The sequence below is a fragment of the Sphingobacterium sp. UME9 genome (assembly GCF_014170215.1).
In the GTDB taxonomy this organism is placed as follows: domain Bacteria; phylum Bacteroidota; class Bacteroidia; order Sphingobacteriales; family Sphingobacteriaceae; genus Sphingobacterium; species Sphingobacterium paramultivorum.
The window spans coordinates 1,038,087-1,095,757 of sequence record NZ_LZZP01000003.1 but is presented as its reverse complement, the minus strand read 5'-3'; the positions used below and the strand labels follow the sequence as shown (position 1 = coordinate 1,095,757).

The window sequence follows — 57,671 nt, the reverse complement described above, 5'->3', positions numbered from 1 at the left end:
ATAAACAACATGATGTAGCGAAAGTTTATTTTAACAAGGCGCTACATTCTTTCCGAACAGAAGGGGATAAAAATGGAGAGGCAGGTACATTAGGGAATATTGGTCATTTATTTGAAAAGGAAGCTAACTACGACTCCGCCTTTGTCTATCAGAATCTTGCTTTGTCCATTTATAGCAGTGTGGGTAATAAAAATGGAGAAGCCAAGATCCATGAAAATTTGGGCAGTATTTATGAAGACCTGGCAAGGTATGACAGCGCTTTTCTTCATTTTGAAAAAGCAAGTAGGCTCTATACGGAAACAAAAGACAATTATGGAAAAATTGTGGTCATCAATAATATGGGCGATATCTTTAGAAAGACCAATAAATATCCGGAAAGTATCAAATTGACACAATTGGCTTATCAGATGGCGGAAAATTTGGGTGATGTGTATCAAATGGCTGCTACGACAAAAGATTTGAGTAGAACATACGCCTTGCGTGGCCAAATGGATAGCGCATATTTTTATGCCGAAAAGAGCCGTAAGTTGGTGCTTGAACTGTATAGCGTAGATGGTGCTCGACATACAGCTTTTTTTCAGGCGCTCTACGATATGAACCAAAAAGCTGAGGAGATTGAAAAATTACAGGTGACAAAAAGAATCAACTTAATCATGCTGTGGGGTACAATTGTGGTTTTAATTTTGTTAATTGTATTATCCTATGTATTGTATAGTCGCCAGAAGATTAAGATCAAAAATCAGATCGCCGAATCGCGAAAACAGGAGGCCGAACGTGAGTTGACAGAAATTGCGCTTAAAAACCAATTGCTTGAAGATAAGCAGCTCAAACAGGAGCTGTCGATCAAGCAGAAAGAATTGACATCCCATACTCTAAACCTGATCCGTAACAATCAATTTTTGGAAGAACTTCGTGATGAATTAAAGGGAATGGTTAAGGACGAACGCAGGGATCAAAAACGACAAATGCAGAAGTTGGTGTTGCAGATCAATGAAAATATCACACAGGGCATCCATTGGAAAGAATTTATGGGAACTTTCGAAAAGGTGCATCACAGCTTTTTTGAAAAACTTATTCAACGATTTCCAGATTTGACGGCCGCAGATATGCGATTAATAGCATTGCTTAAAATAAATTTGAATAATATCGAGATTGCCGTCCTATTGGGCATATCACAAGATAGCCTTCGTGTTGCCAGACATCGATTGCGAAAAAAATTAAGATTGGAACAAGGAGAGGATCTAGCGGGTTATCTCGTTGGTATTTCATAATTTTTTAACATAGGAGTAATAGAATGTTAATGGCGTGTAATTTGTTTTTAAACTACTGTTTATTAGTGTTTTAAATCTTTCTGTTTCCTTGCTGTATAGTGTTCTTTTTACCTTGTTTCCTTGTTGTAACGCTAGATATTTTGTGTGATTAAAATTGGCTGCCATCTTTGCGACAACAATCAAAGATTCATAATAATCTAAGCAAAATGAAAAACTTTTTAACGGTATTACTTGCCTCCAGTATTTCGGTCAGCGCTGCTTATGCGACCAAAATCAAAGGTAAGGTATTGGATGGTCAAACTGGTGAAGCTATTGCTGGTGCAACAGTATTCTTGGAACAGAGTGGGCTATCGACCAAAACACAATTGGATGGTTCGTTTGAATTCAAAGGATTATCTGCAGGTGTGGATAGGGTTCATATCAAGCATATGGCCTATGCCGAATTAATTAAAGAAATCGAAATTCAAAAAGAAAATACACCTCATTTTATTTTTCAGCTGACGTCTACCGAACAGACATTAATGGAAGTAACCATAAAAGGACGCCGGAATGGGGGGGATGATGATCCTAGTGCAAGGCGTTTGGAAAAGAATGCGTCACAAATTATGAATGTTGTTTCGGCGCGTGCAATAGAGATTTCTCCGGATATCACCGTTGCAAATGTTGTACAGCGTGTTTCGGGTGTATCTATAGAAAGAAATTCGAATGGCGAGGGACAATATGCTATTCTGAGGGGGATGGACAAACGTTACAATACCACTTTAGTGAATGGTGTAAAGGTTCCAAGTCCGGATAATAAATACCGTTATGTGCCTTTGGATTTATTTCCTTCAGATATGTTGGAACGCTTAGAAGTCTACAAGTCGCTAACACCAAATATGGAAGCCGATGCGGTGGGTGGAGTTGTCAATATGGTTATGAAATCGGCACCGACTAAATTATTGCTGCAAGCAAATTTGGCAACAGGTTACAGTCAACGTTATTTTAATCGTGATTTTGGAAGCTTTTCAACAGGCGGAACTTCGGCAAAATCTCCCTACGAACTGAATGGGAAGAATTACAATGCAACCGCTGCTGATTTTAATAAGGGTGCGTTAGATTACACCTATAAAAAGCCCCTTCCAGACCTTGTCGGTAATCTGACAATAGGAAATCGGTATTTGGATGATAAATTGGGCGTTATTTTGGGCGCGAGCTATCAAAATTTACATCGAGGTAGTCGTTCTATTTTCTACAAATCGGCTGTCGTTGGCGTAAATCCCAATGCAGTAATTACTGAGCAGAGCGATCGTCAATATGATGAACAGCAACAACGCTTAGGTTTGCATAACAAGATCGATTATCGATTTAATCCAAATCATCGGATTAGCTTTTATCAAATGTATGTGAATTTAAATAACATGCAATTGCGCGATGCCGTAAATACGATATACAATGGTCAGTATGATCCCAGCATTGGTAAAGCCGAACTGACCTATGTGACAAGAAGCCGAAAAACGCAGCAACAAATTTACAATGGTACCTTACAGGGCGATCATCATTTTTTAGATAATCGTTTGAATGTCCGCTGGTCAGGAGTACTCTCTTCGGCCCGCAATCAATTGCCTCAAAATACGATGATCAGTTTGGATGGAGTAGAAGAAAATTTTGACCGTAAAAGGACTTCTCTCGTCAACAAATCTCCTGTAACTTATCGTTGGGAGCGAAATACGGATAATGATCGTGCAGGCTATTGGGATGTAGCCTATAAAGTTCCAATGGAAAACAGTAAGCTGGAGCTATCGACCGGAGGTTTGTATCGTGATAAACAGCGTAGTAGTTTTTACAATAACTACAACCTATCACCAGCTTCTGCAGAAGAGGCAAAGTATAAATATGGCGTGGATTTTCAGCGGTATACCGATCTTAATCTGACCGTTACCAACCCTACTGGAGCTGTCGCAAATCCATTAACTTACGACGCCGGTGAGAAGACAACAGCATTGTACGGCATGTTCAATTATGAGAATGACAAATGGCAGATGATCGGTGGTATCCGGATGGAGCATACCAATCAGAATTATAAATTATTGTTTCCTGCAGGAGAAAAAAGACCAGAGGGATCACAAATTTATACAGAATGGCTGCCAAGTTTGACCATGAAATATCATTTGGACGAAAAACAGCAGCTTCATGCGGCTTATTATCGTGCGTTAAACCGTCCTGGATTTTATGAAATTGTACCCTCAAGTGTGATTAATGAAGAGTTTTTGGAAAAAGGAAATCCAGATTTAAAACACGCCTTAGCAGATAACTTTGATTTAAGGTATGAATTATTCCCAGAAGCTTCCTCTCAATTTCTTGTAGGTATGTTTTACAAGAAAATCAAAAATCCAATTGAATATACCTTTCAACCGGATGAGGTTCGTAAACAGGATGTATACTACACCCCCGGTAATTTTGGTAACGCCAACAACTTTGGTCTCGAGGTTGATTATATCAAGTATATCCAGAAATTTGGTGTTAAGGCCAATTATACCTATACACATTCACGTATAACGACCTCCAAGATGTCGCGTCGAATCAACGAAACCACTCAGGACCCTGAAGCGATTATCGTGGATCAAACTAGACCGTTATATGGGCAGGCAGCGCATATAGCCAATCTATCACTACTTTACAAAGATGCTAATAATGGCTGGGAAGGACAGTTAGCTGGATCTTATACCGGCTCACGAATCAACACAGTGTCGCAATTTTTGAACGATGATTTATGGCAAAAAGGATTTGTTCAGTTAGATGCTTCGATTGAGAAGAAGTTTAGAGCAGGTTGGGCCATTTTTGCCAAAGCCAACAACATCTTGAACACACCAATGGAATTGTATGTGAAAGGAACAAATCCCGAAAATGAGAAGATCGCTGAAAAGCTTGCTAATGGGGTAAATACATTGATTAGAAAGGATTTGTATGGGCAGAACTATATCCTTGGTTTACGTTATTCGTTTAGTAAATAATAGACCCGCGTAAAACACGACATGTTTTAATCTGAACATGTGTGTTGTGAATTAAGAACAATTTGTTTAGGTGAAGCTTGAATTTTTTTGGAAAGCCAATGTTTTCGATAAGTGAAATCTGCTTCATCATTAAAAATTAAATATATACAGATGAAAAATAAATGTATTTTATCGTTTCTAGCGTTTTTTATAGTGGTGCTAAGTGCCTGTGAAAAAGCAAATATAGATGTTGATACTTCTGATGCTGACGGAAGTGCTATAGGTGAGGTTTCCGGTGTGTGGAGCAAAGGAAGTGTGCAGCATATTAAGGGAGATATTATTATTCCCGAAGGTAAGAGCCTAACAATTGAGGAAGGCGTAACCGTATTGATGGATTCCGTCAATAAGCCTGAAATTGTTGTTTTGGGTAATTTGTACGCACTAGGTACAGCCGAAAATCCTGTAAAGTTTACGGTTGAAGATGGGTATAAGACGAAGACGAATGAATTTGGCAAGTTATGGGGAGGAATTTTAGCAGCTCCAAGCTGTCAGGAACTTGTTTTGGACAATACCATCATTGAGTATGGTGGCGCAATTACTTCGGATGCGTCGACTTCTGTAAAAATGGGCTTGTATAAAAAAGTGTCTGGTGAAGCTTTGCCAGCGTTGTGGTTCTCAAATTCAGACGGAAAACTAGTTGTTCAAAATAGTACTGTAAGTCATTTTCACGAAGACTGCACGTATATTGAAGGTGGAAAAATCATTTTCGCTAACAATCGTTTCTTTTCTAATGGGGTGACAGGTGGAGAAGCGATGAATTTCAAATCTGGATGTCTTGCAGATGTGGCGTATAACCTAGTGTATAGTGTTAATACGAATGCGTTAAAACTATCCAACTCGGGAGACCGCACACCGCAGGCTTATATTATTGTTTACAATAATACCATGCTCAACACAGGATGGCGTAGACCGACAGCCAAAGGAGGTTCGATTTGGTTAGAAGCATCTGTCAGAGCCGAGATTTATAATAATCTTTTTGCCAATACACGGTTTGGAGTCAAGCGTGATCCTAAAAAACCAGAAGATAGCCGTTCTGTGTCAGGTAATAATTGGTATTATGGCTATGGTCAATTGACTGTAGATCAGTTTCAGGTCGGTAAAAATGATATTGTAGGTGGTAGTAATGATGTTAGAGGCAAAGTGGCAGGGGAGAATAACCCTAAATTTATTTCTTATTCTTTAGAAACATCGGTTGACAATTACGTATTTGATTCAAACTGGGATTTTCATCTCCAGGGGAACTCACCTGCATTAAAGGCAGGTACTTTGGCTTTTAAACCTCATTTTACGAGTGGCCTGGTGATGTCAAATGGTCTAACATATAATTCTCCGCAGCCTGCAGCATATGTTGGGGCATTTGGTTCCAAATTCTAATTTACTTCATATAATGACAAATTTAAAAACAATACTAACACTAACTTTGGGAGCATCAACCCTGCTTCAAATGGCATGCAAAAATGCGCAAACAAATACGGTAAACTCAGTTAAACCCGTTATTGTGACTGATGCTGTACGTTATGATTCGGATGATCCTGCAATTTGGATCAATAAGATGGATCCGAGCAAGAGTCTGATTATAGCGACGGATAAAGATGCCGATGGAGCATTATTCGTGTACGATTTACAGGGTAAAACGGTCAAAGAAAAAGTGGTTTCCAATTTAAAACGCCCAAACAATGTCGATGTAGCGTACGGTTTGGTATTGGGAGGGAAACCTGTCGATATTGCTGTCACAACAGAGCGTATGACCCATAAATTGCGTATTTTTTCACTGCCTGACATGAAGCCGATCGATCAAGGGGGATTAGATATGTTTGTTGGTGAAACTGAACCTGAATTTAGGGATCTGATGGGGATTGCCCTATATACTTCTCCAAAAGGAGAGATCTATGCTATTGTTGGGCGAAAAAATGGACCAAAAGAAGGTTATTTGGGCCAATATTTATTGGAGGATAATGGTTCTGGTACGGTAAAAGCTACATTGGTTCGCAAATTTGGTTCATTTAGCGGAAAGAAAGAGATCGAGGCGATAGCGGTGGACAATGAGCTTGGGTATATTTACTATTCGGACGAACAGATTGGCGTAAAACAATACTATGCGGATCCAGCAAAGGGAAACCAACAGTTGGCATTATTTGCTACAGCAGGTTTTAAAGAAGATCATGAAGGTATTTCGATTTATAAACTAACCGACAGCACCGGATATATCTTGGTGTCTGATCAAGGTGCAAATCGTTTTCAGGTTTTTAGTCGGGAAGGAACCAAAAATAATCCTTTCGAACATAAACATTTGAAGACTGTGCCGGTCATGGCGACACAAAGTGATGGTTCAGAGACAACCTCTTTGAGCTTAAATGAAACCTTCAAACATGGCTTGTTTGTTACTATGAGCGACGATAAAACATTCCATTATTATCGATGGGAGGATATTGCCGGAGCTGATTTGAAAAAGAGATAGGTAACGAATTAATATTTCAGCAACAGTTGTGATTTGATTCGCAACTGTTGCTTTTTTTTTGCTATCGGAAATTTTATCGGTGATAGTTAGCGCTGTTATCTATACACTGACCGGAATTTTAAACCAAAAGGTTGACCCTTGGCCGATCTGGCTGTCGACACCGATTTTTCCTTGATGTTTTTGAATAATTTCTTTGCAAATAAACAGTCCTATGCCAAATCCCGACGCATAACGATCCGTATCGTCATTTACACGATAGAATTTGTTGAATATTTGTTTCTGATCCTTGTGATTGATGCCTTTTCCTTGGTCTTTGATCTCGACTTCAAAATAACCTGAATGTATGGCCACATGCATGGTAATTGTTGAATTACTGGGCGAATATTTAATGGCATTATCCATGAAGTTGATTAACACTTGTTCTATTTTATCACGATCGGCGATAATCTCCAAATTCGAATCTATTGCTCCTGTATAATGAATGAAGTGCTTTACAGATTTTAAAGAATAGATGTTTTGAATATAATCGAGTAAAGAACAAACGTTAAATGTCTTTTTGCGAAGTACTAACTTACCCTCATTTAATTGAGTAACATTTAAAAAGCCGTCAATTAAACCGCGCATACGCGTTGCTTGCTCATTAGATTGGTGGAGATATTGCATGCGCTTTTCAGTGCTCAGTGTGCCTTCTTTGGCTTGTAGTAATTGGATATAGGCAATTAGTGAGGTCAAAGGTGTTTTGAGTTCATGACTTGCGATACTAATAAAGTCTAGTTTTTTCCTTTCTTCTTCCTTGTCATTGGTACTGTCTATTATAGCGCCGTAGATCATGGGTCTTGTCGTATCCGATTCCAATTGACTTCCACCTATTGACCTTAACCATTTTATCTTACCCGTTTTTTTATCTTTTATTTCACATTGACAATCGAAAGGAGATTGTTTGCGTGTTACTTCCTGAAAAACATGATGGATGATGTTTCTATACTGAGGCAGGATTTGGTCAAAAAAGTTAGATTCTTTTATTTTGTCATGCTGATCGAAGCCAAATAATTCACGGCAGCGATCATTGAGTTCCATTTTCTTGGTTTCCATGTCAATAGAAAAGATACCGATACCGGCGGCTTCTACGATCATTCTAAACTGTTGATCTCTTTTGGCGATAAGTTGATTAATTGCTTCAAGTTTTTCATGCTCCTGATGCTGGATTGTAATATCTATAGCGGTGCCTGCAAACCATTCGGGCTGTTGATCTTGGTCAAAGTATACTCTTCCTTTACAGTGCAACCACCGTAATTGAAGATCTTGTGCTCCAATGGTTCTAAATTGTACGTCATAAACACCTTTGTTCTGGTAAGTCAGTGATTTTTTGACTTCTTGATCGATTCTATTCCTATCTTCTGGATGAATATATTTGAGTACCTCATTGTATGGAACATATTCACCTTTAGCAAAACCAAAGAGCTCTCGAGTCCGTTCATCCCAATTGACCATATAATTTTTACAATTTAAATTCCATGTTCCCATCTCGGCTGACTGTAAAGCAAAATGGTAATGTTCTTCACTTTCTATGATTTTCTTGAGTGCATCCTTAAGTTTTTCATTGAGATCTTCGGTATGTTTAGGTAATAAGGTATAATTATTTGTAGGGATTTTGTAATGGTTTCCTGCTACTGTATATTTTTGAGTTAATAAATCTTGTAGCAGTTTTCGTTCAATGGTGTTTTTTTCTTGCGTTTGTGGGGGGGTGTCTTCATTTTCAGGTATCAGTCTAATTTGATTAAATATGCCATAAATTTCACCCTTTTCATTGATGAGCGGATGATATTCAAAAGTGTGCGTATAACCTAGTAAAGACTGTTTTTCGGTTTTGAGCTTAATCTTTATCTTTTCGATAACCGCAGTTTTTCCGTTTATCCAAGCATTTTTCAAGAGGGGGGTATATGGCGTTAAATCTTCTCGTTGAAGACAGTTTTCAAGACATTGCCCAATAATACGCTGATCACAATCCCAGAGTTTTAACATGTTAGTGCTTGCATAAGAAATACGGAGATCTGCGCTATCATAAATTGCGCAAGCATCCAATGAAGAAGAGAGAACGGCTAAAATATCTTTATCTGAACAAATCATAACATATCAAAAATTAAGTGTTGATTAAAGCGACATCATGTATAGCTTGATTTAATAGCGTACAAATATTGTTCCTTTTCTCATGGGTTTTCTCTTTATCGATAAATGATAGCAGTTGTCGGTCATTAGCAATACTACTTTTTGATCTATCAGTGATCCTAGAGGCTGTTTAATATGGCGTCATGATATCAATAGTACAGTGAGTAGAAATTCGTATCTTTATTTTGTTTATGCAGTCTGTTTCTTTTTTATTCCAAATCGGAAAATACAATACACCATCATTGTCGTATATGGTTGGAAGAAAATAGAATTGAAAGTTTTTATTTAAATGCTATAGAAGATGAATACGGTTAATATACTATTGGTTGAAGATCATATGGTCGTACGTAATGGTATTAAACTACTTTTAGAATCCCAAGGAGAATTTGCGGTGATAGGCGAGGCATCTGATGGTATGGAAGCGCTGTCTATATTGGCAAATGGTTTAGCTCCCGATATTGTCTTAACTGATATAAGTATGGAGCATATGGACGGGATGGAGCTTTTAAAAATCATCAGTCAAAAATATCCGCTGGTCAAAGTTGTGATATTATCCATGCTTAGTCAAATTCATTATGTGGTTGAAGGGTTTGAGCATGGTCTTTCAGGCTACCTGTTGAAAAATGTAGGTTATAATGAATTACTTTTTGGATTAAAGCATGTCGCTGAGGGCGGGCGGTATATGAGTGAAGAAATTAGCTTAGCCTTACTTGAACAAGTTTCTTCGGGTCAAGTTTATACAGATGCTGGCTCGAATACTATCCTAGATTTGGAAATAAGCGAACGTGAGCTAGACGTATTGGAATTGATCGCGGACGGGTTTACAAATCTAGAAATTGCAGATAAAATCTTTTTGAGTAAGCGTACTGTTGAAGGATATCGGCAGAACTTGATTGATAAAACAAGGGTGAAGAACACTGCGGAATTAGTAAAATATGCTTTTCAACATGGCTTATTAAAAAAATCATGATAAAATTTCTGTTCCTGGTGGCCATGTCATAGGTGATGATTTTTGGAAGTACTGCGCATCCCGTTACTTTAATTTTGGTATTCTTTCTTGAAAACGGTTGAAAATAAATAGACCAGCTCCAATAATAATAAATGGTATGCTAAGTAGCTGTCCCATATTGATGAATAGGGAGTCTTCAAAATGCTCTTGATTGATTTTCAAAAACTCATCCAAAAACCGGAACGAAAACAGCAAAACCAACAGCAAGGCGAAATAGTTTCCATTGTTACGTCGAAGCTCTTTTTCTTTCCACAAACGATATAACAATACGAATAATAGGAGACAAAATAATGCTTCATAAAGCTGTGCCGGATGCCGGGGTATCGTATCGATATGGGTAAACACAAAAGCCCAAGGTAAGCTACTTGCTGTGCCAATCATTTCAGAGTTCATTAAGTTACCAAGACGAATGCAAGCCCCTGCTATAGGGACGACCAAAGCAACCCGATCTGCCACCCAAAGAAAAGGAAGCTGCTGTTTTTTTGCAAATAAATAGATCGCAATCAGGATACCTATACCTCCGCCATGGCTTGCCAGCCCACCTTCCCAAATGGCCATTATTTTTAAGGGATGATCTAGGTAATAACTGGGGTCATAAAATAATACATGCCCTAGTCTAGCTCCGATAACGGTACCCAAAACGATGTAAATAGTTAGCTGATCTAAAAACTCGATTGGCCGACCTTCTTTCTTAAATAATGAACCTAATATCTTATAGCATAATACAATGCCCAATAACCAAAATAGCCCGTACCAGCGAACTGGATGGTCAATAATTGGAATAACAAAGATATCACTATCTATATTCCAGTTTATGTAAGTTAAGATTAGATTATTTACCATATTACGTTTTAGCGTGATGCTCCATAGTATAGGTATGTGGTAGAGATATTTCGTTACACATTTTGATGAAAAAACATGAAATTCTCTTTATTGATGCAAATATTGAGTCATACACTGCGATTATTAACTATGAAGTTTTCGTTGTTTGCCCAATTTGTATGTTTGTGGGGAGTAAAAGGAAACTAACTATAACCGAGTTCAATAATTGAGACCGGTGTTTTTATTGGAGAAGAATATTAGTATAAGTATCAGCCGGGTTAAATACTTTTGAAAGTATATATTATTTTTTTGATAATATTCCGATATTCGACAATAGATAACATAATATGGACAGCACCTTGCGTATTTCTTTTAATAGCGGTTTACATCTTGTGAAAGCTTATCATAATTAATGAACGAGGTTATGGAAAAATATAAGCACCTTCATGTAAATTTAAACAGATAGTTATATTCTGATGATACGAAATTTGACAAGATTTACTTTTTATTTTTTATCTCTCGTGCTCATGGCACAGTTACTCTCTTGTCATCAAAGTGGCCAACAGGCGTCTAAAAATAATACGCATATCGAAGATAATTCACTTGATTTAACCTATCAGGATACATTATTAAAATTTCTCGCTTTACAAGATTTTAGGGATCAATCTATTATAGCAAAGAAGACAACGGTATTTGCTCAGGACAAGTATTTTAATAATTCTGGTTATAATTGGATTTTTTTGGCGTATAACTATTTGTTGGACGATAAAATTGATTCAATAGAAATTGCGCTGAAAAACCTTGATGGGAGAAAATTGTCTCCGGATTTGCTTGTTCTGAAGAATTACTTTAAAATAAGCGCTAATTTTAGTTTTAATGATGTGACTACTATTGGCATCATGGAGCAAATTATCGATGCTAAAGAATATGCGTTAGAAAATAAGAGTAGGTTTAGCTTTCTTTTTTTCAATCTATTGGCAAATGCAAATTATCGTCGAGCTGACTATAACCAGGCGCTCAAAGATAACGAGTCATGGTATCATTATCATCCCAACAGATCCGATGCCCATGTTGCGCAAGCGTATCAGGAGATCAAATTTATGCAGTATATTGAATTGCATGATTTTGAGAAGCTAAAAGCAACACTGGATAGCTGCAAATATTACGCTAATAAAACGGCGGATTCTGCTATCATTATGCGCATGTATAATTTACAGGCACAGTATTTCTTTAGCATAGGGAATAGTCGAAAAGCGGTAGAGGCATCCCAAAAATATTTTAATTATTTATCTTCAAGCAAGGCACTCAATGCCTATGCGTATGCGAATTTGGCAAAGAATTTTTTGAATAATCATCAAGTTGACTCGGCGATCTATTATTTTAATGCTGGATTGCAGTTTATCAAAACACATAAAGGCAAGCAAAATAAATTATTCTATTACCAGAATCTACAAGTAGCACACGCATTAAAAGGAGATTATGAACGGGCTTATTTTACCTTGGATTCGGCCTATCAGGATTATAAAAATAGCACAAAAAGTATTGAAAATGAACGTATCAATGAGATCAATACACGGTATGAAACTGAAAAAAAGGATCAGGCTATTAAGCTTTTAAAAACAACAAATGCATTCAACCATAAGATTATGGTGCAACAGCGCTGGATTTTTGTTATTTTATTTGCCCTAATCTTTAGTATTGCATTCTTCATTTATTACCGGAATAAACAAAAGCTATTGAAAAATATTAATCAGCGTATAGTTGCCGAAAATAGACAATTAATTTTAGAGCAGAAGACGCGACAAAACCAGCTTAATCCCCATTTTATTTATAATGCTATAGCTAATCTGCAAGGTTTGATCAGTAGTGAGCAAAAAGCAAAGGCAAATCAGTACCTTATCCTATTGTCCCGTCAAATTCGTGATATACTCGAATTAAATAGGGAAGAGTATATTTCTTTGGATCAAGAAATTAAATCATTAAAGAATTATATACTTTTACAGCAGATGCGCTATCAAGATGTATTTGATTTTGAAATTGAGAGCGGTAACTTGGATGTTGATGATGTCATGATTCCTCCTATGTTGATTCAGCCTTTTGTTGAAAACGCTATTGAACATGCTTTCAAAAATTTGAATTATCGTGGACAATTGCAAATTCTTTTTAATCAGGAAGCAGATCAATTGCATATTGTTATCAGTGACAATGGCTGGGGAATGCAATCTTATCAGAAAAATAATGCACACAAGACCTCTCTTTCACAAGTTATCACGAAAGAGCGCCTTGAGCTTTTGTTTAATGATCCTCAGCAAAAAGCAAGGATTGAAATAAAGCCCAATTATAGAGAAGATAAAAGTGGATATCGCGTAGAACTCTATATCCCACTCGTTTTATATTTTAATTAAATACGTGAAATTATGAAAGTTTATATTCTTGAAGATGAGTATAATATCTATTTGTACATTAAGTCTTTATTGGGTGCTATTCCTTATGTCCAGATCGTTGGTTATAGTCCATCAATCGCCCAGGCAGAACGTGAGTTACTTGTATCTAATCCAGATCTTATTTTAGCTGATATTCAATTGAAAGATGGATCAAGCTTATCCTTCCTCTCAGAGCTGAAATTGGACATAAATACAATCTTTATAACCGCATTTAACCAATATGCTATAGAAGCCCTTAATATAGGCGCTATAGCCTATTTATTAAAGCCTTTGGTTCCGGAACAATTTATAGAGGCTATTGAAAAATGCTATAAGAAAAATACAGAGTTTAGATTCAATAGCATGCAACTAAGTATGGCCGAAAGCTATCTGAAGTCCCCAGTTAGACCTAAGAAAATAGCACTACGTACATTTGAATACACCCAAATTGTGAATATCGATGATATTCTTTATTGTCAAGGAGATAAGGGCTATACCACATTTTATATTAAAGACAATAAACCGATGATGGTTTCGAAAGTCCTCAAACATTTTGAAACTATGCTTCCTGAATCTGAATTTATTCGTTGTCATCAATCTTATTTAATCAATGCAAACTATATAAAAAAATATTTCAAGGATGGGCAGATAGAAATGTCCGATGGTAAAATGATTCCTGTTGCGACAAGAAAAAAAGATGTCATCCAGCAATTCTTGAATGATATATAAGGCTTGAAGTAACAAAGGCTCTACGATTCGAAGTAGCGTTGTTTTTACTAAAAAACATAGCGCTCTCTTTTATTACTAAAATAATTAGTATTATATTTGTGTGTAATATTAAATAAGAGGGGCTATGATGTTAGAAGATAAACAGGCTTTGATCAGCAAACTTAAAAAGGACTTGCTTGCCTGGCAAGGGGTACCTCAAAGGTCAAATGATGCAAGCACGATGGGTTTGGGGCCATTGGAGAAAGCTTTTCCGAATGGAGTTTTTCCTAAAGGGGTAATACACGAGTTTGTAAGCTTTAACCGCATGGATAGTGCTGCATCCTGTGGGTTTATTGGTGGTCTCCTTGGAAAACTTATGCAAGCTGATGGGATTTGTATTTGGATAGGCTCCATTCAAACGGTATTTCCAGCGGCAATCAGATCATTTGGGGTTGATCCAGCATCGATTGTTTTTGTTTCTATGAAACGGGAGAAGGATGTGTTATGGGCGATGGAAGAAGCGTTGAAATGTCATGGCATAACAGCCGTGTTGGCCGAAATACATCAGCTGGATTTTGTTCAGTCGAGGCGCCTTCAACTTGCCGTAGAAAAAAGCCGGGTTACCGGGTTTATACTTCAACATAGCCCAAAGATCTTGTTGGCGACGAGTTGTGCGGCACGTTGGAAAGTCACTTCTTTACCTAGTCAATCGGATGATGGATTGCCCGGTATCGGCTATCCCTGTTGGGATGTAGAGCTGCTCAAGGTAAGGAATGGTAGTCCAGCTAAAGAGCAAATAACCTGGTCTCCACAGGGATTTAAAACATTTTCTAAAAAGGAGATACAGGTAAAAGACTGGAATTATAACTTCCAAAATCTTGGCTAGTCATGAAAAAAAGATTTGCCTCACTTTGGTTTCCTCATCTGAAAACAGATTGGCTCACTGTTTGCAAACCACATTTGCAAAATATTCCCTTTGTATTGTCCATCGCTGTTCAAGGAAGATTAATCGTCAGTGGGAGTAACTCATTAGCGGAGCAAGTGGGGGTGCATTCAGGTATGGCCATAGCGGATGCACAGGCATTTATTCCATCACTTAAAATAATCAATGAGCAAGCTGGATTGGCTGAAAAGTTACTCCATTCGATAGCAGAGTGGTGCATCAGGTATACACCACAGGTTGCATTAGATACGCCCGACGGTATCATCCTGGATATTAGTGGTTGTGCTCATCTTTGGGGCGGGGAGGCGGCCTACTTAACAAGTATTGTCTCTAAATTTAAACAACATGGTTATGAGGTACGTATGGGGATTGCTGATACCATTGGGGCCGCATGGGCAGTAGCACATTTTGGACACGAAGATATCATTATAAATGAACTGGCGCAGTCGGAAACGCTTCTTCCATTAAGTCCTGCTGCATTACGACTGGAAGATGTTCAATTGAAGCGGTTACAATCGCTTGGATTACGGTCAATCGGAAGTTTTGCAAAAATGCCACGTTCAGTGTTGCGTAGAAGGTTTGGCGATAGTTTACTGCTCCGACTGGACCAGGCCATGGGATTGGAAGATGAATTTGTTATTTCTATAAAACCCATCTTACCCTATGAAGAACGTTTACCTTGTTTGGAGCCTATCTGTACAGCAAATGGTATTGAACTGGCTTTGGAAGATTTATTAAACAAGTTGTGTAAGCGTTTGTCGGGGGAGGGTAAAGGATTACGTGCAGCCGAATTGAATTGTCATCGCGTGGACGGAAAGATAGAGACCATTACTATTGAGACTAATCGTGCTACTGCTCAGGTTAAACATATCCTTCAATTATTTGCTATAAAGATTCCGCAAATTGAACCGGCATTGGGTATTGAATTATTTACCTTGGGCATATCCAAAGTTGAGACGGCAGATCCTGTTCAGGAAAATCTTTGGAACAATAGAATTAGTCTCAAAAACCCGACGGTTACCGAACTTTTAGATCGCTTGAAAAGTAGGGACGCCAATTGTGAGATTTCACGCTACGTTCCATCTGCGCACTACTGGCCCGAACGATCCATGAAAATAGCGGTTACAATGGATGAGGTTGCAACTGTTGACTGGCAAACTGCACGACCACGTCCAACACGACTATTGAAGATCCCTGAACGTATTATAGTCACAGCACCCATACCCGACTATCCACCCATACTGTTCCGTTATAAGGGAGATACCTATACTATAAGGAAAGCAGATGGCCCCGAACGTATTGAACGCGAATGGTGGATTGATCCTGGTGAACATCGGGATTACTATGCAGTGGAAGATCTGGAAGGTCGGCGTTTTTGGTTATATCGCGCAGGGCATTATGACGGACAGGCAGATCAATGGTTTTTACATGGTTTTTTTGCATAAGGTTAGTGTATGGTATATTGTGAATTACAGATAACAAGTAATTTTAGTTTTCTCGAAGGTGCTTCTCATCCGGAAGAACTGATTGAGCAAGCGGCGCGATTGGGGTATAATTCTGTCGCAGTAACTGACCGTAATAGCCTTGCTGGAATCGTCCGTGCACATATGGCTGCAAAAAAAAACGGTATACGACTGATTCCTGCTTGTCGTTTAGATTTACAGGATGGGCCCAGTTTATTGGCATACCCGACAGATAAAGAGGCTTATGGGCGGCTTTCAACATTGTTAACTGTCGGAAACCTAAGGACGGAAAAAGGAAAATGCGAATTGTACAAAAATGATGTGTTTCAATATGCTGAGGGGATTATATTCATTATTTGTCCACCTGAAAAATTAGTGGTCGGTTTTGAGCTTGAGCAGTCATTTACAGCGTTTGTACAGGAATGTCAACAGCGTCTACAGGGTTGTTTTAATCTAGGAATAAAAAAACTCTATCGTGGTGATGATGCTAAATTATTGTTTAGAATAAATCAGTTGGGCGAACACCTGGCCATCCCGCTTGTTGTACTTGGTGATGTATATTATCATGTACCGGAAAGGCGTGAATTGCAGGATATTTTAACCTGTATTCGTGAAAAATGTACGATACATACGGCTGGATTTAATTTACATCCCAATGCAGAGCGCTATCTAAAATCAATAACTGAAGTTGAACGATTGTTTAGACTGTACCCTGAAGCTGTAGAACAGAGTGTAAAAATTGCCAATGCTTGTCGTTTTTCCTTAGATGATTTGAAATACATCTATCCAGATGAATTATCATCTCATGGTCGGACTACACAGGAAGAATTAAGTTATTTAACTTGGGAAGGTGCCAGTAAACGATTTAACGGAGATATCCCGAATGCAATTCGCGAAACGATTCAAATGGAACTGGATTTTATCGAACGCAAAAATTATGCTTCTTATTTTTTGACAGTGTATGATTATGTTCGATTTGCGAAGGAAAAGGGAATTTTATGCCAAGGGCGTGGATCTGCAGCAAATTCAACCGTATGTTACTGCTTAGGTATTACTTCTGTTGACCCGTCAAAATACAGGCTTTTATTTGCGCGATTTATGTCCGATGCACGCGATGAACCACCAGATATAGACGTCGACTTTGAACATGAGCGCCGGGAGGAAGTCATCCAGTATATTTATGAAAAATATGGCCGCAATCGTGCTGCTATCGTAGCAACTGTCACACAGGTACGCTCCAAAGGGGCTATACGTGATGTTGGCAAGGCCATGGGGCTTTCCATGGATGCTGTAGGGCGTTTAGCAGGGGTCGTGAGTAGCCATTGGGACGATTATATCAATTTAGAACGTTTGGTTGAACAGGGCTTTAATCCGGATGACCAACATTTGCGAAAAGTTCTCGAATTGACACATCAGTATATTGGCTTTCCACGTCAATTGGGGCAGCATACAGGCGGGTTTGTTATTACGCAAGGTGATTTGCATGAGCTTTGTCCCTTAATAAATGCCCGCATGGATAATCGGACAAATCTCGAGTGGAATAAAGATGATCTTGAAGCACTCGGCTTTCTAAAGGTTGATGTACTTGCTTTGGGGATGTTGACCTGTATTCGCAAAGCTTTTGATCTCGCTAAAAAGCATTATGGAAAAGAGCTTACCCTGGCTGATATTGGGGCAGAGGACGATCCAAAGGTTTTCGATATGATCTGTCATGCAGATACCTTAGGTGTATTCCAGATCGAAAGCCGGGCCCAGATGTCGATGTTGCCGCGATTAAAACCACGGGAGTTTTATGATCTGGTCATTGAAGTAGCTATCGTTCGGCCTGGACCTATACAAGGTGATATGGTGCATCCCTATTTGCGCCGTCGAAATAAAGAGGAAGCTGTTGATTATCCCAGTACAGAGATCCAAACCATTCTTAAAAAAACCTTGGGGGTTCCTCTTTTTCAGGAGCAGGCCATGGAAATTGCCATAGTCGCTGCCGGATTTACTCCTGCGGAAGCCGACGAATTGCGCCGTAGCATGGCTACATTCAAAGCAAAAGGACAGGTATCTGCTTTTCACAAAAAAATGGTCGATGGTATGGTAAAGAAAAACTATACGGAAGAATTTGCCAATAGAGTTTTTAAGCAATTGGAAGGTTTTGGCAGTTACGGTTTTCCAGAGAGTCACGCAGCGTCTTTTGCCTTACTGGTGTATGTGTCCTCATGGCTTAAGTATTACTACCCCGATATTTTTGCGGCATCCTTACTCAATAGTCAGCCCATGGGCTTTTATCAACCTGCTCAAATTGTAATTGATGCACAGAAACATGGCGTAAAAGTACGTCCTATTGATATCAATCATTCTTCATGGGACAATACTTTAGAGGGAGAAATTGGAAAACCGCATGCTCTTCGATTAGGTTTACGTCAGATCAAAGGATTCTCAATGGAAGAGGCCGTTGTGTTGACTCAAGGTCGGCAGTCTGCCTATTCATCCATTACTGGTATGATGGATGTTGGACTATCTCTTATTGCGTTAGAGAAATTAGCTGATGCAGATGCCTTTACATCATTAGGTATTGATCGTCGGCAAGCGCTTTGGGAAATTACAGCATTGGGTGATCGGCCGATTGCATTATTTGAAGGTCAAACGTCTGAAAGTGCCATGGAGGGGCAAATCGAATTACCTTTGTTAACCAAAAGCCAGCATGTGGTAGCAGATTATGCACGGACTTCACTATCCATTAAAGCACATCCAGTGAGTTTCTTGCGTGGAAAGCTCGATCTTCTCCATGTAGTGCCCACAGCAAAATTGGGCTTGATAAAAAATGATATGCCAGTGAAAGTATGTGGGTTGATTACTGTTAGACAACGCCCAGGAACCTCCAAAGGTGTTTTATTTATCACCATTGAAGATGATACTGGTTTTTCAAATATTGTCGTTTGGAGTAATGTGTTTGAAAAATATCGAAAAGAAATCCTCCGGGCAAAACTCCTTATGGTCGCGGGTAAAATTCAGGTTGAAGGTGAAGTTATTCATGTGATCGCACAACGCTGCTTTGATATGTCGGGTTTGTTAAAAGATCTGACCACAGAAGGAGATCATGCTGCGGATATTTTTCATAAGGGAAGAAATTTTCATTGATCTCTCATTTATTAATCTCATTTTTGAAGTAGAATGCTTTTACTTCGCGTAGGTAGCAAAGCATTCTAATCTATAGGAAATTAAAAGATATGACCAAAAATATTCTCGTCAATACGATCGAAATTGATAAAGCAACTATTCGTGAATTCATTAAACAGGGTGATGTAAATGCTGCTATTGATCTGATTGCCACCCAGGCAAATGTAAAGTATAAAACTGCCCGGGATATTGTAGAGATGTTTAAAGAAGACCATATTGATCTTTTTGATGGTAAAGACCTGTTTTTGGCTGATTATGATCTGCTTGAACATCGCGGCGATTCTCAGGAAGCAGATCACAAAGGATCTTCTTTTTTGGAAGTAGAAACAAATGAGCGTGGCCGAACTAGTATTTGGAAGGCACTTTTTATCTTTTCTGTCCTTGCCTTGCTGGCTTTCGTTATCTTAAATTACGTTGTGGGTTTTAATCAAATAGGGCATCATATCTCAGAACTTACACAGCTATTCGATAAAAATGAAGGCTCAGCTGCCGCTGATACTGATACATCCAAACAAAATATTGTATTAAGTGCTGGTGTTACCCGGGCGGATGATGTTGAAGACCTCCATCCTGTAGATACAAATCTCTTACCATTGGATGTGGGACAGGCCGAAATAGCACGAATACATCGGGCTCAGTTCGATCAATTGAAACCAGCAAAACATTCACCAACGGATGAAGATGCACAGATCGCTCTAATTCACCTCACAAATGGGCGGTTGACCGATGTTATTATTCAGCAAAAATTAACTGTAAAAATAGGGAAGTGTTATGAAAATTCGACCATGAAAGATAAGGGTACTTGCGTGAGTTGTATGATATTACTTTACAACAGGGAGAAGAAAAACTGGCAAGAAGCTCCCAATGGGGAGAATTTCCTGCGCAATGCCTATGATTTTTATCTGGCCAGCGGTTCAGACCAATGGGAAGCTAGCCCGCTGAGCATCCGTATTCCTTATGACTACGCTTTAGTAGACAAGTATAAGGCAGCAAATTAGCTACATTAATCCTTAGAGAAAGCTTGATAGCCCCAGCGAAATCCTGAACGAATTACCTGCTATTTTACTTTTTGTGAAGGTAAATAAGCTATTGAACATACGACGAATAAGAGTAATATGACCGATAGTGCGATCGAGTAGCCATAGGCCGAAGAGATATCTTGCCAAATAAGAAATTTAGTCTCTTTCTGATGGAGGAATATACCGACAATAAAAGCGATCCCTAAGCATATAGATAGTTGTTGTACAGTTAGATAGATGGCAGATCCTACGGAAATTAGTTTTTCGTTAAGGTCTTTTAATGCGAGTGTCATTAATGCCGGCAGTACAGTACCGCAGCCAATACCATAAAAAAAGAAGAGGGCGTGTATTTGGTAGCTATCTATGATCATCGTATTGAAAACGAAAAGATGAGAAAGTAACCCCAAAATCATTATTCCTAATCCATATAAGACAATGATCTTTCCGTGGCGTTGTATTAACTTGCTTACAATAACACTTGCCAATACGTAACCAATACCTTGAAAAACAAAGGCAATTCCTGTCATTGTTGCCGTATAATTCTTTTGATTTTGAAGGTAATTGGAGTTAATAATAAAATAAGCATCCTGCACCATATAATAGGCTAATGCCGCTAGAAGGCCTAAATTGAAAACCCGATTATTGAATAAGGAGAAATTGAGTAGACTAGAACGGCCCGTTTGTTCTAATTTCCGTTGTTTTTTTAGAAATAACAGGACGAGAACAATTGCTGTTCCCAATAGCAGTAATGACCAGAGTGGCCATTTCAACTCAGGTCCCATGATTAAAGGGAAAATTATTCCCATTAAAAGGATAAACAACGTTATCATGGGGATAAAAGAGATCTTGGATTTTCCACTAACTTGGTCACTAAATGTATAACGATAGACAGCAAAGCAGGCAAGTATCCCAATGGGAACATTGATTAAAAAAATAAGACGCCAACTTTCATTTATCCAAGTCTGATCCGGGAGAATTCCGCCCAATAATTGACCTATTACTGAGGCAATACCTGCTATGCTTCCATAAATGCCCAAAGCCATCGATCGCTTCTCCGGATTTTCAAAAAGTAAAGTGATCAATGCGATGCCCTGTGGAACCATAAGTCCAGAGCTAATCCCCTGAATCAATCTTCCGGCCAATAAAATGTAAAGATTATCGGCTAAGCCACATAAAAGGGAAGCTACAGTAAAACAAGCCATCCCAATTAAATATAATTTCTTCTTTCCATAATGATTTCCGGCATTCCCAGCATTGATTAGAAGACTTGCATACCCAATAATATAAAGTATTATAATCCATTGCGTATCACTGTCTCGTAGATGTAGTCCATGTTGAATTGTGGGAAGGGAAACATTAATAATAAAGAGATCTATGACGAAAAGAAATATACCAGTTGAAAGGAGGAAAATATGAAGTAAATCTTTAATTTGAAAGCGCATATAGAAAGTTTTTAATAATTTTATGATTAAAAATAGCTTGGATATTTTTTACAATCAAGTAGTTATAAATTATATACTTGGTATGTTTTTATGAACTAATGGTCAGTATGAGGTGATTATGAATGAAAAAAAAAGTGAAAATTTTGGCGCCTGCTGTGATGTCAATGGGATTTTTAAGATAATAGGTGGAAAATGGAAAGTTTTGCTCATTAAGGCGGTTGCTAAACAATGCCCCAAAAGATTTGGTGAGCTACGACGGGAAATGGAAGATCTGGCGCAAACGACATTGACTGTTCAGCTTCGTGAGCTCGAACGCGATGGTATTTTATGTAGACAGATTTACGCTGAATCTCCACCACGCGTGGAATATAAACTCAGCGAATTAGGTAAAACTTTACTGCCGGTCATTGAAAGACTTGATGAATGGTGGTCAGATTACAAACGCGAAAGGGGATAGGCATTTAGCTTATCCCTTTTCGCTCCTCATTTTTGGTGATGCCCAATAAGACGATTGTACCGATGATACAAAAAGTGCCGATCCAGTCTGTTTCTCTAAATGGTGTATTTAACCACAATACAGCTAATAGGGCTGCCGATAAGGGTTCGGCAGAAGCTAGAAGACTTGTCTTTTGTCCACCAATAAGCTTAACTGCTGTTAGATAAGCATAAAAAGGGATTAGTGTGCCGAAGACTACAATAAAAGCAGTGTAGCTATAGGTATATACATCCCAGATTCCATCAACTTCCCAAGGAGGTTTGACAAAGCAAAAAACGAGACCTCCCAATAGCATTCCCCAACCGATAACTATTGCCGCATTATACTTGTTTAACAAGTGGATTGGTTGTAGTGTATAAAAAGCAAGCGTAACAGCTGACATTAAACCAAAAAATAATGCGAGCGGAGAAATCGACAGAGAACCAAAATTCCCATGTGTGACTAAAAGAAATGTGCCTAGTATAGCTAAAAGTATGGCCAGGCAAGCAACTTTCGAAGGGAATTTTCTCTTGTTCAACGCCATGTAGATTGCGATCAGGACCGGACCTGTATATTGTAGCACTGTTGCGGTAGCAGCGTTGGAATAATTTATGGCGGCAAAATAAGTATATTGGACGGCTAATACACCAAAAATACTGAATAGAAGAAGTGCTAAACTATCTTTACGATGACGCCAAATCTGCCAAATCTCATTTTTCTTGTGTATTCCGGCCAAAAGCAATAATACAATGCCTGTCACAAGCATTCTTACGGTAATAAGCCATTCTACGTTAACTGCCCTTTTCTGAAAAAGAAATTGGCCAAAAGTACCCGATACACCCCAAAGAATAGCCGCCCCAATTGCCAAGAGGAATCCTTTCAAAACATGGTTTTTCATTGTTTTATCCGAAATAAATTTGATACATAGTCTCGTTATAGCAAGACTTCTGCATCAGTGATCCCTTTGGTTGATAGGTCGGCGATGCTCCGAAGCGTTCTTTGAGAAATTTCTGTTAATGCTTCTGTTGTGAAAAAAGCTTGGTGCGCCGTAACCAAAACATTCGGATAACTCATCAATAATTGTATTGTTTCATCTTCAATAATTTTTGTCGATAAGTCTTTAAAAAACAACTTTTCTTCTTGTTCATAGACGTCAATACCTAATAAGCCAATTTTCCGTTCTTTAAGCGCTTTAATAGCATCATTGGTATTGATTAGATTGCCTCTGCTTGTATTAATAATTGTCACCCCATCTTTCATCTTTTCCAATGACTCCTTATTAATGAGATAGTGGTTCTCGGGAGTAAGCGGGCAATGAAGAGAAATAATATCTGATTCTTTGAAGACTTCATCCAACGATCTGTAATTGACACCTTGTGCTGTAAGCTGCTGGTCTGGGTATAAATCATAGGCAATTACATCTGCCCCAAATCCCAATGCGATTTTGATAAAAGCCTTTCCAATTTTTCCAGTACCAATAACGCCAATTTTTTTCTGATGGAGATTAAATCCCAAAAGTCCATTCAATGCAAAATTTTGCTCCCGTACGCGATTATAGGCTTTATGTGTTTTACGATTCAATGTCAATAGCATGGCCATGGTGTGCTCAGCTACCGCTTCAGGGGAATAGGCGGGCACTCGACAAACTTTTATACCAAATTCCCTAGCAGCTTCCAGATCAACGTTATTAAAGCCAGCGCAGCGTAAGGCGATCAGCTCAACACCTTTTTGAGCAAGTACTTCAATAACTTGTCTGTTGAGTTTATCATTGACAAATGCGCAGACTACCTTCTCATCTTCAATAGCATTGACAATGTGTGGACCTAAATGCGTTTCATAAAAATTAAACTGAAAGCCATAGGTGCTGTTTTCCTGCTCAAAGAATAATTTGTCGTATGGTTTTGTCGAAAAGAAAGCGATTTTCATAAAATTGTTTGTTACGTAATAGTATAGTATAAATATACGGTATAAATCGCTTATTTGGAACCGCAATGCAGGATGATTTTCTAGTATTATAGTATAATTTGTTTTAAAATAGCTTAAATTAGAACAATCACATGAAAGCTATTTTAGTTGAATCTTAAGCATATTAATTACTTCCGATATGAAATGGTCAAATCAAATTACACAATTAATAGGTATTGATTATCCGATTATCCAGGCACCCATGTTTGGTGTTACCACACCAGAAATGGTCATTGCAGCGTCACGTGCCGGAGCGCTCGGGTCGTTATCGTTGGGTGATCTACCAGCAGAACGCTGTAGTGCGCTTATTCGTTCAACCGCTGCATATGTAAAGAAGCCTTTTGCAGTCAATATTTTTGTAAATCATGTTCCTGAAGTTTCAGTGAATTTGAGGACAGCGTATAATGAAACAAAGGTTTTCGTGGAACAGTTAGCCTTGCAATATGGTTTAGAAGTAGCTTTACCGGAGCTCGATAGCATCCATATTACAGATTACAGGGAACAAATTGACGCGATCATAACCCAACAGTGTAAAGTTGTGAGTTTTACTTTTGGAAATCTGGATGCACAAAGTATAAAACGATTGAAAGACAATGATGTGATGATTATTGGTACATGCACTTCGGTGGCAGAAGCAATTGCTTTGGAAGAAGCTGGTATTGATATGATCTGTGTACAGGGATTAGAAGCTGGGGGACATCGCGGAAGTTTTGAGGAGGCACCTGTTCCTGAGATTGGCGGATTTTCTCTGCTACCACAAGTGAAAGAGCACGTAAACGTTCCGCTTATTTATGCCGGTGGGTTATATAATGCAAGCACGATCCATTCTGCAAAGCTATTAGGTGCCAATGGTTTTCAGATTGGCAGTTTATTGCTCAAATCTAAAGAAAGCGCACTGCTGGACTTTGAGAAAGCGCGTCTTTCTCATGTTCAGGAATCAGATATTGTCTTGACAAGGAGTTTTTCAGGGCGCTATGCCAGAGGTATAAAGAATACATTTATTGAAGCTTTGGACAAGTCGCACTATATCTTACCATATCCCTATCAAAATAAACTCACCGGGGAATTACGAAAAGTAGCCAAAGCCAATAAAAATGTCGATTTTGTAAATATTTGGGCCGGACAATCGATCCATTCTTACAGTGAACTTTCGACAACAGATATTATGCAAACGTTAATCCGAGAAGTTGAAAATTTGCATACTAGTTTAGTTGTTTAATAATAATATAGGGCCCACCACCTGTCAGTATACTGTCATTTTAATTAAAAACAATAACTAAAATCTTTGTTTAAATTATTTAAATGGTGTTGTAGTGGTTAATCTACAACTAATTTTCTTTTTTTTTCGAACTTTGTATCACTGTGAAAAACTAAAAATCTACGGCTATGGGGAACGAAAAAAAGAGAATTCTTGTTATCGAAGATAATGAGATTCTATTAAGTACAATGCAATTTGTTCTTGTAAGGGAGGGCTATGACCTATTACTTGCCAAATCTGGCAAGGAAGCGCTCTCGTTGGTTTCTGACGAAACCATTGATTTGGTCATAACAGATCTGGCATTACCTTTTGCCAATGGTTACGAAATAATCGATCGCATTCGGAAAAGTAATACGAATAATCAGGTACCTGTTATTATTATTTCCGGTTACCGTGATGATAATAGTATTGTGGAAGGCTTTGAAGTCGGAGCCAATGATTATATTAAAAAGCCTATCTCTCCGTCAGAACTTATATCTCGTGTACGATTAAGAATAGGTCATGCTTAGTAAAACTGAACATATAATCCATTTAATTCGATCCTTTTTTGAATGCGAGGGCTGGCCTATTTAGGAGGTTTTTATCAGGATCAATTAACGCTGGCTGGCAACATCGTATAGACAACTGGGGTTTTACACTCATGGGCGGTTGGAGCTATTACAAAGTTGCTGAAAATAGATTTATGAATCAGTATGACCTAAATCTATCATTAAGGAAATATTTTTAATATGATGTGGAAGTTTATGTTATGTCTATTGTCAATGGTAACGATAGTTCAGGGTAAAGAAAGAATTACATTGGTTGATCAAGGGAAAACGGATTATGTCATTCAATCGGATGCAAATGATCCTGTTTTACAAAAAGCTGCTGCGGTGATAAACACTTTTACAAAAGAAAGTACAGGTGTAGATTTTGCAATACAAGCTAAAGGAAAGGTCACACATGCCATTATTTTGGAAAAAAGCCCAATAACTAATACGTTTCCTGAAGATAGTTATTCCATACAAGCTGTAGGAAAGAATATTTATATCAAGGGAAGTGGTAAAGGTGTACTATTTGCGGCATATCGTTATGTCAGGGATATTATTGGTGGACGAAAGTGGTATGTAGGTAAAGAAAATACATCCGTTCCAAAATTGACATTCTTAGCAGTGAATTCAGATCTGAAGATTTATTCCAAACCAAATTTTGAGTTTAGAGAGGTTTATTTCCCTGTTGAATTGGATCAGGAGTATATGGATTGGTATGGTTTACATAATTTGGAAGAACGCTGGGGAGATTGGGGGCACACTTTCAGTAAAATATTGCCACCATCAGTTTATTTTAAAGAACATCCTGAGTATTACTCCCTATATGATGGAAAACGCCAACCTATTCAACTTTGTCTATCTAACCAGGACGTTTTTAATCTTACCGTAGCTTATTTTAAACGTAGGATAAGCGAAAACCCCACAGCTACTTATTGGTCTATCGCGGCCAATGACGATATTGGAAGCTGTACTTGCGATCGTTGTCAGGCGATTGATAAACGCGAGGGGGGAGCGAAAGGCTCACTGATTCACTTTGTGAATAGAGTGGCCGCACAATTTCCCGACAAAAAATTTACAACACTGGCGTATTTAGAATCAGCAAACGCCCCAACACACCTCAAGGTTGCCGATAATGTTTCTGTGATATTAAGTAATATCGATGCTTTTAGAAAAAATGACATTGGAAGTGAACCATCAGCAGCAACTTTTCGTAGACAATTAGGAGCTTGGAAAGCTAAAGCCAAACATGTATTTGTATGGGATTATCTGACACAGTTCACCAATTATCTTGCGCCATTTCCGATCCAAGGAACCATGCAGGAAAGTCTACAATATTTGAAAACGCAAGGTGTCGAAGGGGTCTTTTTGCAAGGTGGAGGGGCGACTTATAGTGATATGGCGGAGCTAAATGCCTATATATTGGCTAACCTCGCCTGGGATACGACGCTTTCAGAAGAACAGCTAACCAACGAGTTTATCGAGGGCTACTATGGCAAGGCTGGACCCTTTATTAAAGCATATCTTGCTGAACGAAGAAATCACTTGCCCGGGCCTTCATCAGCTTTATCCATTTACGGAAACCCGATTGATAATAGACATGACTTTTTAAGTCCAGAGGCGATGGATAAGTATAGTACATTATTAGAAAAAGCGGAAATAGCCAGTGAAGGTAATCCTTTATTGGAATCCCGTGTCAGGCGTATTGGACTTGGGTTGGATTATACCTATTTGCAACAAGCAAGATTTTATGGACCGCATCAACATGGTATATTTGAACAAGAGGGGGAGCGTTGGGTTGTGAGACAAAAGGTGAGTCGTAAAGTAACACAATTTGTTGAAGATGCAAAAAAATTGGGCGTTATAGAGCTTGCCGAAGGTGGTGCATCACCCGATAGTTATGCAAAGGAGTGGTCTGAAATATTCAAAGCCGGCGTTAGAGGAAATAAGGCCTCTGAAGCAAATATTAAGTTGAGATATCCATTTGACCCTTCTTTCCCTGCCAATGGACTAAAAACACTTACAGATAGTGTGCCGGGCTATATGGATTATAGCTATAATTGGTTGCTATGGAACGGGGAGCCGATGGATATTACTTTTGATTTTGAACAGGAAAGGCGAATAGATACCATAGCGCTTAATTTTCTAAAGGATGCCCGACATTGGATATTTCCACCAAAAGAAATTCGAATTTCGGTATCTAAGAATGGAAAAGATTTTCAAGATGTATTTCTCAGTAAGCTTGAATCCATTGAGGAGGATTACACCTTGGACAAGATACCTTATCAAGTATTATTAAATGACAGTGTTAAAGTGATCCGAGTTTATGCTTCACCTTTGGCAAAACTACCCGAATGGCGGTATCATCCTAAGCGAAAGCCTCTTATAGCCTGTGATGAAATCTGGTTAAATTAATATAGAAAAGCTTATTAACGTTGGTTTTAAAGTGCTGTGGATATTGTTCTACAATAATTTATTTAGCAGTATAATTTTATGCGGAAAATGATTAAATTAGAGTTAACTAAGTTATAAACAGATTCATATGGAAATTAAAACATCTTCAAAATTTATCGCCGAACTAATTGGAACATTTGGTTTGGTACTTTTTGGTTGCGGTGCAGCTGCTATTGCCGGAGCCAATACGATGGGCGGACTTTCTGGCCTGGGGCTCTTGGGCATTGCTGTTGCTTTCGGCCTATCGGTGGTGGTATTTGCGTACGCTATCGGTGGAATTTCAGGCTGTCATATCAATCCTGCGGTGACGGTGGGTGTATTGTTGGCCGGTAGAATGTCTGTCAAGGATGCTGTCGTATATATTGTCGCTCAGTTTATTGGTGCACTTTTAGGGGCATTTGTCCTTCAGCAGATTTTAAGTGGGCAATTGGCCGGATTTACCGCAGGGGAGTGGGCGTATGGCTCAAACGGTTGGGGTAAAGGATATCAAAACGAATATGGTACTGCTTCTGCCTTTTTGATTGAAGCCGTGTTAACCTTCATTTTTCTATTTGTGATACTGGCAACAACTTCGAAGGTAGGAAACAGCACAATGGCTGGGCTTGCAATCGGCTTTACGCTTCTTTTGATCCATTTGGTTGCTATTCCTGTAACAGGTACGTCGGTTAATCCTGCTCGTTCATTTGGGCCAGCGATTTTGGCCGGCGGTCAGGCTTTATCGCAGCTTTGGCTCTTTATTGTAGCACCATTAGTAGGGGCAGCTGTAGCAGCAGGGGTATGGAAAGCCCTTGAACCTAAAGACTAGTTTTTCAATTTTATAAGATGCGCCCAATACGTAAAAGATTACCTATTGGGCGCTTTTGTTTATATAAGATTTATTGGTTGGGGCGGAACAATCCCTATGAATTCAATATATCATTTATAAAGTTAGTAACCTGTTTCTCGTCTGTAGCCCAGGAGGTGATCAAACGAACCGCTGCATAATCTGAATCGATATCCTTCCATATATAAAATTGATAATTTATAAGCAGTGCTTCGATGACCGATTTAGGTAAAATGGGAAAAATCTGATTAGTGGTTGATTCCGTTAGAAAGGAATATCCTTTGTCTTTGATGGCCTTCGCCATACGCATCGCAAGCGAATTAGCTCTCAATGCCAGCTCAAGATACAAATCATCTTGAAATAGCGTTAGAAATTGAATTGAAAGCACTCTGCCTTTGGCGAGCAAGGCGCCTTTCTGTTTGATCGCATAGTCAAAATCTACGGCTAATTCGGGACGGTTAAACACAACTGCCTCACCCAAAAGAGCACCATTTTTTGTTCCTCCAATGTAGAAAACGTCCGTGTATTTAGCGATAGCTGCAAAGGTTAAATCGTTGTTTTCCGCCGTCAAAGCATGACCCAAGCGTGCGCCATCCAAATAAAGTAACAGCTGTTGCTGCTGACAGCATACATATAGCGCTTCCAACTCTGCCAAAGAATATATTGTGCCGATTTCAGTAGAATTAGAAATATAGACTATTCTTGGTTTTACCACATGTGGCGCCAGGGCATGTTCCTTGAGTACCGTAGTAATATCGTTAGGTGTCAATTTTCCATCAGAAGTTTCAACGGTAATGACTTTATGTCCAGTTGCTTCTATAGCACCAGTTTCATTTGCAGATATATGCCCTGTTTTTGCACTGATCACTGCTTCATGGATACGTAAAAGAAAAGATATGACAAGAAGATTTGTTTGTGTGCCACCAGATAAAAAGTGGATAACGGCTTGCTGATTAGCTATCTTTTTCTTCAAAATCGATTTGGCTTCTTTGGAATAGTCATCCTCCCCATAGCCCAATTGCTGTATCAGATTCGTTTCAATAAGCTTATCTAAAATGCGGGGATGTGCCCCTTCTGAATAGTCATTTTTAAAGTTATACATAAATTTATCTATTTAATGCGGATGCTTTATTAAACTCTTTTCCTAGGGTAGGATGTTCGAGTCTTGTGTACGTCAAATGTATACATACAATCTCATTTTTTAACAATCTTAATCTGGAAAAAATTAGGACAAAAGCTATGCGTTTTAAGTACTGATGTTGTAGGATAAGAATGTTTTCTGGAGCACCGTAAATGTTTTGTCAAAACTAATGATTAAATTCGGGAGAGAAGGCAGAATAACTGATTTGTCCTTATTAAATTATGAAAAGAGTCGTATTTGTTGCAAGTATTGTGCTGGCATTTGGAATGGGGTACGCATTTAGTAACCTGAGCCATTTCCATCGATCCACCGAATTGAAAAGGGTAACCGGTATAGGTGGAATTTTCTTCAAGTGTAAAGATCCTAAAAAAGTAAGAGCTTGGTATGCCGATCATTTGGGACTGGCTACAAATTCTTACGGCGCTGTATTTGAGTGGTATCAGGGAGCTGATAGTGCGAAAAAGGGATTTACGCAATGGAGTCCTTTTAAAGAGAGCACGGCCTATTTTGGCCCTTCGGAAAAAGATTTTATGATCAATTATCGGGTAGCCAACATTGAGCTTTTAATCGATGAATTGAAGAAGGAGGGAGTTACGGTCCTTGATACGATCGAATCCTTTGACTATGGCAAATTGGCTCATATCATGGATATTGAAGGAAACAAAATAGAGCTTTGGCAGCCCAATGATCTTGCTTATGAAAAGATGGGCATCGATTTGGGGGCCAAAACCACGAAGTAGGTCTATTTAGTTCGTAACGTAGGATCTGTCTTTAACATTTGATAATTAAGATAATCAAGGAATGCAGCTCCGATGGCTCCCAGGCAGTAAGCCGCTAGATCCGACCATAAAAAGCCCTGTCCAAACACGAGCCGCAAAAGCGGATTGCTTCTTACCCAGATTAGTAAAGGATATTGTACAAGCTGTAAAAATTCGATGGCAAAACAAAATATAAGTGTCGTCGCAAAAGAAAATAATAACGATTTCCTCGTAAATAAAAAACGTGATAACCAATAAATCATAACCGCATAAAGTACATCGCCGGTAATGGTAGGAATGGCGGATATTTTCCGTGACAACAAACCCAGGAAGATGGTTAAAGCGACGAAAAGTAGGTAGTGTATTCTTGTTTTTCGTTTCATCGAAACTTATGCTACAGTGTTATTGCCTGAAATATGAGATCGTTTCAACGGGATTACCAAAGATCTTTTTGGTTCCTTTTTTCTGTGTAAATCCACCATGTTGTGCGATTATATTTGCAATGGAGAAAATAACATTCATATCGTTTTGCGGGTGAATAGTGGTAAGTAGTTTTCCATTCTGGTCGAATAGTTGAAGTTGGTTGACCAAGGAACGATTTATTTCCATGGAATGAATTACTTCTAACGGAATCATTTTGTCCTCCTTTCTCGGTTGTTTAATAGATAAGTTATTTTTATCAACTTGTATTTCTATCTTGGGATTGATGAATTGCAATAGTATGACTAGGGGACCGATTACAACGACAGCAACCAATATCCCAAGACCTTTTGCCGAACCAAAATTGTTTACTGCATCGGCTAGTCCGTTTATACCGCCAAAAATTAAACAGCATAGGATAAATACAACAATTAGGTAACCAAATCCAAAGATCAAGCCCTTTTTAACATTATGGGATTTAAATTGAAAGGTATTCATAGCAGTGGCTTCTATTTTTACGCGTTTTTATTTTAGTAAAGATATTTATATTTATGCAATCAGAGCTATCTTAGCGACAGAGATTTTGTTATTTCATTAAAGAAAGCATTGGAAAATATCATTGAAATTAAAAGAACTAATTTTCAGCGGAAGTCAGCATACTTTCAGCTGTTGAATTATGCGCTGTTTTCAATTCTCGGAATTGTGAGTATATTTTGGGATTGGAAAGCCAGTATTGCGCCAATAGTCTGCGTCATTATCTTCTATTTAATCGAGCGGAAAATTGACTTTTGGTCAAATGTTATTTGGTTTATCATCGCTTTTTTACTCCTTTCATTTTCTTTGTCATGGATATTCAGCTTGTCTTTTGGTATATTTATTTTCCAATGTCTATTACTAGCAGCCATTAAGCCTGCTATCGTTATATGGAAAGAAACCAAACAAGAACATACCGATGTGATCTTCGCAATGAGTTCTGAGTATTTTGTATGTTTAAGTCCAGATAACAGTGACTACAAAGGATATGCAATGAATCCTATGGGGTTTAAAAAGCGCTTTCCAATGTCAGCAGTTATTTCAGTTCAACGAGATGGAAATAGTTTAGTTATTGCCTTACAACAGCAGATTGTACGTCCTCGTGAATTGCGTTCAGAAGAAATCGAAATTATTCTCGAATATTTTAGAAAGAATAGACCGGATGTTTTAGCCGCAGTCGAAACAAAAATTATCCGTAAGGAAGAAGACCGAATATATTGGGTCAAGCTTATTGTTATCGGTATTCCATGTTTATTGGCTGGACTATCCATCTATTTTTTTGCAGACAACGGAAGGAATACATTGGTCACAATACTTAGTATTGTTGCCGCATTGTTTCTTGGCCTGATTTTATTGAAAATTACAAAGTTGATATATCGTTCATAACGATGGAAAAGCCATTTATTTATTTTAAAAAGTCTCCGTACCAATGTCCAGAGGATTTGACGATGCGCTGTTGATTGTTGAAATCAACATAAACTAGTCCAAATCTTGGACGGTATCCTTCAGCCCATTCGAAGTTGTCCATGAATGTCCATACAAAATACCCGTTGACATTTATTCCTTCTTGTTTTGCACGGTAAACCTCCTGTAAAGCTTGCTGTAAATAGCTCAATCTTTTGGGGTCATGCACTAAACCATTTTCGATTTGATCAGGAAATGCTGCACCATTTTCGGTAACAATTAAAGTGGGGATATTAGGGTAGGCACTAAATTTCTTGAGCATATAATAAATGGAGGCTGGGTAAACTTCCCAGTTCATTTCGGTCATCTCAACTTTGCGCTCTTTCGCCGATACTATCTTCGCTTGAAGATAAGGAACGAACATGGCGTATCGTATAATTTCCCGTGTATAATTTTGTACGCCAATAAAGTCCATATCAAATTTCAGATCTCGCTCATCATTCGCGTGCATATACTTTTCAATTCTACCCAGTATTTTAATCTCTTGCGTTGGATAGCCCATTCCTAGTAGCGGTTCTATAAATAGGCGGTTGAGCAATACATCTGCTTTCTTTGCCGCAAGAATGTCTCTGTCTTTCGACGTAAAGGGCTCAACATGGGAGCAAGAAAAAGTCGTCCCTACTTCGCTATTAGGCTGTAAAGACTTAATAATTCGGCCGCCTTGAGCCTGTGCTAATGCAGCATGATGGGCCGCAGCCAAAAAATTGCCCAAACCTTTTCTCTCTGGTGCATGTACACCGAAGAAATAACCTGCAGCAGTAAATACTGTAGGTTCGTTGAGAACCATCCAATGCTTGACCCGGTCCCCGTAGGTTTGCACACATTTGGAAACAAATTCTCCAAACCAATCTTTCACATCACGGTTTACCCAGCCACCTTTCTTTTCCAATGCATGTGGAAGATCCCAATGATATAAGGTAGGCCAAGGCGTTATCCCTAACTCAAGGGATAAATCGATCAAACGATCATAAAAATCCAATCCAGATTGATTTACCGCACCAATGCCAGCAGGAAATATACGACTCCATGATAAAGAGAATCTGTAATTAGGAATATGCATTCCCTGCATCAAATACAGATCCTGGACATAGCGATTGTAAAAATCACAGGCCTCATTACCATGTTGATTTTGAAATATACGGTTTCTTTTTTTGACGAATATATCCCAGATAGAAGGGCCTTTTCCATGCAAATCATGTGCTCCTTCAATCTGGTAGGCAGCTGTAGAAACTCCCCAAATAAAATCTTTGCCAAAGGCATCTTTGGTTAATAGCATTTACAAAAATAAAAATATCGGACCTCAATGCCGTTTTTAAAAACAATTAAGTTTTGTGGAATCTTAATGGTGAATAGAATGAACTGAATCGACCTAAAAAGATTCTAAATATAATCCGCTGGAAAAAATAGTTTATCGTTTTCATAATAGATACATTAACTCCGTTGACTACATTAACTATCGCATTATAAAGTAACAAAACTTATATGAACTGGATATGAACTATATGTTAAATATACGAAAAAATAGTTTCGATGATTACCGGTAGCTAATTCGTCCGCGTAAAGGCTAACGCTATCCCTCGAGCGTTATTTTTTCATTCAACCATTGAATCGAGTATGCTGGTTGATTGGTGACAGAATCGGTATGGCATCTATTTGATTTCAAATTCTGTAAATATTGTTCTTTTAAATTCTAAAACTTCGGGAGCAATTTTAAAACCTTCACCGCCATAGCCCTTATTAAATGTTTCTAAAGCCATCCCTGTTCTGTACTGCGTTGATTCGTTGGATGCGCTTCCATCATTGGACAGAAATAGCAGTTTTCCGATTTTAACATCAGCCCTAGATGCAAGTTTTTTTGCCGATTTTAAAGCATCATCATATGCAATAAGATCTGCTTCTCTTAAAATACTGTCTGCTTTGGAGTGGTCAAATGAGATGGAACCAATTCCACTAATTTTTGTTTCTAACAATTTTCCCGTTAATTCTGTAAATTTCGATAAATCATGTAAAACAAAATCGATTGTTTGCTGTGCTTGATAACCTATAAATTTATTGGTATTACCAATGTATTGATAGTCTTTATTTGCGGATACGCTACTGGTTTTGATATCTTCTTTTTGATGCCCATATTTTTGGAGCAACGCTATTACCGTGTCGACTGTTGCTTGTGTTTCTCGTACCGCGTCTACCATTCTGGGTTTTGTGAAAGTCGTATTAATGGTCAGGGTGACCTGGTCGGGCATGATCCTAATCTTTCCTTCACCACTTACACGAATTCTGTTTTCACTTTCCTTTGATACCGAACCACAAGACGATATTAAAATTATGCTGCTCAAGCATATAAAAAACATTGAGGTTGACTGCTTTTTCATACTATATGATGTTCAAAGTGATATTTTAATTAGTAAGTTTCACCCTAAATATAATAAATATATCCGGAGGTAGAGGCAGCGACTAAAACAATGTTAGCTAAAATAATGGGGTGTAAATTCAAAAAGCAGGCTATAGCCTGCTTTTTGTTCTTGAAATAATACTATTTTTTAATTAATACTTTTTGAGTAAATCTTAAGCTGTTTTTGCAATGACTTTCGTGCCATGTGTATACGTGTTTTCACTGTTCCTTCCGGTATTTGCAAATGCTCTGCAATTTCATAATATTTAAATCCTTCCAAAAACATAGCAAAGGCGTCATAATAGTCTTTCGATAAATTATTGAGCGCATGCTGTATATCAGAAGCAACAAAATTATCTTCTCCGCGGTTGGTTGTTATTTCATTGCGATAACCAGTGCTGATGTATTCACTTCTGTAATTCTCTAACCTTTTGTTACGTGTATATTGATTGATATACGTGTTTTTCATAATGATATAGAGCCAAGACATCAATTTCGGATGTTTCAGGAATTTTTCGATAGATGCCAGCGACCTCACCATGGTCTCTTGAACCAAATCTTCCCGTTCATCCGGATCGTTCGTAAATTGCGCTGCCAAATATTTTAACGTAGGCCTTTTTTCCTTAAACAGTTGATCGATTGTTGTATTTTCCATATTATCAAATTTTAAGTGTCTATCTTTTCTACATTCTCTGCAATTAAGATGCTAGAAAAAACAATTTGGAAGGATGGATTGAGGCAAGTTTTATCAAGCGAGTAGATTTATTTATTATTCTAAATAGTTGTTGTACAGTGTTTTGTGTAGATTATTCACTAAGTATATTGGTGCTTTATTTGAACTTTTTTACTTTAACAACAAGTGTTTTCCTGTCTAAATTCCCCCATTTATCTTTTTCTTGCACGTATTTATACGTAGTACTTTAAAGGATACATCTTTTATCTAAATAGGTGTTAATTTTTAAAACTGTTCGTGCCTTGAAGTGGTTATTAGTTACAACATGAAATGGAAAACAATATGGGGGACGTGAACAAAAAACTATATTTTGACCTATCAGATGGACCGAAAGGCCAATCTGAAGGCCTAAAAGATCAGGCGGAGTTAAAGGAGGTATGGGACGGTAGCCAAGAAGATTTTTATAAATCGATTATTAGGAATCAACAGGATGATATCGGAAAAATAGGACGGTATTTTCGCGATGAACTGGCTCAGGAGCTTTACGGAATGCGTATATCGCTTCAGAATTTTACTAATCGTTATGGCGATTTTGAAGAATTACGTTGCCTACGTGATTCATTGACTACCTTAGTTATAGAAATCCGCAATAAAGCGGGATTGCTTTACAATCCCATATTAAATGACCTGGGAATTTTTCACGCCGTTGATGAAGCCGTTGCGAGTTACAAAAAACGATCTGGTTTTATAATTGATACGTTGCTTGACCCTCATTTGCGAGAATTACATCATCAGACGCAAATTCATCTATTTAAATTTCTGACTGCAATGTTTCAATATTTAAATGATGAAATGGCCTCGCAGTCGATCTCAATTTCAGTGCAGGTGATCGAATTTGAAATTCTTGTCAAAGTATCACCTTTTTTTCAACAAGGAGAAGCCTTGTCAGTATCAAAGCCCGAAAACAGACCAATGCGCTTGATGAAGATTGCAGAACTCTACAATGCGCAGATTATGAATGATACGCTTGTGGCAGGTATTTTACTAAAATTGACTATTTAAAAAGATAATAATGATAAAAATCCTATTGGTTGAAGACCACATGGTTGTTCGTAACGGAATAAAATTACTATTAGAATCTCAAGAAGGATTTGAAGTCGTTGGCGAAGCGTCGAATGGCAAAGAGGCGCTCGACTTCCTAAGTGCAAATTCTGTTCCTGATATCGTCTTAACGGATATCAGTATGGATGAAATGGACGGCATGGAATTGCTTCAGGTCCTAAACAAACAGTATTCATCTATTAAAGTGGTTATACTATCCATGCTGAATCAGATTAATTATGTCATTGAGGCGTTTGAATCTGGTCTCGCTGGCTATTTGGTCAAAAATGTTGGCTATCACGAATTGCTTTTTGGGTTGAATCATATTGCTAACGGCGGACGGTACATGAGCGAGGAGATCGCCATGATACTTTTAGATCAAGTCCGTTCTGGTCAAAGCTATGCGCAGATCCCAGGAGAATTGCAAACGGATTTTGATATCTCAGAGCGTGAATTGGAAGTGTTAAAATTGATTGCGGAAGGCTACACGAATGTCGAAATTGCAGATAAGATTTTTTTAAGTAAGCGTACTGTTGAGGGCCATCGTCAGAACCTCATAGACAAAGCGGGCGTAAAAAACACGGCACATCTGGTTAAGTTTGCTTTTGAAAGAGGAATTTTGAATTAGCGAAAATTTTGCTGGCAAATGATCAGGGAAATTTTGATCCGTAAAGATAGTGTCAGTATGTTGGTGTATATATCGAAATGTTTTCGGATAGAACAAGTCTGGAAATTAAATGGGTTTGTGGGAATAGAAGAGGAATGGATTTCGATAATTTTATCAGGAAATTTTTAATTTGATACAAATTGATATTCAATTGATACAATTTACCTCCAGTCTTAGCAAATATTTATTCAATTTTAGGCTTTCACCTATATGATGTATTATAATCAATGAACAAAATATATTTGCTGCCTATTGCTCTCTTGCTGTTTTTTGTCCAAAGGACATTTGCGCAAACTACAAACAAAGATCAGATTGAAAATGTGCACACGCCAACAAATGGCATTTTTCAAGCGGATCCGACCATATTCTATCACAAAGGATATTATTACCTCTATGGTACGAATGGTGATCAGCATGAACAACAGGGCTTTAAAGTATACCAGTCCAAGGATTTAGATTCCTGGGTAAGTCCGGAGGGAGTTGATTTAGGTTTTGCGGCTGTAAAGGGCGATATCTTTGGATCAAAAGGGTTTTGGGCACCGCAAGTATGGTTTGAGAATGGTAAGTTTTATATGGCTTACACAGCCGATGAGCATATTGCAATCGCAGTCGGTGATGCTCCAACGGGTCCTTTTAAGCAAACAGCTAAAGTGCCAATTGCTACCGGACAAAAGCAAATTGATCCGTTTGTATTCCGCGATAAAGATGGAAAAAAATACCTATTTCATGTAAGGTTAAACGAAGGGAATAGAATTTTTGTGGCGGAGCTGAAGTCAGATTATTCCGGAATAAAGGAAGAATCGCTGAAAGAATGTCTCCATGCAGAACTTCCCTGGGAAAATACGGCAAATGCCGAGTGGACAGTAAGTGAAGGTCCCACCGTCATTCGAGAGGGAAAATATTATTATATGTTCTATTCGGCAAATGATTTTCGGAATAAGGACTACGCTGTGGGTGTTGCTATCGCTGAAAATATTTATGGACCCTGGAAAAAACTGGAAGGTCAACCTGCATTAAGCCGTAAAAATAGTGGGTTTGCCGGAACTGGACATGGCGACATTTTCAAAAAAGGAAAGCAATGGTATTACGTCTGTCATACACATTTTTCAGATGAAAAAGTTGCACCTCGGCGGACAGCCATAGTACCGATTGAATTTGTGGCAAATAGCAGCGGTGTCTTGGTTCCCCAATTCGAAACTGCAAAGTTTCGATTTTTAAGCACAGATCAACGATCGAGGCAACCTAGAAAATCCTATCAAACAGATGTAGCCTTTGGTGATCCTTTTATTGTATTCGATCCACCTTCGGATCAATACTATTTATATGGAACCGGCGGGACTGAAAATGAATTTATAGCCTATAGTTCCAAAGATCTAAAGACATGGAAAAAGGAGGGAAAGGTATACGATGCCAAACAGCCGAATGGTTGGGGGGAAAAGGATTTCTGGGCTCCTGAAGTCTATCGTGTGAATAACAAATATTACATGTATTATAGTGCTCATTGGAAAGAAAATCCCAAAAAACACCTAGAAAACTATCGTATAGGAGTTGCAGTGGCGGATAGTCCATTGGGGCCATTTAAAGATCTGACCGGGAAACCTATTTTTGATCCTGGATATCCCATCATTGACGCGAATGTTTTTAGAGATACAGACCATAGAAATTATCTGTTCTATTCACGCTGCTGCTACGAACATCCTGTGGAATCAGAAATTGCAACTTGGGCGGAGAAGAAACTTGGCTATAAAAATATTGAAGAAAGCTGGGTTTACGGAGTCGAATTGGATAGCAGTATGACGAAGGTGATTGGGAATCCGGTTCTTTTAATGCGCCCCCCAGTTACGATGAACGACGCACAATCAGAATGGGAAAGTAGATCAGTTACTTCAGGTGAGGTCAATAGACGATGGACAGAAGGTTCTTTTTTGGTCAAAGAAAACGGATTATACTACATGATGTATTCGGCCAATTATTTTGCAGGAGCCAATTATGCTGTTGGCTACGCAACAGCAACTGCTCCTTTGGGAAGCTATCAAAAATCGGCATCTAATCCGATCATTGAAAAGAATACCAATAGAGGTGGAGTGGTTTCGGGTACTGGGCATAATAGTTTATTTCAGGACAAGGAGGGAAAAATCCGCTGTGTATATCATGGCCGCACCCTAAAAACGGGAGATCAGCGTATCGTTTTTATTAGCGATGTTTTTTTTGATGAAAAAGGACAGTTGAATATCTTTACAGATTGACCTAGGGTCAATCTGTCTTTTTGGATATGGTCCGATTTTCTACATTTTCGTCCCAGTTAGCGGTAGACTTTTTTCCAGGGCTTATACTGCTTCTTGGCTGTGGATTTTTATGTGTGTAGTTGATATTCTCCTCTTCTTCAGGATCGGTTTCATCTATATCTGGTTCAGGATGTTCGATGGGATCAGTGTCATTTGGATCGGGAATAGTACGTTCCCCGAACAATCCTTTACGATACCAGATGTTACTAAAATAATAGGCAATAATTAAACCTCGTTTTACTACTGCATGTTGCAATATCTCTTCCATTTTCAATTTTTTTTTAAGTGATAAGATCCTTTTTATTGGATGATATACTCTCCTTAAATGAACAACGTTAGATGGAAAATAGTTTGAAAGAGTTCAGGATTTGAAACAAAGATCAATCGAGTAACATTTGCTCAGGAAATGGCTTAACAATAGGGAAGTAGAGATGAACAACGGTGCCTATACCAACCTCTGATTCAATTTCTATACTTCCTCCCAATCGTTCCATTATCCGTTTCACCAGCGAAAGCCCAATGCCCGTACCAGGTATTGAACCCACATTGTCGGCTCTGGTAAACATTTCGTAAATATGAGGCAGGTGGTCACTTGGTATGCCAATACCGTTATCCTTGATCTGATAATGGGTATAATCGTCTTCGTCGGAACTATCTATTGTCACTAAAGGCCTGTCTGCCTGTGCAGAATATTTTATTGCGTTAACAATTAAATTTGAAAAAATTTGATACGCGGCACTTTTTTCGCCCCAAATTGGTAATAGGGTACCAAAAGTGGGTTGGCAATTATTGACGTTATATAAAATGCTGTTTTCTTGAAATATGCGCTGAATTGTATAGGCCATAGGAAGTGGTTCCTTGTCTAAAACGCTGGAACGGTGCTGGCTCAACTGGACCATATTGTTGATAATATCTTCAATGTTTGTAACGCTTCTGCTGAAATTCTGGTACCACTTATTGATTTTTGTAAAATCAATATTGTCGGAGTGCTGCTGTAGAAACTGTATGCCCATTTTTAAGATGGACAAAGGATTTTTTAAATCATGAGAGAGGGTATGTGTAAACATTTCCAACTCATTGTTCAAAATCAGCAGCTCTTCATTTAGCAACTGACGTTCCTTTAGTTTTGCAAAAATGGATTCCTTGATAATCTGATTCAGACGAAGGACAAAATTGATTTCAGCATCATTCCAAGGTTTGGCAACGTCATAGCGCATATCTTCCCATATTTTGAGCTGCTTGTTTTCATGCGGCTCATTTTTCAGCTCCATCTGCATCACCTGATTGCGGTTTTCCTTTCTAAACCAAACCAGGTAATAATCGTTTTCCAAGCCAACCTTTAGATACATGAGACCCGCAAAATCAAGTTTATCGTTAAAGTTATCCTGATGATTCAGCCGAAAGTTATAATCTTTGAAGAGGGCTTTATCGGTATGTTTTTGCAGGAATTGAATGATTTCATAAAATTGTGCTTTCTGCGGAGAATGACCATAGTTAAAGACATCGCCCTGATTAAATATGGCCAATCCATCTGCATTGACCAGCTGGGTAAGGATATCCATATGCTGTATCAAAGCACAATTCACCATTTTATTTTCAGAAAGGCTCCTTTTTAACTCTTCTTCAGCGAGTTTAAGAAGCTCCGTTCTTTCCAACAGATTTTGTTTGACATGGCTCTCATACTTGCTGGTGGCTGCCTGGATGGCAAACGTACATAGTTTTCGCTGCTGCAGATCGACCACCCGCTCTTCATCATTCTGTGCGACCACAAGACCCCAAAAGTCATCATCGATACAGATTCTAAAAAACAAGGCGCTTTGTACATTTATCTTTTTTAAAAAAAGCCGATGAAGTTCAGGTAAAGGTGATAATAAGCTCGAGACCGGATCAATTCCTTCGTCAGTATAGTAGAATTCTTGTCCATCAATATTAATATTGGGAGCATATCGATATGAATAGCTCCGATAGTACGACAAGACTTCTTCAGGCATGAAATCTTTCGAGAACTCCATTCCTTTGAAATGGGCTTGTCCATCTGCTGTATGTTCCGCAATCACGGAACTATATCCCGTTTCCTGAACCTGCAAAACGAAAACCCGATCGTAATTCAGTAATTTGTTGATGGCGGAACAAACACGGTCCCAATTATTCGGTTGAATAGTATCTAGCAAAAAATTAAGTTCATTTATTTTTTTTGCGGCAATGTATTTTTTGTGTTGTTGTTCCCACTCGATATAGAAGTATTCATCGTGTCTTCGCAATTTTACGTAAACACGTTCTTTTCTCATTTTAATGGGTAAAATATGGCGCGACTGCCTGTTTTCAAGTAGATCAGTTACTGCATTTTTGATTTTGGATAACGCTTCACCGAATGTATTGCTAAAGCTATCAAAGAAATGAGTTCCTAATAAGTTCTCTTTGGCGTCGTGATCATTTACGACAGATTCGGTTACCCCAACGACATTAAAATGTCGATCTAAGATGACCAGACTGCCAAAAGATTGAAGCGTAATGATGGTTTGATTGTTAGATTGAAATGTATGATTCATAATACCCCAAAACTTCTTATGATATACATAAATATACAAAAAAAATTACGACAACATAGATCGAATCTTTGATAACAGAACGTTATAAATTTATAAAATTGCCTTATTGGGTTCTTTTTACTTTGAAATTAAAGTCCGGCTAATTTCCGTTCGGCAGAAGGAACTAATGCTGAACATTAAACTCTTTGGCGATTGCATGGGCCATCCCTTTAAGAAGTGATTTCCATTGTGGGTAAGATGCCCCCATTTTAGCTGCTAGACCAACGAAATAATTCCTGACATTATCACTCATATTCTCATTGTCGACATTGATGATCTCGTTTCTTCCGGCGTACTGGAACAAAATACTATTCCTCCGTTGTTCGATCAGAAAGGTTGAAGATGAAATCCCTTCAAAAAAATGAGCTGTATTTTTATCCCCAGGATGGCTTGGATCGGGGCAAGGTTTTAATGTTATCGCAAAAACACTATAATCGTCCGTTTTGTCTGAAATGAGGCTGACAACATTCACCCAATCATAACCATCACTACTTGGAAGTCCCGGTCCGGGAATATTGAGTCGGATATAATCATGTAATTCGAGTAAACGATCAATTTGAGTACCATAACCCGCCGTTAATTGAAACACAGTGGCAGGTATCTGAGCGAGTTCATACCAATGGTTGACCATTCTAAGATTGTTTATAGCCGAAGCATAGGCTAAATTGGCAATAGCTTCACTTGGAAACTCGAGGGATTCAAAGCAATCCAGGTGCTTGCCTTCTTTCTGTTCCGGTATGATATTCTTCATCTTATTTCACTTCTTATGCTTAAAATATTGAATTTCTTGCTCGTGTTTTTTTGCCTCCTCAAGGGTATCAAAAGTACCCAGATTCCGACGTCGGTTCGTCTCTTTATCAGGATGCTTGGCATATATTCGATATTGACCCGATTTTAGTTTACGTATCATGGCACAGGGTGTTTTGTTTAACCTAGGCTTGCTTTAAGTTTTGCAAGCAAATCATCCGCTTTTGTATGCTCTACCTTCATTTTTCGTATGGTAGGACGTTTACCTTTATCTTTTTGTTTGATTATTTTAAGGAGCTCGTTCATATATTCGTTTTTATAGCTACTGATATCGAAGGATGTGCTGTGTTGCTCGATCAGCTGTGTAGCCATATCCATTTCTGCTTTTTGAATTTTAATTGCAGTAGGTAACTTAAGCTCATCAAGTGCTCTGATTTCCTGTTGATAACGTATTTTATTCAAAACCAATGCATTCTGATAGGGCTTTATAAGGGTTAGGTGTTCTACATTTCGCATGACGAACGACCCTAAGCCCGCCATTTTAGTTTTTTCTAATGCTTTGAGCAATAACTGATAGGCTTTTTCTCCACCTTTCTGTGGCTCCAGATAGTAGGGCGTTTCAAAATATATACTGTCTACATCCATCAGTTTGACAAAAGCATGGAGATTGATAAGTTTAGTCTTTTCCGGACTTGCGTCTTCAAAATCCGCATCTTCCAGCACGACATAATGGTCTTTCATGAAATATCCTTTAACAATATTATCCCATTTTACTTCCTTGCCGGTTTGTTCATTTACCCGCTTGAATTTAATATTGGATAGATCATTTCGATCAAGCATATCCAGATCTAAGGCAGCACTCTCTGTTGCACTATATATTTTAATTGGGATATTGACCAAACCAAAACCAATAGCCCCCGTCCAAATTGCTCGCATAAGTAATCTATTAATTGCTAATAAGATAACCTTGGTAATGCTCAAATGGTTTGAAATTTAATAAAATGCCAACCAAACTATTTCTTTTCAGAAATAGTTATACAAACATTCAATAAGCTTTTATTACAATGGATTTAAAGTCAAATGAACCTTTCTGGTTAATAAAAAACGGTCTTCTAAACAGTTATCCTTCCTTGCAAGATGATCGTAGCTGTGATGTTCTTGTCGTTGGAGGCGGCATTACAGGGGCCCTGATCGCACATCAATGCATAAACGATGGAAAGAAATGTATTCTTATCGACAAGCGTGAAATTGTGAATGGGAGTTCGGCGGCAACAACCTCTATGTTGCAATATGAAATTGATGTGCCTTTGTATAGATTAAAGGAATTAATTGGTGAAGAGGCTGCAATAGCGAGCTACAGAGCCTGTGGTGAAGCAATTGTCAAATTGGGGAAAATCGCAAAGAAAATCCGGTCCAAAGCTGGTTTTCGAACAAAAAAGTCACTCTACTACGCGGCAAGGAAAAAAGATATCTCCTGGTTGAAGCAAGAGTTTGAAGCCCGACAAGCGGCGGGTTTTGATGTTAAATGGTTAACGGAACAAGATATCAGGGATCGTTATGCTATACATGGCGCTTATGCTGGAATTCTCTCGGCTTTAGGGGCAAGCATAGACGCCTTTTGCTTTACACATGAACTGCTGGCATACAACGTTAGAAAGGGATTATTGATTTTCGACAAAACAGCCTTAGACTCTGTATTATATAAGTCGGGGCATAATCTTGTAACCACTTCGACAGGAGCTAAAATCAAAGCGAAGAAAATTATTTATTGTACAGGATACGAAACGACAAACCTTATTCCTGAAAAATTTGTCGATCTATTGAGTACATTCGCAATCGTGTCAGAAGTCGATAAAGACAATTATGATCGGTATCGCGATCTGCTCATTTGGAATACTACTGAACCCTATCTGTATATGCGTACCACAGATGATCATAGGTTTCTGATTGGGGGAGAAGATGAAGAATTTAAAGACCCCATTAAGCGAGATAGTCTCATTTCAGCGAAATCACTTAAATTGGAAAAGTCATTTAACAAAATTTTTACCGATAGGGCCTTTCACGCAGATTTTGCCTGGGCTGGTACTTTTGGAACCACCAAAGATGGATTGCCCTATATTGGAAAATATGAAAAGTTTAAAAACTCATACTTTGTGTGTGGTTTCGGTGGAAATGGTATCACATTTTCTGTTGCCGCCATGGATATGGCATCATGCTGGATGAATAACCTAAGCCATCCATTGGACGAATGGTTTAGGTTTGGACGTTAAACAATTGCCTTATCGGTGTGTTTAAGCAGAAAACGGTATAATTTATCCTCTAATTTCGCAAGCGGTAATTTACTTTTTATACTGGGGAATCTTCCTTCCATAAATAAACGTTGTATCGCAGGATGGATATAATAAGTCTGTGAAACAGTCTTTGTATTGCCGAGTTGCTCAGCAACATGTTTAATGACCTTGTTTAACTGTCTTTTTCGGGCATTAAGTGCCTCCGCCTGTTTTGTTTGGGCGAGCTGGTAAAAAGCTTCTCGACTGGCTCCCCAAATACGAATGCTTTTACAGCTGATCTGACCCGTAGAATTCTCCCGGAGATACTGATTAAAGGCGGCACCGCAGAACGTGCTTTCGCAGGTAGCACTATCAATCTGAAATATCCTTTTTCCCTTCATTTTTAAAAGTTCTTCCAGAAGCTTAGCCTGTTGCTTATTAGCCCATGACTTTTGCTGAAAAACACCCTTTTTACCTTTATAAGCCAAAGATATCGTATTGTTTTCGATGGTGACGTGCCTTTTTTCCAGGGTGCTAAGGCCATATGACTTATTGGTCAGTGTATAGCGCTTATTGCCGATACGAATTAATGTGCTGTCCATAATTTTAAAAGCAATTGCACACAATTTGTCCATATCCCAAACCTGATGTTTGAGATGTTTAGTGCTGATCTTTCTTAATTCTTGCAAATATTTACCCATAAAAAGAATATTGCTGAACTTTGCCGCTTGGCGTTGGTCAACGAATTTCGTATGGTAGATATATTGTTTACGCTCCTTTTGATCGAATCCAAAAGCTTGCAGATCACTGGTCTTACTTTTGGCAATCCATACATCCTTCCAGTTGGGTGGAATAACCAGTTTCGTAATTCTTTCTAAGATCTTTTTATCAGATACTTCTATTCCTGATGTATCGAAATATTTAAAAGACTTGCCTATTTTCTTTCTTGTATAACCGGCTTTTACTTTCATATAATAATCTCCAAAGTCAACATATGCTTAAACCCAAAAATGTTATTTAAATTTCTTATGTGAATGCTTGAGACCATATCAGTTGCCATTTGTTAATCAGCAGTTCGATCATGGTTGATCTGTATAAGATCGTTGATCATTCTATGGTCATTTATAAGGTTGGTTTCCATTGTATCTTGCTGATGAGTGAATTTTTAATCTTTCTTGTAAGAACCGATGAGAGGTCTCTGCGGTTTTCGAAAAAGATAAGATGCGTATTATTTACATAAATCAAGGGTTTTATACAGGAAAGGGGGCGGGGGGCGGACTATCATATAAATAGAAAGAAAAATATACTAAAAAGGGTTACTTTCTTAACAAAAGCAACCCTTTCTATGGATAAATTTCAATGTTCTATGAGTAAATTCTCATCTATTTTGTTTTATTTACAGAAGAAGATTTTTTAGCTTTTTCTGTCTCTACTTTAGTTTGATTTTTGTCTAATGTGTCCGTAACGACCGCTTGTACAATGGTCTTACCATTTCCCTTTCCAATGGGACCGCCACAGATAATCAGCGTAATGACCATATTGTGCTGATTTGTTATTTTAACTTCTGATTTCATATATTTATTATTTAGCGAATTGTCAGCTATCCGGTTAAGTTACTCTAGGTAGATAACCTCAAAAGCTACATTTTGTTTTATTTTAATTTGTAAATTTTAAGCTGTTTTTGAAGCTTTTTTCGCGTCATATGTATCCTTGTTTTGATTGTTCCTTCGGGCATGCCAAAATAGGTGGCGATCTCATGGTATTTGTATCCCTCAAGGAACAATTGAAACACTTGATAATTTTCTTCGGACAAACTGCACATCGCTTTTTGAATATCATCAGCGATAAACTTGTTGTCACTTTTATTGGATTCTACAGTGTTAGTGCTTTCTAGACCGATGTATGTTTCATGGATGTCGTTTGTACGTTTGGCTTTACGATATTGATTAATGTAAACATTTTTCATAATAACGTAGAGCCACGACATTAATTTTGGATGACGGATAAAATCATCGATCGATTTCAATGCACGAATAAGCGTCTCTTGAATTAAATCCTCTTTTTCATCGGGATCATTGGTGAATTTTCCCGCAAAATGTTTCAAAAGACTTCTTTTTTCCTCGACTAAAATATTCAAATTGGAATTGCTCATAGTATCGTTTGTTAAATTGATTGATGTTTATTTGATACATGGAGGTGCAATTAAAGTGCTACATTTACGTTTTCAGGTTCATCTAAAACTTGTTTAAACAGGCATAGGGGAAAAATACGTACACATGCGTATTGATCGTTTTGTAGCCTAAACGCTACAAGAATACACAATTGAAAGCGTCCCGGTAAAAATAGGCGGCCGATTAGGGGCCGGTCAATTGGGTATTTGTTCCATTAAAAAATGTCTTTATTACGGGTATCCTTCTGTATTTAGTGGAGTATGGGAACTGTCTATTTTTTTAAGCAGAAGTTTAAATGATTGTTTTTTATCAGTTTTTATTAAACTAATAAGTTCTGAATGTGGTTCTTAAGAAAAAGGTTGATCACAAAAACAAAATAGAATATGAAAAAGAGCAAGAAATTCACGGTAGTTTTGGCAACGTTATTATTTTGCAGCACACTATTCTTTGCGTGCCAAAATCCAAACAAAAATCCAGCAGAGGGAAGTGGTCAGGCGGACAATATCGCACCGAGCGCTGCCGATGAAACAAGATATAATTTAAGCGAGCAACAAAAAATGAGCATGCAGAAGGATACCAGTTTGGCAGACACGCTTAGGAAGGATAGTATCAATGCTATACAATCTAAACCTTAAAGGATCACTTAGAAAAGGTCACTCAGGCCTCTTCGTTATATACGCAAAAAAACTCCCTTAGTTGTGGGAGTTTTTTTTGTCCTTTTCTTTTTGATCTGAGCCAGTATCAAAGATATCTTCTTCTGAATGATCTGGTTTCTCTTTATGTTGATCCTCTTCTGTATTAATCTTTTCTTTAGTGGTACGGTCGCGTTGTTCTTCTTCACTTGGATCAGGGCCAGCCATACTTTTTGGAGAATTTAGTTTGAGGTTGACCGCATCTCGATCCGAAACCTTGGATGGCCCATAAATTGGCTTAAGATCGTAGCTAGCCGGTTCGTTTTTCATTGGGGCGATTTCGTACAAGAATGGGGAGCTTTCTCGGGAATAATCTGAAATAGTATCGCCAAATTGAATTGCTGTATTCATAGTCTTTTTAATAGGAACATGAGCCAAATCTGATTGGTTCTCTTTTTTTAAAAATGACAACACGATATATTTTAAGAATAAATTTAAAACTTTTCATTTGTCGATCTTGTTATTACAGTAAAGTAATTTAGATAATAGAGATACTATGAGAAAATTGACACTTCTTTTATTAATAACAGCAGGAATTGGGTATCAGGCCCATGCTCAGAAAATTGAAACCACGCCACAGATGTCATCGGATGTCGGAATTGAACCTATTCGACAAGGAAATTGGATGGTCGGTGGATCGATCGGTAATCTTGGCTATAGTTTTGAAGGAAAATCATTTAATGTAGCACTTCAACCACGAGCTGGTTATTTCGTGTCCGATGGATTGGCTATTGGTGCACAGGCAAATCTTGGTCTGGCTACTCAAAAAGATGCTGATAACGAATGGACCTATGGTGTAGCACCATTTGTGCGTTATTACTTTCCAAATGCGGGATCAAGTACAGGTCGGTTTTTTGGACAGGGAGATATTGGTATTTCAGGAAGTTCTAGGGGCAAAGATGTCGCGCTGGCGGTAGGAGCCAATGTTGGATATGCACATTTTATAACACGAACTGTTGCTTTGGAAGCTACCTTTGGCTACAATTATAGCAAGGCCAATATTAATACAGGCAGCGGTGCGAGTGGTTTAGGCGTTGGTGTAGGTTTTCAAATCTATTTGCCAGGTAAACGCTAACAAAAAATAGCAATAGCAATCTTTAACAGCATGTTTCCAATTGATCAATTGGAAACATTTTTTTTGGACGTCACCGTATAATTACTTGCTCTTGTGTATGAAAGACCTATTCTTTTCAAAATGACAAAAATTAGAAAACATTTGAAGCAACGTAGCTGTTTTTCTAATAAAAGGAGCTGAAATGATGACAGGGACAAAAAATATTGGTTTGGTACTCAAAGATAGAATGGGTAAATGGTCTTCTTATAACATTCCATTACTCAAAGAGTGCCACCTGAACAACAAGCTTGTGAAGAGTAATGAGCTGGAAGGTATTTTTGTCATAGGAAGTTTAGCAACGGGACTATACATATTTTCATTGTATAAAAACCGCTTTATAGACTTGATGGGCAAGCGAATCGGGATGGAGGAAATCTGTGAACATTTTGACAGCTATAAACAGACATTAATATAAATATATAAGTACACATATTTCATTTTTTTAAAACAAGGAGCATTTATGAGTAATTTAACATGGAAAGGCCGTTGGAACGAGCTGAAAGGTAAAGTGAAACAGCAATATGCAGATTTAACCGATGATGATCTGTTATATGCAGAGGGAAAGGAAGATGAATTGTTGGGTAAATTGCAACAAAAGACCGGAAAAACCAAAGAAGAGGTAGAAAACTGGCTGGATAAATTGTAATATTTTATCAAGGCCATTTAATTGGCAATTATACGTGTAAAAATGTGCGATCAATTTATTTTGATCGCACATTTTGTTTTTATGTCAATGAAAAATTGGTTTATCTAATTTTATGGCAAGACGATAAACAGCATTCATCAATCCAACGTGACTGTAGGCTTGTGGGAAATTGCCCCATTGGCTGCCATTGTCCTCGGTAACATCCTCACTGAACAGCCCCAGGTGATTGCTGTAGGTCAGCAAACGTTCCAGGATCTCTTTCGCTTCCTCCACACGCCCGACACAGGCCAGCGCTTCCACGTACCAAAATGCACAGACTAAGAAAGTGGATTTGGGTCTGCCGAAATCATCCTGATGTTTATAGCGATAGAAAAGTCCATTTTCGCCTTTTAATTCCTTTTCCAGCATTTCGAGATGATGAAGGGCGCGTTCCGATTTTGGGTCAAGGTAATCCATGACGATGAGCTGCAAGGTACTGGCGTCTAAATTCCGGCTATTAATAGCATTCTGATAGACTTTTCGCTCTTCGTCATAACAGGCCTCGATGTAAGCTTCTGCTTTTTTTAAGAGCACATTCGCGCGATCCTCCATATCTTGATAACCATTTTGACGCGCAATCAACAGGGCCGCCTTACATCCGACCCATTGAAAAAGATTGGAATAACAATGGTGGTTGGCAAAATTTCTAAACTCCCAGATGCCGGCATCTTTTTCCTCTATAGTAGCCTCAATCTTTTCGAGAATGAAATTTACCCAGCCTAACACATTCTTGTTTTCATGAATTTTAAAACGCTGGTCAGTGAAAAGAGGTAACAATGCAATCATTGCCTGGCCATATACATCATTTTGAATATGTTCAAAAGCTTGATTGCCAATCCGTACTGGACCGTTATCCTGATAGCCTTTTAGGTAAGGTAAGATCTGTTCTGTCAGCTCGGTGGTACCAAGGATACCGTATAAAGGTTGAAGTCTTCCAGGGTTGCGATGCGTGATGCCGGCAATATAATTTGCAAAGCTTTCCATTTCTTCAAATTGACCGATGTGCGTCAAGGCCGTTAATACATAATAACTATCACGTACCCAGCAATAACGGTAGTCCCAGTTTCTTCCCGAACCTGGATATTCGGGAAGACTAGTTGTTGATGCGGCGATAATTGCTCCGGTATCCTCATATTGATGAAGTTTCAGCACCAGAGCCGATCGGATAACTTCTGTTTGATAAATGTTAGGGATACTACACCTTTTAATCCATCGCTGCCAATAACTGAGCGTCTTATGGAGGAAATCCTCACAGGTGCTCACAATGGCCGATTCGAAAGCTGCATCATACGTCAGTATAAGGTATTTATTTTCACTGATAATGGTCCAGCTTTCCTCTTGGAAGAAATGTGAAATAGGCAGATCAGTAGTAAGTCGAATCCGTTCTCCGACCTGATCGTTGCTATAAAGAATATGGTTGCTGCCACGGGTAGGCTTAAGTGCCAATCGGCCGTAGTCAGCAGTCGGCTGACATCTGATGTTGACGCTAGGGGCACCATGCAGTGGTTCGATCTTTCGTATCAGCATCAAGGGTTTAAAATACCGCCCGAATTGTTCAAAACGTGGTGCAAAATCTGTAATACGATAGGCATAGGATTCCGTATGGATTTCCGTGCAGAGCACATTGGAGTTTTTGATGTAATACTGCTTGGTTTCCACAACTGGTTCCTCTGAACTGATCTTGAACGTTCCACCTTGATTTTTATCGATCATACTGCCGAATACAAAGCTATCTTCGAACGATGGCCAGCACAACCATGATATGTTTGTGTCGATGCCAACATGCGCTATGTAGGAACAATTTCCAATGATTCCAGATTGGTAGATATGTCTGTTTTCTGTTGTATTTTCGTTCATTATTTTACGATAAGTTGATTTAAAAATTGAAGAACATCTTCCTGTTCATCTAAATAATATTTTGCTGCAGATTTGTTGCTGCCTACCTTAATACTTATGGTCGATTGAGGTAGATACCTGAATAGATCCTCGTCGGTAATGTCGTCGCCAATAGCCAACATGAAATCTGCTTTTATATGTCCCGCGATTTCCAATGCTGCCTTACCTTTATTAACTTCTGTATTTTTGACCTCAATGACAGCATTTCCGTCCAGTAGTTGTAATCCATAGTCGTTGAGCATTGGGTTTAAGGTCTCCTTTAGCTCTGTTGCTTTAAGTTCGCCTAAGCCCAGTTCCACTTTTCTATAATGCCAAGCTAACGAGTAGGGCTTGACCTCGATGTAAGCCCCCGGAGTTTGATCGGCCAGTTTTTCCATCAGCTTTTTTACTTCAGGTACCCAGTGGAGTGCCAATCCTTTTTTATACGACCAGTTGAAATTTGGGAAATTTGACCAAATACCATGTTCGGCAACTAAATAGTAAGATCGACCGTCAAACCAGGACGATAGGCTCTCTTGTGATCGGCCGCTTATGATAACCAATGTATTGAGTGGATCAGAAATGATATTATCCAAAAGGTTATACAACAGGGTGGTCGGAGTTGCTTTCTGGGCATGATTCTGGAATTTGACCAAAGTACCGTCATAGTCCAGGAAAAAGAGCCTATTGCTACTTTTGCTATACCTTTCTGAAATACTATTCAATACCTTATCCGAGATTCGCCTTGCCCATTCGTCACGTTGTATGGCTTTGGTTTCAGCCAAACGATTGGTAAAGAGCTGCACCCAATGTTGCACATTAAACTTCTGTATAATCTGAATATTGGCATCGGTACGTTCCTGAATTTCTTCGGACGGCATTTTAAGTGCTTGGTAAATACTGTCTGCCGTTTCTGTACGATTATAGGGGTTAATAATCAAGGCATCAACAAGTTCCTTGGAGGCGCCTGCAAACTCACTTAAAATCAATACGCCCTTTGACAAAGTCTTACTGGCGATGTATTCTTTACTTACAAGATTCATCCCATCTCGCGTAGATGTAATCATACAGATATCGGATGCAACATATAATCCAACCAGCTCTTCGAATGGAAGCGATTTGTAAAAATATAATACCGGCGTCCAGCTTAGGTTACCATAAATGGAATTGATTTCACTCACCTTCCGGTTAATCTCATCTTTCAGTTTTTTGTATTGCGATACCTTATCCCTGGAGGGCACGATAAGCATATATAGTACAACTTTTGTATGCCATTCGGGGTATTTTTCAAGGAAAGTGAGGAATGCACGTAATCGCTCTAATATCCCTTTGCTATAATCGAGCCTATCGACAGCTATAATAATCTTTTGATCGGGAAAATGGCTCCGAAATTGGCTTGCAATGGACTGGATTTTAGGCTGACTGCTGACTTCGACGAATTTATCAAAATCAATACCCATCGGAAAGGATTCTATAAATATATGACGGTCTTTGTACTTGAGCTGGTTATGTCCAGACGATACATGCAGTATTTTTTTGCAGGCATTTAGAAAGTTCTGACTATCGGCGAAAGTATGAAATCCGATAAGATCTGCTCCCAGTAAACCTTCAACCAATTCTTTACGTTGCGGAATGTTCATAAAGAGTTCTTCCGAAGGAAAGGGTATATGGTGAAAATAACCAATGTTGAGCTCTTGATTTTCTGAACGCAGCAGTTGAGGGAGTAGCATAAGCTGATAATCATGGACCCAAATAAAATCGGACGGCGCATCGATAGAAAGAGCAGCCTCGCAAAATTTCTTATTTACCATGACATAGGTAGACCAATATTCGCGGTCAAAATGGATGTAGCTTGGCTGATAGTGGCAAATAGGCCAGAGGACCTCATTGGAATAACCTTCGTAGAAATTGCGTATTTCATCTTTTGATAAGAAAACAGGAAGTAAGCTCATCGGTTTGAGAAGCTCGACAATCTTTTCTTTTTCCTCTTCATCTTTGGGAACAATTCCCGGCCAGCCAACCCAAAGTATTTCATCCGTATCAAAGGCGGAATTTAAACCGGTTGCCAGTCCGCCCGCACTCGGCTTGATGATTAATTTTTCTTTTTTTCGCTCTATTTGTATCGGCAGTCTATTTGAAATTATTATTTTCTTCTTTTTCTTCATAAGAATATTAGATCGATTTATTTGCAGTGTGGAAGAGTTATATTGAAATAACGATGGGCTTGTAATCCACTTATCTGAACAACCTCGGGAGAGAATAGTTTGAATAAATTCAAATTAGAAAGACAATAGGGAAGCTATTGAAGAAAGAACGCGGTAATTTGCAAAAAAAAAAGACCTCTATTTCTACAGGTCTTTTTTTTGCTATTTCATTAGATTACGATATGCTGACCGCAGCAGCTTTTTCGTTATCCAGCTTTTTCATGAATTGATCAAGAATATCACCTAATCTCCCTGAAATTTCTCCTAAAATACTTTCCCAATCTTTAACTGTGCCATCACAATTGTCTGAAACAATTTTAATACTATGAAAGGTGAGATTTTTTTGAAAACAGAAATTCGCTAGGGCATAAGATTCCATATCAAATGCCAAAGGATTAAAATGTTTGATATCCTGATAAAAAGCAGTATTTACATTGATAAAACGATCCGATGTCAAAAGTGCATCTTCGTAGCGAAATTCATCACGAGATATGGATTCCAATACGCCTTGACCTTTAAAAAACAAGGTGTTTTCCAGGAAAAATCCATCCGTATAAGCATCCCCTTGTGCATAGTATGCCGGATAAAGGACATGGCCTATCGGATGCCTTGTACAACCTACCGTGCCAACATTGAGAAGAACAGGACTGATCCCTAATGCTTTGATGTCTTCGTAAAGCGTAGCTACGGACAGGAGCGCATTTACTTTACCTACACCAATTTCGTATACGAAAGTCGATTCACTTGTCGAATTAAAAGATAGCTCATTTTTATTTGCTACCAAGATAATCGTTTCAATATCTTTATTCAGGATCATTTAATTTTCTTCGATATATGGATACTCAAATGCCAATTCTTCGGCAGTAATTAGATTTAAGAAGTTAACACAAGCCTGTTTTGAGGTGGGAAAATCCATGAATGTGTAATTTCCGCAGCTAATCGGGTTTTGGAAAGGTACTTCGTATCCTTCTGTAAGAACAGTCTCTAATACTTCTTTCATCAATTCCGCCACATTCTGAGGAGTTTTCGCTGTTCCAGCCAATACCACATAAAATCCCGTGCAACAGCCCATTGGTCCAACATAAATAACCTCATCACCTAAGATGGTTCTAATTTCTGTTGCAAAACAATGTTCTAAGGTATGCATGACCTCAGGTGATAGCATACGCTCCGGAGAATTCGGTCTGATCATGCGAATGTCGTAAGTTGTATAACTCTCAACATTGCTGTTATTGGTTGTAGAAGCTTTAGCGTAGATCCCTTGTTTTAACTTGGTATGATCTACCGTAAAACTATTTACTTTTGCTTTTTCTTTTGTGTACATCTTGTTCTGTTCAAAGCTATAACGCTTGTGACGTTATAGGGGTTAAAAGTTGAATATCAAAAATTTCTACAAAGATACTAGATTATTGTAGAAAAGGACGACAAAACTACTATTTTAACACTTCATAATGTTCGACTGTTGGAAATGGATCGTAGTAATGGTGTAAAAGTTTCTCCCATTCCTTAAATAATGCCGATTCCCTGAAACCAATGGTATGGTCTTCTAAAGTTTCCCATTCAACCAACAAAATGTACTGGTTATCTTTTTCAATACATTTACGTAAGGAATGCGTGATATAACCTTTACTCGCACTAATATACTGGCAAGCTGTTTTATAATCTCTTTCAAAATCGGACTGTTGCCCTTCAATAATTTGTAATACAGCTACTTCTAAAATCATAATTCGTTTTTTAAATAAAGTTTAGTAAATATATCAAACTTAGAGAATTTGTTTTTTATATGCAATACAAGAACAAGCTTATCCGAACAATTTATTTGGCATTCTTTTAATAAGGACTTATGCCTTATTATCCCGCTTTGACGTATTATATCCGTTTTTTACTTGTGAAGTGATGATCTGGGTGACCAATGGAATACCCGGATTACGATTGTGGGCATTCCAAACTAAGGAGAGCGTTGTTCGTTGTGGTAAATTGTTCAATTCAAGGAAAGTGACATCAACATGGTAGCCGTTCTTTAAAGATGAAGGAACAATGGCAACACCCAATCCCTGAGCAACCATATTGAAAATGGTCAAAGCATTCACTGTGCGTAAAGTAACTTTGGGGATAAACTTATGATCACTAAAAATACTCATGACGAGATCATAATAAGAGTGGCTATAGTTTTTGGAAAATAAGATAAATGATTCATTTTTGAACGCATCAAGACTTGGTTGCGGTGACTTCAATAGGGGATGATCGTTGGGTAAAACGAGGCTAAAATGCTCTGTATGTATAGGCAGACTAGATAACCCGGGTGGCGTTTCGGAAAGACGAACAAACCCTAAGTCAAGTTCTTTTTTCTCCAGCAGATCCAGCTGGGTTTCATTCGCTAGTTCGTGAAGTGATAACTCGATATCCGGCTGCTGCTGTTTTAAATTGACAAGTAGTTCCGGCAGGATTGTTTGAACAGCCGACCCGATAAACCCCAGCTTTAAGGTGCTTATTTTACCGTTGGCAAAACTTTGAAGTTGAGTTTCAATCTGATCCAAGTGCCTAAATAGTTCTTTCACCTCCTGAAAGAGATATATCCCCGCTTCAGTCATTTGAACATTTCGTTTATTACGCTCAAAAAGTGTTACGCCATAGGATTCCTCCAACTGCTTAATTTGCCTGCTCAAGCCTGGCTGCGCAATAAACAATTTTTCGGCAGCCCTTCTAAAATGCAGTTCTTCTGCCAATACTTTAAAATACAGTAAATGTCTTAGCTCTATTTGATAATTCATGGTTATCAATTGATGATAAAAATGGTATTTCTAATTATCAAATATAGCAAGTACATTTGAGTAAAGCAGTTATGATAATGGAAAAATTTTTATATGGCAGTGGGCAGCTAACATGCTCCACAGCTTTAGCGATAGCAAAAGGAACGGTTACCGGGGAGATTTCCCCCGAAGTCAGGGATAAGATCGAGCAA

53 protein-coding genes (2 of these 53 cut by a window edge) are annotated in these 57,671 nt (G+C 38.4%); 27 read left to right on the top strand and 26 right to left on the bottom strand.

Annotation, left to right across the window (positions count from 1 at the left end; translation table 11 throughout):
* The 4 genes from A9970_RS06180 to A9970_RS06165 form a co-directional block, all read left to right on the top strand.
* Window positions 1-1,271 carry the 3' portion of a tetratricopeptide repeat protein gene (locus A9970_RS06180; RefSeq protein ID WP_182981677.1) on the top strand. The gene continues 352 nt to the left of window position 1, outside the view, so the window shows 1,271 of its 1,623 coding nt (coding positions 353-1,623); the start codon falls outside the window, past its left edge; the stop codon is at window positions 1,269-1,271.
* A gap of 206 nt (window positions 1,272-1,477) precedes the next feature.
* Window positions 1,478-4,264 (top strand): TonB-dependent receptor, encoded by a 2,787-nt coding sequence (locus A9970_RS06175; RefSeq protein ID WP_182981676.1) that lies wholly within the window; start codon window positions 1,478-1,480, stop codon window positions 4,262-4,264.
* A gap of 150 nt (window positions 4,265-4,414) precedes the next feature.
* Entirely contained in the window at window positions 4,415-5,677 is a 1,263-nt protein-coding gene (locus tag A9970_RS06170; protein ID WP_182981675.1) for a right-handed parallel beta-helix repeat-containing protein, read from the top strand.
* Entirely contained in the window at window positions 5,649-6,761 is a 1,113-nt protein-coding gene (locus A9970_RS06165) for a phytase (protein ID WP_409079945.1), read from the top strand. The genes A9970_RS06170 and A9970_RS06165 overlap by 29 nt, the downstream gene beginning before the upstream one ends.
* 99 nt (window positions 6,762-6,860) lie before the next feature.
* On the opposite strand, the gene A9970_RS06160 is transcribed toward A9970_RS06165, so the two are convergent.
* Window positions 6,861-8,888 carry an ATP-binding protein gene (locus A9970_RS06160; RefSeq protein ID WP_182981673.1) on the bottom strand — a complete coding sequence of 676 codons (2,028 nt, stop codon included), beginning with the start codon at window positions 8,886-8,888 and terminating at the stop codon, window positions 6,861-6,863.
* 340 nt (window positions 8,889-9,228) lie between these two features.
* Between A9970_RS06160 and A9970_RS06155 the strand changes: the two genes are divergently transcribed.
* The gene (locus A9970_RS06155) at window positions 9,229-9,897 is read left to right on the top strand and encodes a response regulator transcription factor (protein WP_182981672.1); all 669 of its coding nucleotides are present in this window, start codon (window positions 9,229-9,231) and stop codon (window positions 9,895-9,897) included.
* 63 nt (window positions 9,898-9,960) lie between these two features.
* On the opposite strand, the gene lgt is transcribed toward A9970_RS06155, so the two are convergent.
* Window positions 9,961-10,779, bottom strand: a complete 819-nt coding sequence (gene lgt / locus A9970_RS06150; protein ID WP_182981671.1) for a prolipoprotein diacylglyceryl transferase — start codon at window positions 10,777-10,779, stop codon at window positions 9,961-9,963.
* 506 nt (window positions 10,780-11,285) lie between these two features.
* On the opposite strand from lgt, the gene A9970_RS06145 reads away from it, so the two are divergent.
* The 6 genes from A9970_RS06145 to A9970_RS06120 all read left to right on the top strand — a co-directional run bounded on the left by A9970_RS06145 (window position 11,286) and on the right by A9970_RS06120 (window position 20,464).
* A complete protein-coding gene (locus A9970_RS06145) occupies window positions 11,286-13,163 on the top strand; it encodes a sensor histidine kinase (RefSeq protein ID WP_182981670.1) in 1,878 nt (625 codons plus the stop codon).
* Between the two features lie 12 nt (window positions 13,164-13,175).
* Window positions 13,176-13,910, top strand: coding sequence for a LytTR family DNA-binding domain-containing protein (locus A9970_RS06140; RefSeq protein WP_182981669.1), 735 nt, complete (start codon window positions 13,176-13,178; stop codon window positions 13,908-13,910).
* Between the two features lie 124 nt (window positions 13,911-14,034).
* On the top strand, window positions 14,035-14,775 hold the full coding sequence (locus tag A9970_RS06135; RefSeq protein ID WP_182981668.1) for an ImuA family protein: 741 nt from the start codon (window positions 14,035-14,037) through the stop codon (window positions 14,773-14,775).
* Between the two features lie 2 nt (window positions 14,776-14,777).
* Window positions 14,778-16,277 (top strand): DNA polymerase Y family protein, encoded by a 1,500-nt coding sequence (locus A9970_RS06130; RefSeq protein ID WP_182981667.1) that lies wholly within the window; start codon window positions 14,778-14,780, stop codon window positions 16,275-16,277.
* 9 nt (window positions 16,278-16,286) lie between these two features.
* Complete coding sequence (locus A9970_RS06125) at window positions 16,287-19,427, top strand: error-prone DNA polymerase (RefSeq protein WP_182981666.1); 3,141 nt, start codon at window positions 16,287-16,289, stop codon at window positions 19,425-19,427.
* Between the two features lie 89 nt (window positions 19,428-19,516).
* Window positions 19,517-20,464: a hypothetical protein gene (locus tag A9970_RS06120; RefSeq protein WP_182981665.1), complete on the top strand. Its 948-nt coding sequence runs from the start codon at window positions 19,517-19,519 to the stop codon at window positions 20,462-20,464.
* A 59-nt stretch (window positions 20,465-20,523) separates the two neighbouring features.
* Here A9970_RS06120 and A9970_RS06115 read toward each other — a convergent pair whose 3' ends face one another.
* Window positions 20,524-21,927 carry an MFS transporter gene (locus A9970_RS06115; RefSeq protein ID WP_182981664.1) on the bottom strand — a complete coding sequence of 468 codons (1,404 nt, stop codon included), beginning with the start codon at window positions 21,925-21,927 and terminating at the stop codon, window positions 20,524-20,526.
* Between the two features lie 118 nt (window positions 21,928-22,045).
* Here A9970_RS06115 and A9970_RS06110 point away from each other — a divergent pair, with 118 nt between their 5' ends.
* Complete coding sequence (locus tag A9970_RS06110) at window positions 22,046-22,384, top strand: helix-turn-helix domain-containing protein (RefSeq protein ID WP_083663640.1); 339 nt, start codon at window positions 22,046-22,048, stop codon at window positions 22,382-22,384.
* 4 nt (window positions 22,385-22,388) lie between these two features.
* Here A9970_RS06110 and A9970_RS06105 read toward each other — a convergent pair whose 3' ends face one another.
* Window positions 22,389-23,300 (bottom strand): DMT family transporter, encoded by a 912-nt coding sequence (locus A9970_RS06105; protein WP_182981663.1) that lies wholly within the window; start codon window positions 23,298-23,300, stop codon window positions 22,389-22,391.
* A 35-nt stretch (window positions 23,301-23,335) separates the two neighbouring features.
* On the bottom strand, window positions 23,336-24,328 hold the full coding sequence (locus A9970_RS06100) for a 2-hydroxyacid dehydrogenase (protein ID WP_182981662.1): 993 nt from the start codon (window positions 24,326-24,328) through the stop codon (window positions 23,336-23,338).
* Between the two features lie 178 nt (window positions 24,329-24,506).
* Here A9970_RS06100 and A9970_RS06095 point away from each other — a divergent pair, with 178 nt between their 5' ends.
* From A9970_RS06095 to A9970_RS06080, 4 genes are all read left to right on the top strand, one after another.
* On the top strand, window positions 24,507-25,586 hold the full coding sequence (locus A9970_RS06095) for a nitronate monooxygenase family protein (protein WP_182981661.1): 1,080 nt from the start codon (window positions 24,507-24,509) through the stop codon (window positions 25,584-25,586).
* A gap of 167 nt (window positions 25,587-25,753) precedes the next feature.
* Complete coding sequence (locus tag A9970_RS06090; protein WP_153848544.1) at window positions 25,754-26,134, top strand: PleD family two-component system response regulator; 381 nt, start codon at window positions 25,754-25,756, stop codon at window positions 26,132-26,134.
* A gap of 252 nt (window positions 26,135-26,386) precedes the next feature.
* Window positions 26,387-28,567, top strand: coding sequence for a DUF4838 domain-containing protein (locus tag A9970_RS06085; protein ID WP_182981660.1), 2,181 nt, complete (start codon window positions 26,387-26,389; stop codon window positions 28,565-28,567).
* Between the two features lie 127 nt (window positions 28,568-28,694).
* On the top strand, window positions 28,695-29,411 hold the full coding sequence (locus tag A9970_RS06080) for an MIP family channel protein (protein WP_153848542.1): 717 nt from the start codon (window positions 28,695-28,697) through the stop codon (window positions 29,409-29,411).
* A gap of 94 nt (window positions 29,412-29,505) precedes the next feature.
* On the opposite strand, the gene A9970_RS06075 is transcribed toward A9970_RS06080, so the two are convergent.
* Window positions 29,506-30,531, bottom strand: coding sequence for a low specificity L-threonine aldolase (locus tag A9970_RS06075; protein ID WP_182981659.1), 1,026 nt, complete (start codon window positions 30,529-30,531; stop codon window positions 29,506-29,508).
* Between the two features lie 260 nt (window positions 30,532-30,791).
* Here A9970_RS06075 and A9970_RS06070 point away from each other — a divergent pair, with 260 nt between their 5' ends.
* On the top strand, window positions 30,792-31,310 hold the full coding sequence (locus tag A9970_RS06070; protein ID WP_220801526.1) for a VOC family protein: 519 nt from the start codon (window positions 30,792-30,794) through the stop codon (window positions 31,308-31,310).
* Between the two features lie 2 nt (window positions 31,311-31,312).
* Here the strand turns inward: A9970_RS06070 and A9970_RS06065 are convergent, their stop codons facing one another.
* On the bottom strand, window positions 31,313-31,711 hold the full coding sequence (locus A9970_RS06065; protein WP_182981658.1) for a DUF2809 domain-containing protein: 399 nt from the start codon (window positions 31,709-31,711) through the stop codon (window positions 31,313-31,315).
* Window positions 31,712-31,730: 19 nt separating this feature from the next.
* Entirely contained in the window at window positions 31,731-32,246 is a 516-nt protein-coding gene (locus A9970_RS06060) for a hypothetical protein (RefSeq protein WP_159726613.1), read from the bottom strand.
* Window positions 32,247-32,354: 108 nt separating this feature from the next.
* Here A9970_RS06060 and A9970_RS06055 point away from each other — a divergent pair, with 108 nt between their 5' ends.
* On the top strand, window positions 32,355-33,167 hold the full coding sequence (locus A9970_RS06055) for a hypothetical protein (RefSeq protein ID WP_182981657.1): 813 nt from the start codon (window positions 32,355-32,357) through the stop codon (window positions 33,165-33,167).
* 19 nt (window positions 33,168-33,186) lie between these two features.
* Here the strand turns inward: A9970_RS06055 and A9970_RS06050 are convergent, their stop codons facing one another.
* From A9970_RS06050 to A9970_RS06040, 3 genes are all read right to left on the bottom strand, one after another.
* The gene (locus A9970_RS06050) at window positions 33,187-34,521 is read right to left on the bottom strand and encodes a GH1 family beta-glucosidase (RefSeq protein ID WP_182981656.1); all 1,335 of its coding nucleotides are present in this window, start codon (window positions 34,519-34,521) and stop codon (window positions 33,187-33,189) included.
* A gap of 373 nt (window positions 34,522-34,894) precedes the next feature.
* Window positions 34,895-35,617 carry an SIMPL domain-containing protein gene (locus A9970_RS06045; protein WP_159726619.1) on the bottom strand — a complete coding sequence of 241 codons (723 nt, stop codon included), beginning with the start codon at window positions 35,615-35,617 and terminating at the stop codon, window positions 34,895-34,897.
* A gap of 168 nt (window positions 35,618-35,785) precedes the next feature.
* On the bottom strand, window positions 35,786-36,292 hold the full coding sequence (locus A9970_RS06040; RefSeq protein ID WP_075992714.1) for an RNA polymerase sigma factor: 507 nt from the start codon (window positions 36,290-36,292) through the stop codon (window positions 35,786-35,788).
* Window positions 36,293-36,661: 369 nt separating this feature from the next.
* On the opposite strand from A9970_RS06040, the gene A9970_RS06035 reads away from it, so the two are divergent.
* From A9970_RS06035 to A9970_RS28445, 3 genes are all read left to right on the top strand, one after another.
* Window positions 36,662-37,372 carry a hypothetical protein gene (locus tag A9970_RS06035; protein WP_153848535.1) on the top strand — a complete coding sequence of 237 codons (711 nt, stop codon included), beginning with the start codon at window positions 36,662-36,664 and terminating at the stop codon, window positions 37,370-37,372.
* 10 nt (window positions 37,373-37,382) lie between these two features.
* Window positions 37,383-38,039 (top strand): response regulator transcription factor, encoded by a 657-nt coding sequence (locus A9970_RS06030; protein WP_120334324.1) that lies wholly within the window; start codon window positions 37,383-37,385, stop codon window positions 38,037-38,039.
* 266 nt (window positions 38,040-38,305) lie between these two features.
* On the top strand, window positions 38,306-40,324 hold the full coding sequence (locus A9970_RS28445) for a glycoside hydrolase family 43 protein (RefSeq protein WP_220801525.1): 2,019 nt from the start codon (window positions 38,306-38,308) through the stop codon (window positions 40,322-40,324).
* Window positions 40,325-40,331: 7 nt separating this feature from the next.
* Here the strand turns inward: A9970_RS28445 and A9970_RS06015 are convergent, their stop codons facing one another.
* The 5 genes from A9970_RS06015 to A9970_RS05995 all read right to left on the bottom strand — a co-directional run bounded on the left by A9970_RS06015 (window position 40,332) and on the right by A9970_RS05995 (window position 44,634).
* Window positions 40,332-40,631: a hypothetical protein gene (locus tag A9970_RS06015; RefSeq protein ID WP_153848534.1), complete on the bottom strand. Its 300-nt coding sequence runs from the start codon at window positions 40,629-40,631 to the stop codon at window positions 40,332-40,334.
* 112 nt (window positions 40,632-40,743) lie between these two features.
* On the bottom strand, window positions 40,744-42,912 hold the full coding sequence (locus A9970_RS06010; protein WP_182981655.1) for an ATP-binding protein: 2,169 nt from the start codon (window positions 42,910-42,912) through the stop codon (window positions 40,744-40,746).
* 163 nt (window positions 42,913-43,075) lie between these two features.
* Window positions 43,076-43,702 (bottom strand): hypothetical protein, encoded by a 627-nt coding sequence (locus A9970_RS06005; protein ID WP_182981654.1) that lies wholly within the window; start codon window positions 43,700-43,702, stop codon window positions 43,076-43,078.
* A gap of 6 nt (window positions 43,703-43,708) precedes the next feature.
* A complete protein-coding gene (locus tag A9970_RS06000; protein ID WP_172840694.1) occupies window positions 43,709-43,861 on the bottom strand; it encodes a hypothetical protein in 153 nt (50 codons plus the stop codon).
* Between the two features lie 17 nt (window positions 43,862-43,878).
* Window positions 43,879-44,634, bottom strand: coding sequence for a Ku protein (locus A9970_RS05995; RefSeq protein ID WP_153848531.1), 756 nt, complete (start codon window positions 44,632-44,634; stop codon window positions 43,879-43,881).
* 128 nt (window positions 44,635-44,762) lie between these two features.
* On the opposite strand from A9970_RS05995, the gene A9970_RS05990 reads away from it, so the two are divergent.
* Window positions 44,763-45,968, top strand: a complete 1,206-nt coding sequence (locus tag A9970_RS05990; RefSeq protein WP_182981653.1) for an FAD-binding oxidoreductase — start codon at window positions 44,763-44,765, stop codon at window positions 45,966-45,968.
* On the opposite strand, the gene A9970_RS05985 is transcribed toward A9970_RS05990, so the two are convergent.
* The 3 genes from A9970_RS05985 to A9970_RS05975 all read right to left on the bottom strand — a co-directional run bounded on the left by A9970_RS05985 (window position 45,965) and on the right by A9970_RS05975 (window position 48,120).
* Window positions 45,965-46,939: a DNA topoisomerase IB gene (locus A9970_RS05985; RefSeq protein WP_182981652.1), complete on the bottom strand. Its 975-nt coding sequence runs from the start codon at window positions 46,937-46,939 to the stop codon at window positions 45,965-45,967. The genes A9970_RS05990 and A9970_RS05985 overlap by 4 nt on opposite strands.
* A gap of 411 nt (window positions 46,940-47,350) precedes the next feature.
* Window positions 47,351-47,542, bottom strand: a complete 192-nt coding sequence (locus A9970_RS05980) for a hypothetical protein (protein WP_182981651.1) — start codon at window positions 47,540-47,542, stop codon at window positions 47,351-47,353.
* A 77-nt stretch (window positions 47,543-47,619) separates the two neighbouring features.
* Entirely contained in the window at window positions 47,620-48,120 is a 501-nt protein-coding gene (locus A9970_RS05975; protein WP_075992704.1) for an RNA polymerase sigma factor, read from the bottom strand.
* 402 nt (window positions 48,121-48,522) lie between these two features.
* Between A9970_RS05975 and A9970_RS05970 the strand changes: the two genes are divergently transcribed.
* Window positions 48,523-48,774, top strand: a complete 252-nt coding sequence (locus A9970_RS05970; protein WP_182981650.1) for a hypothetical protein — start codon at window positions 48,523-48,525, stop codon at window positions 48,772-48,774.
* A gap of 57 nt (window positions 48,775-48,831) precedes the next feature.
* Here A9970_RS05970 and A9970_RS05965 read toward each other — a convergent pair whose 3' ends face one another.
* Window positions 48,832-49,182: a hypothetical protein gene (locus A9970_RS05965; RefSeq protein WP_182981649.1), complete on the bottom strand. Its 351-nt coding sequence runs from the start codon at window positions 49,180-49,182 to the stop codon at window positions 48,832-48,834.
* Window positions 49,183-49,327: 145 nt separating this feature from the next.
* On the opposite strand from A9970_RS05965, the gene A9970_RS05960 reads away from it, so the two are divergent.
* The 3 genes from A9970_RS05960 (at window position 49,328) to A9970_RS05950 (ending at window position 50,591) form a co-directional block, all read left to right on the top strand.
* Window positions 49,328-49,906: a hypothetical protein gene (locus A9970_RS05960; protein WP_075992701.1), complete on the top strand. Its 579-nt coding sequence runs from the start codon at window positions 49,328-49,330 to the stop codon at window positions 49,904-49,906.
* A 181-nt stretch (window positions 49,907-50,087) separates the two neighbouring features.
* Window positions 50,088-50,360 carry a hypothetical protein gene (locus A9970_RS05955; protein ID WP_182981648.1) on the top strand — a complete coding sequence of 91 codons (273 nt, stop codon included), beginning with the start codon at window positions 50,088-50,090 and terminating at the stop codon, window positions 50,358-50,360.
* A 45-nt stretch (window positions 50,361-50,405) separates the two neighbouring features.
* A complete protein-coding gene (locus tag A9970_RS05950; RefSeq protein ID WP_075992699.1) occupies window positions 50,406-50,591 on the top strand; it encodes a CsbD family protein in 186 nt (61 codons plus the stop codon).
* 84 nt (window positions 50,592-50,675) lie between these two features.
* On the opposite strand, the gene A9970_RS05945 is transcribed toward A9970_RS05950, so the two are convergent.
* The 6 genes from A9970_RS05945 to A9970_RS05920 form a co-directional block, all read right to left on the bottom strand.
* Window positions 50,676-52,487: a glycoside hydrolase family 15 protein gene (locus A9970_RS05945; protein ID WP_159726629.1), complete on the bottom strand. Its 1,812-nt coding sequence runs from the start codon at window positions 52,485-52,487 to the stop codon at window positions 50,676-50,678.
* Window positions 52,487-54,670, bottom strand: a complete 2,184-nt coding sequence (locus A9970_RS05940) for a bifunctional alpha,alpha-trehalose-phosphate synthase (UDP-forming)/trehalose-phosphatase (RefSeq protein WP_182981647.1) — start codon at window positions 54,668-54,670, stop codon at window positions 52,487-52,489. The genes A9970_RS05945 and A9970_RS05940 overlap by 1 nt, the downstream gene beginning before the upstream one ends.
* 214 nt (window positions 54,671-54,884) lie before the next feature.
* Window positions 54,885-55,526 (bottom strand): hypothetical protein, encoded by a 642-nt coding sequence (locus A9970_RS05935; RefSeq protein ID WP_075992696.1) that lies wholly within the window; start codon window positions 55,524-55,526, stop codon window positions 54,885-54,887.
* The gene (locus tag A9970_RS05930) at window positions 55,527-56,033 is read right to left on the bottom strand and encodes an S-ribosylhomocysteine lyase (protein WP_153847368.1); all 507 of its coding nucleotides are present in this window, start codon (window positions 56,031-56,033) and stop codon (window positions 55,527-55,529) included.
* A 109-nt stretch (window positions 56,034-56,142) separates the two neighbouring features.
* Complete coding sequence (locus tag A9970_RS05925) at window positions 56,143-56,433, bottom strand: antibiotic biosynthesis monooxygenase (protein WP_088161631.1); 291 nt, start codon at window positions 56,431-56,433, stop codon at window positions 56,143-56,145.
* A gap of 117 nt (window positions 56,434-56,550) precedes the next feature.
* On the bottom strand, window positions 56,551-57,480 hold the full coding sequence (locus A9970_RS05920; RefSeq protein ID WP_182981646.1) for a LysR family transcriptional regulator: 930 nt from the start codon (window positions 57,478-57,480) through the stop codon (window positions 56,551-56,553).
* A gap of 77 nt (window positions 57,481-57,557) precedes the next feature.
* Between A9970_RS05920 and hutH the strand changes: the two genes are divergently transcribed.
* Window positions 57,558-57,671, top strand: partial view of a histidine ammonia-lyase gene (hutH, locus tag A9970_RS05915; RefSeq protein ID WP_259655335.1) — the beginning only. The gene runs 1,446 nt beyond the window's last position; only the first 114 of its 1,560 coding nucleotides appear in the window; its start codon is at window positions 57,558-57,560; the stop codon falls past the right edge of the window.

Bases quoted from the DNA above. Each gene is read 5' to 3' on its own strand.
- A9970_RS06115 (WP_182981664.1), bottom strand. From the start codon at position 21,927: ATGCGCTTTCAAATTAAAGATTTACTTCATATTTTCCTCCTTTCAACT.
- A9970_RS05990 (WP_182981653.1), top strand. From the start codon at position 44,763: ATGGATTTAAAGTCAAATGAACCTTTCTGGTTAATAAAAAACGGTCTT.
- A9970_RS05980 (WP_182981651.1), bottom strand. From the start codon at position 47,542: ATGAAATCAGAAGTTAAAATAACAAATCAGCACAATATGGTCATTACG.
- A9970_RS06085 (WP_182981660.1), top strand. From the start codon at position 26,387: ATGGTAACGATAGTTCAGGGTAAAGAAAGAATTACATTGGTTGATCAA.
- A9970_RS05995 (WP_153848531.1), bottom strand. From the start codon at position 44,634: ATGCGAGCAATTTGGACGGGGGCTATTGGTTTTGGTTTGGTCAATATC.
- A9970_RS06110 (WP_083663640.1), top strand. From the start codon at position 22,046: ATGAATGAAAAAAAAAGTGAAAATTTTGGCGCCTGCTGTGATGTCAAT.
- A9970_RS05930 (WP_153847368.1), bottom strand. From the start codon at position 56,033: ATGTACACAAAAGAAAAAGCAAAAGTAAATAGTTTTACGGTAGATCAT.
- A9970_RS06040 (WP_075992714.1), bottom strand. From the start codon at position 36,292: ATGGAAAATACAACAATCGATCAACTGTTTAAGGAAAAAAGGCCTACG.
- A9970_RS05935 (WP_075992696.1), bottom strand. From the start codon at position 55,526: ATGATCCTGAATAAAGATATTGAAACGATTATCTTGGTAGCAAATAAA.
- A9970_RS05965 (WP_182981649.1), bottom strand. From the start codon at position 49,182: ATGAATACAGCAATTCAATTTGGCGATACTATTTCAGATTATTCCCGA.
- A9970_RS06075 (WP_182981659.1), bottom strand. From the start codon at position 30,531: ATGTATAACTTTAAAAATGACTATTCAGAAGGGGCACATCCCCGCATT.
- A9970_RS06140 (WP_182981669.1), top strand. From the start codon at position 13,176: ATGAAAGTTTATATTCTTGAAGATGAGTATAATATCTATTTGTACATT.
- A9970_RS05925 (WP_088161631.1), bottom strand. From the start codon at position 56,433: ATGATTTTAGAAGTAGCTGTATTACAAATTATTGAAGGGCAACAGTCC.
- A9970_RS05960 (WP_075992701.1), top strand. From the start codon at position 49,328: ATGAGAAAATTGACACTTCTTTTATTAATAACAGCAGGAATTGGGTAT.
- A9970_RS06010 (WP_182981655.1), bottom strand. From the start codon at position 42,912: ATGAATCATACATTTCAATCTAACAATCAAACCATCATTACGCTTCAA.
- A9970_RS06160 (WP_182981673.1), bottom strand. From the start codon at position 8,888: ATGATTTGTTCAGATAAAGATATTTTAGCCGTTCTCTCTTCTTCATTG.
- A9970_RS28445 (WP_220801525.1), top strand. From the start codon at position 38,306: ATGAACAAAATATATTTGCTGCCTATTGCTCTCTTGCTGTTTTTTGTC.
- A9970_RS05985 (WP_182981652.1), bottom strand. From the start codon at position 46,939: ATGAAAGTAAAAGCCGGTTATACAAGAAAGAAAATAGGCAAGTCTTTT.
- A9970_RS06100 (WP_182981662.1), bottom strand. From the start codon at position 24,328: ATGAAAATCGCTTTCTTTTCGACAAAACCATACGACAAATTATTCTTT.
- A9970_RS05975 (WP_075992704.1), bottom strand. From the start codon at position 48,120: ATGAGCAATTCCAATTTGAATATTTTAGTCGAGGAAAAAAGAAGTCTT.
- A9970_RS05955 (WP_182981648.1), top strand. From the start codon at position 50,088: ATGATGACAGGGACAAAAAATATTGGTTTGGTACTCAAAGATAGAATG.
- A9970_RS06130 (WP_182981667.1), top strand. From the start codon at position 14,778: ATGAAAAAAAGATTTGCCTCACTTTGGTTTCCTCATCTGAAAACAGAT.
- A9970_RS06015 (WP_153848534.1), bottom strand. From the start codon at position 40,631: ATGGAAGAGATATTGCAACATGCAGTAGTAAAACGAGGTTTAATTATT.
- A9970_RS06045 (WP_159726619.1), bottom strand. From the start codon at position 35,617: ATGAAAAAGCAGTCAACCTCAATGTTTTTTATATGCTTGAGCAGCATA.
- A9970_RS06170 (WP_182981675.1), top strand. From the start codon at position 4,415: ATGAAAAATAAATGTATTTTATCGTTTCTAGCGTTTTTTATAGTGGTG.
- A9970_RS06105 (WP_182981663.1), bottom strand. From the start codon at position 23,300: ATGAAAAACCATGTTTTGAAAGGATTCCTCTTGGCAATTGGGGCGGCT.
- A9970_RS06095 (WP_182981661.1), top strand. From the start codon at position 24,507: ATGAAATGGTCAAATCAAATTACACAATTAATAGGTATTGATTATCCG.
- A9970_RS06175 (WP_182981676.1), top strand. From the start codon at position 1,478: ATGAAAAACTTTTTAACGGTATTACTTGCCTCCAGTATTTCGGTCAGC.
- A9970_RS06080 (WP_153848542.1), top strand. From the start codon at position 28,695: ATGGAAATTAAAACATCTTCAAAATTTATCGCCGAACTAATTGGAACA.
- A9970_RS06165 (WP_409079945.1), top strand. From the start codon at position 5,649: ATGTTGGGGCATTTGGTTCCAAATTCTAATTTACTTCATATAATGACA.
- A9970_RS06000 (WP_172840694.1), bottom strand. From the start codon at position 43,861: ATGATACGTAAACTAAAATCGGGTCAATATCGAATATATGCCAAGCAT.
- A9970_RS06070 (WP_220801526.1), top strand. From the start codon at position 30,792: ATGAAAAGAGTCGTATTTGTTGCAAGTATTGTGCTGGCATTTGGAATG.
- A9970_RS06005 (WP_182981654.1), bottom strand. From the start codon at position 43,702: ATGAAGAATATCATACCGGAACAGAAAGAAGGCAAGCACCTGGATTGC.
- A9970_RS06120 (WP_182981665.1), top strand. From the start codon at position 19,517: ATGACCAAAAATATTCTCGTCAATACGATCGAAATTGATAAAGCAACT.
- A9970_RS05920 (WP_182981646.1), bottom strand. From the start codon at position 57,480: ATGAATTATCAAATAGAGCTAAGACATTTACTGTATTTTAAAGTATTG.
- A9970_RS06050 (WP_182981656.1), bottom strand. From the start codon at position 34,521: ATGCTATTAACCAAAGATGCCTTTGGCAAAGATTTTATTTGGGGAGTT.
- A9970_RS06145 (WP_182981670.1), top strand. From the start codon at position 11,286: ATGGCACAGTTACTCTCTTGTCATCAAAGTGGCCAACAGGCGTCTAAA.
- A9970_RS06125 (WP_182981666.1), top strand. From the start codon at position 16,287: ATGGTATATTGTGAATTACAGATAACAAGTAATTTTAGTTTTCTCGAA.
- A9970_RS05940 (WP_182981647.1), bottom strand. From the start codon at position 54,670: ATGAAGAAAAAGAAGAAAATAATAATTTCAAATAGACTGCCGATACAA.
- A9970_RS06060 (WP_159726613.1), bottom strand. From the start codon at position 32,246: ATGAATACCTTTCAATTTAAATCCCATAATGTTAAAAAGGGCTTGATC.
- A9970_RS05970 (WP_182981650.1), top strand. From the start codon at position 48,523: ATGAAAAAGAGCAAGAAATTCACGGTAGTTTTGGCAACGTTATTATTT.
- A9970_RS05950 (WP_075992699.1), top strand. From the start codon at position 50,406: ATGAGTAATTTAACATGGAAAGGCCGTTGGAACGAGCTGAAAGGTAAA.
- A9970_RS05945 (WP_159726629.1), bottom strand. From the start codon at position 52,487: ATGAACGAAAATACAACAGAAAACAGACATATCTACCAATCTGGAATC.
- A9970_RS06030 (WP_120334324.1), top strand. From the start codon at position 37,383: ATGATAAAAATCCTATTGGTTGAAGACCACATGGTTGTTCGTAACGGA.
- lgt (WP_182981671.1), bottom strand. From the start codon at position 10,779: ATGGTAAATAATCTAATCTTAACTTACATAAACTGGAATATAGATAGT.
- A9970_RS06135 (WP_182981668.1), top strand. From the start codon at position 14,035: ATGATGTTAGAAGATAAACAGGCTTTGATCAGCAAACTTAAAAAGGAC.
- A9970_RS06090 (WP_153848544.1), top strand. From the start codon at position 25,754: ATGGGGAACGAAAAAAAGAGAATTCTTGTTATCGAAGATAATGAGATT.
- A9970_RS06155 (WP_182981672.1), top strand. From the start codon at position 9,229: ATGAATACGGTTAATATACTATTGGTTGAAGATCATATGGTCGTACGT.
- A9970_RS06065 (WP_182981658.1), bottom strand. From the start codon at position 31,711: ATGAAACGAAAAACAAGAATACACTACCTACTTTTCGTCGCTTTAACC.